Annotated in this window: 59 protein-coding genes; 31 read left to right on the forward strand and 28 right to left on the reverse strand. The window is 73.6% G+C overall.

The window, feature by feature from the left end; all coding sequences use genetic code 11:
* Positions 1-156 precede the first annotated feature (156 nt).
* Positions 157-801, reverse strand: coding sequence for a hypothetical protein (locus D7147_RS23450; protein WP_120681244.1), 645 nt, complete (start codon positions 799-801; stop codon positions 157-159).
* 254 nt (positions 802-1055) lie between these two features.
* On the opposite strand from D7147_RS23450, the gene D7147_RS23455 reads away from it, so the two are divergent.
* Complete coding sequence (locus tag D7147_RS23455) at positions 1056-2045, forward strand: DUF4331 family protein (RefSeq protein ID WP_120681246.1); 990 nt, start codon at positions 1056-1058, stop codon at positions 2043-2045.
* Between the two features lie 21 nt (positions 2046-2066).
* Here D7147_RS23455 and D7147_RS23460 read toward each other — a convergent pair whose 3' ends face one another.
* A complete protein-coding gene (locus D7147_RS23460; RefSeq protein WP_120681248.1) occupies positions 2067-4571 on the reverse strand; it encodes a DEAD/DEAH box helicase in 2505 nt (834 codons plus the stop codon).
* Positions 4572-4677: 106 nt separating this feature from the next.
* The gene (trmB, locus tag D7147_RS23465) at positions 4678-5307 is read right to left on the reverse strand and encodes a tRNA (guanosine(46)-N7)-methyltransferase TrmB (RefSeq protein WP_233563388.1); all 630 of its coding nucleotides are present in this window, start codon (positions 5305-5307) and stop codon (positions 4678-4680) included.
* A 222-nt stretch (positions 5308-5529) separates the two neighbouring features.
* Between trmB and D7147_RS23470 the strand changes: the two genes are divergently transcribed.
* Together D7147_RS23470 and D7147_RS23475 are read left to right on the forward strand one after the other, a co-directional pair.
* On the forward strand, positions 5530-6147 hold the full coding sequence (locus tag D7147_RS23470; RefSeq protein ID WP_120681250.1) for a hypothetical protein: 618 nt from the start codon (positions 5530-5532) through the stop codon (positions 6145-6147).
* A gap of 5 nt (positions 6148-6152) precedes the next feature.
* Positions 6153-6935, forward strand: a complete 783-nt coding sequence (locus D7147_RS23475) for a class F sortase (protein ID WP_120681252.1) — start codon at positions 6153-6155, stop codon at positions 6933-6935.
* A 113-nt stretch (positions 6936-7048) separates the two neighbouring features.
* Here D7147_RS23475 and D7147_RS23480 read toward each other — a convergent pair whose 3' ends face one another.
* From D7147_RS23480 to D7147_RS23490, 3 genes are all read right to left on the reverse strand, one after another.
* Complete coding sequence (locus D7147_RS23480) at positions 7049-7345, reverse strand: antibiotic biosynthesis monooxygenase family protein (protein WP_120681254.1); 297 nt, start codon at positions 7343-7345, stop codon at positions 7049-7051.
* 18 nt (positions 7346-7363) lie between these two features.
* Positions 7364-8161 (reverse strand): exodeoxyribonuclease III, encoded by a 798-nt coding sequence (locus tag D7147_RS23485; RefSeq protein WP_120681256.1) that lies wholly within the window; start codon positions 8159-8161, stop codon positions 7364-7366.
* Positions 8162-8264: 103 nt separating this feature from the next.
* Positions 8265-9182: a proteasome assembly chaperone family protein gene (locus tag D7147_RS23490; protein WP_120681259.1), complete on the reverse strand. Its 918-nt coding sequence runs from the start codon at positions 9180-9182 to the stop codon at positions 8265-8267.
* Between the two features lie 422 nt (positions 9183-9604).
* On the opposite strand from D7147_RS23490, the gene D7147_RS23495 reads away from it, so the two are divergent.
* The 3 genes from D7147_RS23495 to D7147_RS23500 all read left to right on the forward strand — a co-directional run bounded on the left by D7147_RS23495 (position 9605) and on the right by D7147_RS23500 (position 11575).
* The gene (locus tag D7147_RS23495; protein ID WP_120681261.1) at positions 9605-10528 is read left to right on the forward strand and encodes a peptidase M23; all 924 of its coding nucleotides are present in this window, start codon (positions 9605-9607) and stop codon (positions 10526-10528) included.
* 101 nt (positions 10529-10629) lie between these two features.
* On the forward strand, positions 10630-10776 hold the full coding sequence (locus D7147_RS32755) for a hypothetical protein (protein ID WP_165947335.1): 147 nt from the start codon (positions 10630-10632) through the stop codon (positions 10774-10776).
* A 46-nt stretch (positions 10777-10822) separates the two neighbouring features.
* Positions 10823-11575 (forward strand): EcsC family protein, encoded by a 753-nt coding sequence (locus tag D7147_RS23500; RefSeq protein WP_199734252.1) that lies wholly within the window; start codon positions 10823-10825, stop codon positions 11573-11575.
* Between the two features lie 58 nt (positions 11576-11633).
* Here the strand turns inward: D7147_RS23500 and D7147_RS23505 are convergent, their stop codons facing one another.
* The gene (locus D7147_RS23505; protein ID WP_120681263.1) at positions 11634-12485 is read right to left on the reverse strand and encodes a GDSL-type esterase/lipase family protein; all 852 of its coding nucleotides are present in this window, start codon (positions 12483-12485) and stop codon (positions 11634-11636) included.
* Positions 12486-12822: 337 nt separating this feature from the next.
* Between D7147_RS23505 and D7147_RS23510 the strand changes: the two genes are divergently transcribed.
* The 6 genes from D7147_RS23510 (at position 12823) to D7147_RS23535 (ending at position 18405) form a co-directional block, all read left to right on the forward strand.
* Positions 12823-13692, forward strand: coding sequence for an LLM class F420-dependent oxidoreductase (locus D7147_RS23510; RefSeq protein WP_120681265.1), 870 nt, complete (start codon positions 12823-12825; stop codon positions 13690-13692).
* 103 nt (positions 13693-13795) lie between these two features.
* Complete coding sequence (locus D7147_RS23515; RefSeq protein WP_120681267.1) at positions 13796-14059, forward strand: DUF6343 family protein; 264 nt, start codon at positions 13796-13798, stop codon at positions 14057-14059.
* Positions 14060-14071: 12 nt separating this feature from the next.
* Positions 14072-15490, forward strand: a complete 1419-nt coding sequence (locus D7147_RS23520; RefSeq protein WP_120681269.1) for an NADP-dependent succinic semialdehyde dehydrogenase — start codon at positions 14072-14074, stop codon at positions 15488-15490.
* A gap of 86 nt (positions 15491-15576) precedes the next feature.
* Positions 15577-16539: a TIGR03885 family FMN-dependent LLM class oxidoreductase gene (locus tag D7147_RS23525; RefSeq protein ID WP_120681271.1), complete on the forward strand. Its 963-nt coding sequence runs from the start codon at positions 15577-15579 to the stop codon at positions 16537-16539.
* 37 nt (positions 16540-16576) lie between these two features.
* Positions 16577-18151, forward strand: coding sequence for a Na+/H+ antiporter (locus D7147_RS23530; protein ID WP_120681273.1), 1575 nt, complete (start codon positions 16577-16579; stop codon positions 18149-18151).
* Entirely contained in the window at positions 18148-18405 is a 258-nt protein-coding gene (locus tag D7147_RS23535) for a UBP-type zinc finger domain-containing protein (protein WP_120681275.1), read from the forward strand. Before D7147_RS23530 ends, D7147_RS23535 begins: the two co-directional genes overlap by 4 nt.
* A gap of 139 nt (positions 18406-18544) precedes the next feature.
* On the opposite strand, the gene D7147_RS23540 is transcribed toward D7147_RS23535, so the two are convergent.
* The gene (locus D7147_RS23540) at positions 18545-18805 is read right to left on the reverse strand and encodes a hypothetical protein (protein ID WP_120688016.1); all 261 of its coding nucleotides are present in this window, start codon (positions 18803-18805) and stop codon (positions 18545-18547) included.
* Between the two features lie 260 nt (positions 18806-19065).
* Here D7147_RS23540 and D7147_RS23545 point away from each other — a divergent pair, with 260 nt between their 5' ends.
* Positions 19066-19791 (forward strand): PP2C family protein-serine/threonine phosphatase, encoded by a 726-nt coding sequence (locus D7147_RS23545; RefSeq protein WP_120681279.1) that lies wholly within the window; start codon positions 19066-19068, stop codon positions 19789-19791.
* A gap of 4 nt (positions 19792-19795) precedes the next feature.
* Here D7147_RS23545 and hrpB read toward each other — a convergent pair whose 3' ends face one another.
* Both hrpB and D7147_RS23555 read right to left on the reverse strand, forming a co-directional pair.
* Entirely contained in the window at positions 19796-22354 is a 2559-nt protein-coding gene (hrpB, locus tag D7147_RS23550; protein WP_120681611.1) for an ATP-dependent helicase HrpB, read from the reverse strand.
* A 156-nt stretch (positions 22355-22510) separates the two neighbouring features.
* Positions 22511-23335 (reverse strand): SigB/SigF/SigG family RNA polymerase sigma factor, encoded by an 825-nt coding sequence (locus tag D7147_RS23555; RefSeq protein WP_120681281.1) that lies wholly within the window; start codon positions 23333-23335, stop codon positions 22511-22513.
* Positions 23336-23714: 379 nt separating this feature from the next.
* Here D7147_RS23555 and D7147_RS23560 point away from each other — a divergent pair, with 379 nt between their 5' ends.
* The gene (locus D7147_RS23560) at positions 23715-24476 is read left to right on the forward strand and encodes an acetoacetate decarboxylase family protein (protein ID WP_199716463.1); all 762 of its coding nucleotides are present in this window, start codon (positions 23715-23717) and stop codon (positions 24474-24476) included.
* A gap of 321 nt (positions 24477-24797) precedes the next feature.
* Positions 24798-24926, forward strand: a complete 129-nt coding sequence (locus tag D7147_RS33425) for a hypothetical protein (protein WP_267900768.1) — start codon at positions 24798-24800, stop codon at positions 24924-24926.
* A 95-nt stretch (positions 24927-25021) separates the two neighbouring features.
* On the opposite strand, the gene D7147_RS23565 is transcribed toward D7147_RS33425, so the two are convergent.
* Positions 25022-26008 carry a pirin family protein gene (locus D7147_RS23565; protein ID WP_120681283.1) on the reverse strand — a complete coding sequence of 329 codons (987 nt, stop codon included), beginning with the start codon at positions 26006-26008 and terminating at the stop codon, positions 25022-25024.
* Positions 26009-26017: 9 nt separating this feature from the next.
* Positions 26018-26500: a MarR family winged helix-turn-helix transcriptional regulator gene (locus D7147_RS23570; protein ID WP_120681285.1), complete on the reverse strand. Its 483-nt coding sequence runs from the start codon at positions 26498-26500 to the stop codon at positions 26018-26020.
* Between the two features lie 146 nt (positions 26501-26646).
* Here D7147_RS23570 and D7147_RS23575 point away from each other — a divergent pair, with 146 nt between their 5' ends.
* Complete coding sequence (locus D7147_RS23575; RefSeq protein WP_233563366.1) at positions 26647-27207, forward strand: GNAT family N-acetyltransferase; 561 nt, start codon at positions 26647-26649, stop codon at positions 27205-27207.
* Between the two features lie 53 nt (positions 27208-27260).
* Positions 27261-27848: a DUF1684 domain-containing protein gene (locus D7147_RS23580; protein WP_120681289.1), complete on the forward strand. Its 588-nt coding sequence runs from the start codon at positions 27261-27263 to the stop codon at positions 27846-27848.
* Between the two features lie 41 nt (positions 27849-27889).
* Here the strand turns inward: D7147_RS23580 and D7147_RS23585 are convergent, their stop codons facing one another.
* A complete protein-coding gene (locus tag D7147_RS23585; RefSeq protein WP_147434571.1) occupies positions 27890-28192 on the reverse strand; it encodes a flavin reductase in 303 nt (100 codons plus the stop codon).
* Positions 28193-28280: 88 nt separating this feature from the next.
* Between D7147_RS23585 and D7147_RS23590 the strand changes: the two genes are divergently transcribed.
* Positions 28281-28469, forward strand: coding sequence for a helix-turn-helix transcriptional regulator (locus D7147_RS23590; RefSeq protein ID WP_199716462.1), 189 nt, complete (start codon positions 28281-28283; stop codon positions 28467-28469).
* Positions 28470-28545: 76 nt separating this feature from the next.
* On the opposite strand, the gene D7147_RS23595 is transcribed toward D7147_RS23590, so the two are convergent.
* Positions 28546-29142: a general stress protein gene (locus tag D7147_RS23595; protein ID WP_120681293.1), complete on the reverse strand. Its 597-nt coding sequence runs from the start codon at positions 29140-29142 to the stop codon at positions 28546-28548.
* A gap of 109 nt (positions 29143-29251) precedes the next feature.
* Between D7147_RS23595 and D7147_RS23600 the strand changes: the two genes are divergently transcribed.
* Positions 29252-29752, forward strand: a complete 501-nt coding sequence (locus D7147_RS23600; protein ID WP_120681295.1) for a metallophosphoesterase family protein — start codon at positions 29252-29254, stop codon at positions 29750-29752.
* A gap of 283 nt (positions 29753-30035) precedes the next feature.
* On the opposite strand, the gene D7147_RS23605 is transcribed toward D7147_RS23600, so the two are convergent.
* From D7147_RS23605 to D7147_RS23625, 5 genes are all read right to left on the reverse strand, one after another.
* On the reverse strand, positions 30036-30251 hold the full coding sequence (locus tag D7147_RS23605) for a DUF3072 domain-containing protein (RefSeq protein WP_120681297.1): 216 nt from the start codon (positions 30249-30251) through the stop codon (positions 30036-30038).
* An 89-nt stretch (positions 30252-30340) separates the two neighbouring features.
* Complete coding sequence (locus D7147_RS23610) at positions 30341-31633, reverse strand: cation:proton antiporter (protein WP_120681299.1); 1293 nt, start codon at positions 31631-31633, stop codon at positions 30341-30343.
* A 94-nt stretch (positions 31634-31727) separates the two neighbouring features.
* Entirely contained in the window at positions 31728-32405 is a 678-nt protein-coding gene (locus D7147_RS23615; protein ID WP_120681301.1) for an HAD family hydrolase, read from the reverse strand.
* Between the two features lie 69 nt (positions 32406-32474).
* Complete coding sequence (locus tag D7147_RS23620; RefSeq protein WP_120681303.1) at positions 32475-34604, reverse strand: ATP-binding SpoIIE family protein phosphatase; 2130 nt, start codon at positions 34602-34604, stop codon at positions 32475-32477.
* A gap of 134 nt (positions 34605-34738) precedes the next feature.
* The gene (locus tag D7147_RS23625; protein WP_120681305.1) at positions 34739-35086 is read right to left on the reverse strand and encodes a DUF6401 family natural product biosynthesis protein; all 348 of its coding nucleotides are present in this window, start codon (positions 35084-35086) and stop codon (positions 34739-34741) included.
* 140 nt (positions 35087-35226) lie between these two features.
* On the opposite strand from D7147_RS23625, the gene D7147_RS23630 reads away from it, so the two are divergent.
* On the forward strand, positions 35227-35673 hold the full coding sequence (locus D7147_RS23630) for a hypothetical protein (protein WP_120681615.1): 447 nt from the start codon (positions 35227-35229) through the stop codon (positions 35671-35673).
* Here the strand turns inward: D7147_RS23630 and D7147_RS23635 are convergent.
* A complete protein-coding gene (locus D7147_RS23635) occupies positions 35670-35879 on the reverse strand; it encodes a hypothetical protein (protein ID WP_120681307.1) in 210 nt (69 codons plus the stop codon). The genes D7147_RS23630 and D7147_RS23635 overlap by 4 nt on opposite strands.
* A gap of 153 nt (positions 35880-36032) precedes the next feature.
* Between D7147_RS23635 and D7147_RS23640 the strand changes: the two genes are divergently transcribed.
* Complete coding sequence (locus tag D7147_RS23640) at positions 36033-37298, forward strand: MFS transporter (protein ID WP_199716461.1); 1266 nt, start codon at positions 36033-36035, stop codon at positions 37296-37298.
* A 94-nt stretch (positions 37299-37392) separates the two neighbouring features.
* Here D7147_RS23640 and D7147_RS23645 read toward each other — a convergent pair whose 3' ends face one another.
* From D7147_RS23645 to D7147_RS23660, 4 genes are all read right to left on the reverse strand, one after another.
* Positions 37393-37653, reverse strand: coding sequence for a hypothetical protein (locus D7147_RS23645; protein WP_120681309.1), 261 nt, complete (start codon positions 37651-37653; stop codon positions 37393-37395).
* A gap of 137 nt (positions 37654-37790) precedes the next feature.
* Positions 37791-38252: an SRPBCC family protein gene (locus D7147_RS23650; RefSeq protein ID WP_120681311.1), complete on the reverse strand. Its 462-nt coding sequence runs from the start codon at positions 38250-38252 to the stop codon at positions 37791-37793.
* A gap of 54 nt (positions 38253-38306) precedes the next feature.
* Positions 38307-38723: a DUF2795 domain-containing protein gene (locus tag D7147_RS23655; protein WP_120681313.1), complete on the reverse strand. Its 417-nt coding sequence runs from the start codon at positions 38721-38723 to the stop codon at positions 38307-38309.
* Positions 38724-38768: 45 nt separating this feature from the next.
* On the reverse strand, positions 38769-39749 hold the full coding sequence (locus D7147_RS23660) for a YihY/virulence factor BrkB family protein (RefSeq protein WP_120681315.1): 981 nt from the start codon (positions 39747-39749) through the stop codon (positions 38769-38771).
* A gap of 207 nt (positions 39750-39956) precedes the next feature.
* Here D7147_RS23660 and D7147_RS23665 point away from each other — a divergent pair, with 207 nt between their 5' ends.
* Positions 39957-40358: a ChaB family protein gene (locus D7147_RS23665; protein WP_120681317.1), complete on the forward strand. Its 402-nt coding sequence runs from the start codon at positions 39957-39959 to the stop codon at positions 40356-40358.
* Between the two features lie 58 nt (positions 40359-40416).
* Here the strand turns inward: D7147_RS23665 and D7147_RS23670 are convergent, their stop codons facing one another.
* Positions 40417-41850 carry an aldehyde dehydrogenase family protein gene (locus D7147_RS23670; RefSeq protein ID WP_120681619.1) on the reverse strand — a complete coding sequence of 478 codons (1434 nt, stop codon included), beginning with the start codon at positions 41848-41850 and terminating at the stop codon, positions 40417-40419.
* Positions 41851-41922: 72 nt separating this feature from the next.
* On the opposite strand from D7147_RS23670, the gene D7147_RS23675 reads away from it, so the two are divergent.
* The gene (locus tag D7147_RS23675) at positions 41923-43527 is read left to right on the forward strand and encodes a phytoene desaturase family protein (protein ID WP_120681319.1); all 1605 of its coding nucleotides are present in this window, start codon (positions 41923-41925) and stop codon (positions 43525-43527) included.
* 258 nt (positions 43528-43785) lie between these two features.
* Here D7147_RS23675 and D7147_RS23680 read toward each other — a convergent pair whose 3' ends face one another.
* The 3 genes from D7147_RS23680 to D7147_RS23690 form a co-directional block, all read right to left on the reverse strand.
* On the reverse strand, positions 43786-44553 hold the full coding sequence (locus D7147_RS23680) for a polyprenol monophosphomannose synthase (protein WP_120681321.1): 768 nt from the start codon (positions 44551-44553) through the stop codon (positions 43786-43788).
* Between the two features lie 146 nt (positions 44554-44699).
* Positions 44700-45701 carry an SDR family oxidoreductase gene (locus tag D7147_RS23685; protein ID WP_120681324.1) on the reverse strand — a complete coding sequence of 334 codons (1002 nt, stop codon included), beginning with the start codon at positions 45699-45701 and terminating at the stop codon, positions 44700-44702.
* Positions 45698-46144 (reverse strand): SRPBCC family protein, encoded by a 447-nt coding sequence (locus D7147_RS23690; RefSeq protein ID WP_120681326.1) that lies wholly within the window; start codon positions 46142-46144, stop codon positions 45698-45700. Before D7147_RS23690 ends, D7147_RS23685 begins: the two co-directional genes overlap by 4 nt.
* Before the next feature lie 171 nt (positions 46145-46315).
* Here D7147_RS23690 and D7147_RS23695 point away from each other — a divergent pair, with 171 nt between their 5' ends.
* Genes D7147_RS23695 through D7147_RS23730 form a run of 8 tightly spaced genes read left to right on the forward strand, consistent with a single transcriptional unit; the run spans position 46316 to position 55162 of the window.
* On the forward strand, positions 46316-48190 hold the full coding sequence (locus D7147_RS23695) for an HAD-IIIA family hydrolase (RefSeq protein WP_120681328.1): 1875 nt from the start codon (positions 46316-46318) through the stop codon (positions 48188-48190).
* Positions 48190-49167, forward strand: a complete 978-nt coding sequence (locus tag D7147_RS23700; RefSeq protein ID WP_120681330.1) for a glycosyltransferase — start codon at positions 48190-48192, stop codon at positions 49165-49167. Before D7147_RS23695 ends, D7147_RS23700 begins: the two co-directional genes overlap by 1 nt.
* Positions 49152-50369 (forward strand): glycosyltransferase, encoded by a 1218-nt coding sequence (locus tag D7147_RS23705; RefSeq protein ID WP_120681332.1) that lies wholly within the window; start codon positions 49152-49154, stop codon positions 50367-50369. Before D7147_RS23700 ends, D7147_RS23705 begins: the two co-directional genes overlap by 16 nt.
* On the forward strand, positions 50366-51055 hold the full coding sequence (locus D7147_RS23710; protein ID WP_120681621.1) for a D-sedoheptulose-7-phosphate isomerase: 690 nt from the start codon (positions 50366-50368) through the stop codon (positions 51053-51055). Before D7147_RS23705 ends, D7147_RS23710 begins: the two co-directional genes overlap by 4 nt.
* 10 nt (positions 51056-51065) lie before the next feature.
* On the forward strand, positions 51066-52556 hold the full coding sequence (locus D7147_RS23715; protein WP_120681334.1) for a PfkB family carbohydrate kinase: 1491 nt from the start codon (positions 51066-51068) through the stop codon (positions 52554-52556).
* Complete coding sequence (locus D7147_RS23720) at positions 52553-53254, forward strand: SDR family oxidoreductase (protein ID WP_120681336.1); 702 nt, start codon at positions 52553-52555, stop codon at positions 53252-53254. The genes D7147_RS23715 and D7147_RS23720 overlap by 4 nt, the downstream gene beginning before the upstream one ends.
* Positions 53251-54195, forward strand: coding sequence for a glycosyltransferase family 9 protein (locus tag D7147_RS23725; RefSeq protein WP_120681337.1), 945 nt, complete (start codon positions 53251-53253; stop codon positions 54193-54195). The genes D7147_RS23720 and D7147_RS23725 overlap by 4 nt, the downstream gene beginning before the upstream one ends.
* Positions 54179-55162: a DNA topoisomerase IB gene (locus tag D7147_RS23730; protein ID WP_120681339.1), complete on the forward strand. Its 984-nt coding sequence runs from the start codon at positions 54179-54181 to the stop codon at positions 55160-55162. Before D7147_RS23725 ends, D7147_RS23730 begins: the two co-directional genes overlap by 17 nt.
* Positions 55163-55376 lie beyond the last annotated feature (214 nt).

Raw genomic sequence — 55376 nt, forward strand, 5'->3', positions numbered from 1 at the left:
TGAACGTCAGGCACGCTCCCACGCAGACCCTGTGGATAACCCTCAAGTCGCGGCCACGCTTTCACGGAAAGAGTGGCTATTCGGCGGGGAACAGCCACTCTTTCCGTGAACGAGCGCGCGTGGCGGGGCGGGGGAGTGGGGGCGTGGGGGTGGGGGTTAGGCGGCGGTGGACCAGAGGGAGCGGAAGGCGGCGGCCTCGCCGGCGAGCCAGCGTTCGACCTGGTCGGGCTTGACGCCGTCGGGCATCCGGTGCGCCAGACCACGCCGTACGTCGACCAGGACCGGCTCGGCGTGCGGCAGCACGGCGTCCATGTGCCGGGCCATCAGGTGCAGTGTGGCGAGCACCGTCTCCTCGCTCGGCGGGGTCTCGTCGAAGTGCAGGCGGACCGCCTCGACGCTCCCGTCGGCGTGCCGTACGCCGAAGTGGGGGTTGATCTTGACGGGCAGGTCGCCGAGCATGGCGAGGGCGTCGCGGGTCTGGGCCAGGTCGATCGAGGCGGGCTCGCCGAGGGAGTGCAGCCAGGCGGTCGCGCCCGGTACGAGCGCCTGGTAGAGCGGACGCCAGCGGGGCTTGACCTGGTCGGCCACCTGGTCGAGGTGGGTGCCGCCGGTGTGGAAGGCGATGTCGGCCTTGAGCGCCTTGACGAACTGGCCGTGCGGGTTGAAGCCGTGCCGGCTCGCCCGCTGCTTGCGCAGGCCCCCGACGAAGGTGGCCTTCGTGGGGCCGGTGCGGTCGACGTAGCGGGTGAAGCCGAGCAGTGTCGCGTACGGGGTGAGGGGGGTGGAGGTGGGCGCGGTCACGGGCGTCCTCCCAGCTCAGCAGCCGTGATTAGTACATACATTCTAATCGACGGGGCTGACATCGCCCACCGGACGAAAAGGGGCGGACCAGACCCTTCACTCGGTCGGGCGCGAGTACCTGAATCGCCTGTGGGTGGACCTCGGCCTCACTAGCGTCCCGTCGTGAGCAGACCGAGCAGCCGGTGCCCAGCGGCGGCGGGCGCTGCCGGAGTTTCCCCGTGACCGACACCCCGCCCTGACCGTCGAGGAGCATCATGTCCAACCACTTCAGCGCCGACAACCTGGGATTTCCCGGTGACGACCGCCGCCTCGAACTCACCGACCTGTACGTCTTCACCTCGATGGAGGATCCCGGCCGGACGATCCTGATCATCGATGCGAATCCGACGGTCGCCCCGCCTCCGGTGCCGCCGGCCACCACCGGCCCGGAGTTCTGTCCCGACGCGGTCTACCGGATCAACATCGACACCGACGGCGACGCACACGCCGACCTCGCTTTCACCTTCACCTTCTCCGAGTACGCCAACGGCAGCCAGACGGGGACCGCCTGGTACGCCACCGGGGCCGACGCCCGCCAGCCCGAGCCCGCCGGCCGGGTGCTCGCCGAGTCCTTCCCGGTCAGCTTCGACGGCACGGTCCAGCCCGTCCTCATCGACGAACCGGGTCCGATCCGGTTCTGTGCCGGGCTGCGCAGCGACCCGTTCTTCGCCGACGTCGAGGGCGCCCTGCACGGGTTGAAATGGACCGGGAACGACGACTTCGCCAACAACAACGTCGACAGCATCGCGCTGGACGTACCCTCCGACCTGCTCGGCGGCACGACGATCGGGGTGTGGGCCTCGATCAGCCGGCGCCGCGACGGCAAGCTGGAGCAGATGGACCGCGGTGGAAACCCGACCATCAACCCGTTCGTCAATCCCGACGGCGAGAAGAACCGGTACAACTCCCGTCAGCCCGCCGACGACGTGGCGAACTACCTGGGCCCGTGGTCCCAGCTGCTGGAGCAGGGTGGCTACTCGCCGGAGGAGGCCAGGAAGACCGCCCTCCAGTGCCTACCCGACATCCTGCAGTACGACCGGAGCCGGCCCGCTTCCTATCCCAACGGTCGGGCGCTCGTCGACGACGTCTTCAGCTACCGCTTCGCCTGGCTCTCCAACGGCAAGGTCCCGCCGACCGGGCTCCAGCCGCACGACGACATGCTGCCCCACTTCCCCTACCTCGGGCCGCCCAACCCCCTGCCGTGACCCGCTTCCTGCGGGCGGAGTTCAGAGCTGCCCGACGGAGGTGATCCGGACGACCGCCTCGCCGGCCTCGTCCGACGCGGCCAGGTCGACCTCGGCGGTGATGCCCCAGTCGTGATCGCCGTCGGGGTCGTCCAGGATCTGCCGGACCGTCCACCGCTCCCGGCCCTGCTCGATCATGAGCAGCGCCGGACCGCGGGCGTCCGGCCCGGTGCCGATGGCGTCGTACGTGTCGAAGTACGGCTCCAGCGCGTCCGCCCAGGCGTCGGCGTGCCAGCCGTGGCCGCCGTCGAGCTCCCCGAGCAGGTCCCAGCGGCGCAGGGCGGCCAGCTCCACCCGGCGGAACAGCGCGTTGCGCACCAGCACCCGGAACGCCCGCGCGTTGTGGGTCACCGCCGCGGGCCGGTCGTCGAGCGAGGCGGCGACCTCCTCGACGTCGGACGGGTTACGCAGCCGCTCCCACTCGTCGATGAGGCTGGAGTCCACCTGCCGGACCAGTTCGCCGAGCCACTCGATGAGGTCGATCAGCTCCTCGGTCTTGGCGTCCTCGGGGACGGTCTGCCGCAGCGTCTTGTACGCGTCCGCGAGGTAGCGCAGGACGAGCCCCTCGGAGCGGGACAGCCCGTAGAACTGGACGTACTCGGAGAAGGTCATCGCGCGCTCGTACATGTCCCGCACGACCGACTTGGGGGAGAGCTGGTGGTCGGCCACCCACGGGTGCCCCTGCCGGTACATCTCGTACGCCGACTCCAGCAGCTCGGCGAGGGGCTTGGGCCAGGTGACCTCGTCGAGCAGTTCGAGGCGGGCCTCGTACTCGATCCCCTCGGCCTTCATCGCGGCGACCGCCTCGCCCCGGGCCTTGAACTGCTGGGCGGAGAGCACCTGGCGCGGGTCGTCGAGGATCGACTCGATCACCGACAGCACGTCGAGCGGGTACGACGGGGACTCCCGGTCCAGCAGCTCGACGGTGGCCAGGGCCAGCGGCGAGAGCGGCTGGTTGAGCGCGAAGTCGAGCTGGAGGTCGACGGTGAGCCGGACCCGCCGGCCGGTCTCGTCCGGCTCGGCCAGCTCCTCGACCACGCCACCGGCGCGCAGCGCCCGGTAGATGGCGATCGCCCGGCGGATGTGCCGACGCTGCGCGGCCCGGTCCTCGTGGTTGTCGGTGAGCAGGTGCCGCATCGCGGAGAACGCGTCACCGGGCCGCCCGATGACGTTGAGCAGCATCGAGTGGCTGACCTGGAAGCTGGAGGTGAGCGGCTCCGGCTCGGCCTCGACGAGGCGCTGGAAGGTCGCCTCACCCCAGCCGATCGACCCCTCCGGCGGCTTCTTCTTGACCACCTTGCGCCGCTTCTTCGGGTCGTCGCCCGCCTTGGCCAGGGCCTTCTCGTTGTCGATCACGTGCTCCGGGGCCTGCACCACCACCCGGCCGATCGTGTCGAAGCCGGCCCGACCGGCGCGCCCGGCGATCTGGTGGAACTCGCGGGCCTTGAGCAGCCGGGTGCGCGTCCCGTCGTATTTCGACAGGCCGGTGAAGAGCACGGTGCGGATCGGCACGTTGATGCCGACCCCGAGGGTGTCGGTGCCGCAGATGACCTTGAGCAGCCCGGCCTGGGCGAGGGTCTCGACGAGTCGGCGGTACTTGGGCAGCATGCCCGCGTGGTGCACGCCGATGCCGTGGCGCACCAGCCGGGACAGGGTCTTGCCGAAGCCGGAGGTGAACCGGAAGTTCCCGATGGCCTGGGCGATCATGTCCTTCTCGGCGCGGGTGGAGACGTTGACGCTCATCAGCGCCTGGGCGCGCTCCAGGGCGGCGGCCTGGGTGAAGTGCACGACGTAGACCGGGGCCTGCTTCGTCTCCAGCAGCTCCTCGAGCGTCTCGTGCAGCGGCGTCATCGCGTACGAGAAGAGGAGCGGGACGGGCCGCTCGGCCGAGCGGACGACGGCGGTCGGCCGCCCGTTACGCCGGGTCAGGTCGTCGACGAAACGGGTGGTGTCGCCGAGGGTGGCCGACATCAGGATGAACTGTGCCTGGGGCAGCTCGATGAGCGGCACCTGCCAGGCCCAGCCGCGGTCGGGTTCGGCGTAGAAGTGGAACTCGTCCATGACCACCTGGCCGACGTCGGCCCGGCTGCCCTCGCGCAGTGCGAGGTTCGCCAGGATCTCCGCGGTGCAGCAGATGATCGGGGCGTCGGCGTTGACGCTGGCGTCGCCGGTGAGCATGCCGACGTTCTCGGCGCCGAAGACCTCGCAGAGGGCGAAGAACTTCTCCGAGACCAGCGCCTTGATCGGCGCGGTGTAGAAGGTCGTCCGGTCGTCGGCCAGGGCCGCGAAGTGCGCCGCGATCGCGACCAGGCTCTTACCGGAGCCGGTCGGCGTATTCATGATCACGTTGGCCCCGGAGACGATCTCGATGACCGCCTCCTCCTGGTGGGGGTAGAGGTCGAGACCGCGCTCCTTGGCCCAGCCGGCGAACGCGTCGTAGAGGGTGTCGGGGTCGGCGGTCGCGGGCAGCGCGGCGGTGAGCGTCATAACCCGTCAATGGTGCCTGGATCATGGTGCTCTCCGCCAACCGGGGTGACGGATCATCAGAAAGTGACGCTCGTCCCCGGCGGTCTCCTCGGCGGCGTCGGTCTGCTCAGCGGCGGCGGTAGATCAGGTCGGCGACAGGGCGGTCGGCCACCAGGGCGCGCCGTTCGAACTTCGTCACCGGCCGGTGCGCCGGGCGCGGCGCGAAGCCCCCGTGCGGGTTGACCAGCTCCGGGTCGGCGTCGAGCGTCTCCCGCATCGCCTCGGCGTACTCGGCCCAGTCGGTGGCGCAGTGCAGGACGCCGCCGGACGTCAGCCGGTCGCGCAGCAGGGCCACGTGGGTCGGCTGGATCAGCCGTCGCTTGTGGTGCCGCGACTTCGGCCACGGGTCGGGGAAGAAGACGTGCACCGCGTCGAGCGAGCCGGGCGGCAGCCGGCGGGCCAGCTCCAGGGCGTCACCCTGCGCCACCCGCACATTGCGCAGACCGTGCCGCTCCACGAGGTCGAGGAGGTTGGCGATTCCCGGCGTGTGCACCTCGACCGCCAGATAATCTCGATCCGGGTCGGCGGAGGCCATCGCCGCAGTGGTGTCGCCCATGCCCGATCCGATCTCCAGCACCACGGGCGCCGTCCGGCCGAAGAGGCCGGCCAAGTCGATCGGGGCGCCCGGTCCGTCCGGCACGTCCAGGCCGTACGCCGTGAAGAGCCGGTCCAGCGCGTCGGTCTGCCGGCCACTCATCCGGCCCCGTCGCGGATGGAAGGTACGGATCGTCCGGGCGGGTGGACGCGGCGTGGCGCGTGCGGGGTCATGGTCGATGGAGGTCACAGCGATCCGAGCCTACGCGACCATCCCGCCGGATCCGATGTGATGTTCGCCCAGGAATGAGAGGATCCATCTCGTACGGCAGTCCGGGCAGCCCGCGTCTGTCCGGCCACCCGGCGTCGGGAGGAGGCATCGCGCATGACCCGCGGTGAATTCGTCCTGTCGGCCATGATCGCCGGCCTGCTGCTGGTGGTGGCGGCCGGACGGGAGGCGGCCGTCGAAGGCCCGCCGAGCCAGGTGCTCGCCTCACCGGCCGCCTACTCGCAGGCCGCTCCCGAGCCCAGCGCGTCGGAGCAGCCGGACCCGGTCGCCGCACCCCAGCCGAACCCGATCGTGGACGTCTTCGTGGAGGTCAGCCCGAGCACCGTCCAGCCGGGCTTCCTGGTCGGCGTCAAGGCCAGCTGCCGCGACAATTCGGTCCCCGCGATCGTGGTGTCGGACGCGTTCGGTCGCGTCCAGGTGCAGCCGCAGCGGGGGTTGCTCACCGCCGCGCCGATGGTGCGCGAGCGCACCCGTCCCGGCAACTACCGCGTCAAGCTCGAGTGCCGCGACGGCGAGACCGCCTCGACGATGCTCCAGGTGGTGAAGTCGGTGAAGCCGAGCCGGGGCCCGGCCACCGGGTTCGGCGGCACCGCGGGCGGCTTCACCGGTGGTCTGCTGGTGCCGCTCGGGGTGGCGCTGGCCGTTGCCGGGCTGGTCGTCGCCCTCTTCGCGCTGCGCCGGCCGCGTGCCGTGCGCGGCTCCGGCCGAGGCTGAGACCGATGCCGGCCCAGCGCCCCGCCCCTCGCCCGCCGGTCGGATCACCGGCCGACCGTTCGGCGCTCGCCCAACGGGTCTCCATCACCCACGCGATCACCGCGCAGCCGCCCCCGCCGGTGCGCCCCGCTGCCGGCCGGGGCACCGGCGGTCGGCCCCGGCGGCCCCGGCGCTCGCCCTGGACCCTGCCGCTGGCCATCGTGCTGGTGCTGGCCGGTGTCTTCGCCACCGGCGTGGGGCTGGGCCGTTCGGCCGACCCCCTGGAGTGGACCGCGGGCGGCGGGGACCGGTCGGCGAGCAACGACAGCGCCGCGCTGCGGGCGAGCCGGCCGGTGAGTCTCTCGATGCCGACGATCAACGTCTCCGCGCCGGTGGCGCCGGTCGGGCAGGCCCGGGACGGCTCGATCGGCGTGCCGCCGTTGGAGCGGCACAACGAGACCGGCTGGTACGACCAGGGGCCCACCCCCGGCGAGCCCGGACCGGCGGTGATCGTCGGTCACGTGGACACCAAGGAGGGCCCGTCGGTCTTCTACGACCTGGGCAAGCTGAAGCCGGGTGACACCGTCCAGGTGGCGCGGGCGGACGGGTCGGTGGTGGTGTTCCGGGTCGACTCGGTGGAGCGTTTCCCGAAGGACCACCTGCCGGCCGACCGGGTCTACGGCCACGAGGGCCCGCCCGGACTGCGGTTGATCACGTGCGGCGGCGAGTTCGTGGGCGGCCGCGAGGGCTACGCCGACAACGTCATCGCCTTCGCCTCCCTCGTCGCCGCCCACCCCTCGCCCAGCTGACCCCACCCGGGCCTTCCCCGGCCGCCCGCCCTCGACGCGTTGATCATGAACTTATTGCCCGGTGGAGCGCTTCCAGGGAGCAACAACTTCATGATCAACCGAAGTGGAGGGGGTCAGGGGACCTGCTGGACGACCTCGAACTCCAGCAGGTTGGCGCCGGTGGAGACCGGGCGCTGCTGCCCGCCGTGCGCGGCGCGGGCGGGGCCGGCGGCCCAGGCCTGGTAGGCCTCCTCCGACTCCCACTTCGTGTAGACGAAGTAGCGGCTCTCCCCGGCGACCGGCCGGAGCAGCTCGAAGCCGAGGAACCCGGGGGAGTTCTCCACGGCGCCGGCCCGCGCCGCGAAGCGCTTCTCCAGCTCCGCACCGGCACCGGGCGGGACGTCGATTGCGTTGATCTTCACAACTGCCATGGCCCCACCCTAACCACCTCAGAACGCCTCGACCGCCGGCACCAGGTCGGCGTCGACGACGATCGGCGCGTGGTCGGAGGGGCCCTTGCCCTTGCGCGCCTCCCGGTCCACGTACGCGGAGCTGACCGTCCGGGCGAACGGCGCCGAGGCGTACACCAGGTCGATCCGCATGCCCTTGTTCTGGTGGAACATGCCGGCCCGGTAGTCCCAGTAGGTGAACGGGTGCGGCCCCTTCATGGGGGTGGGGACCACGTCGACCAGACCGAGGTCGCGCAGCGCGGCCAGCGCCGCGCGCTCGGCCGGCGTGACGTGGGTCGAGTGGACGAAGACGGCCGGGTCCCAGACGTCGGCGTCGGTCGGGGCCACGTTGAAGTCCCCGCAGACGGCCAGCGGCAGCCCCCGGGCGAGCTCCTCCTCCAGCGCGTCGCGCAAAGCGGCGAACCAGGCCAGCTTGTACGCGTAGTGCGGGTCGTCCGGCGTCCGCCCGTTCGGCACGTAGACCGACCAGACGCGCAGCCCGTCGCAGGTGGCCGAGATGGCGCGAGCCTCGGGCTCGGGGAACCCCGGCTCCCCGGGGAACCCGACCGTCACGTCGACCAGTCCGACCCGGGAGAGCAGGGCCACCCCGTTCCACCGGCCGTCGCTGTGGCTCGCCACGGTGTAGCCCAGCTCGCCCACCTCCGCCACCGGGAACGCGCCGTCCGGGCACTTGGTCTCCTGGAGGCAGACCACGTCCGGCGCGGTGCTGTCGAGCCAGTCGAGCAGCCGGGGAAGCCGGGCCTTCACCGAGTTCACGTTCCAGGTCGCCAGGCGCATGCCCCCAGCCTGCCGCATCAGCGGCCGGTACGCCGTCTCGGCGTACCGGGTGTCGCGCTTCGCGGGGACGCCGCCGCCCGCGAGGAGCGCGCGCCCGTGGTCGTCAGTTCCCGCCGTCGTTCGGGCGGCTCTGCTCGGCCAGGAAGCGCTCCAGCTCGGCAGCCAGCTCCTCGGCCGACGGCAGCGAGCCCAGCTCGGGCGCGAGCAGGTTCTTCTCGCCCCGGCCCCGGGCGAACGCGTCGTACTGCTCTTCGAGCGCCTGCACGAGAGCGGCGGCGTCCTCGGTCTGTGCGACCTGCCGGTCGATCTCGACCCGGACCACCTCGGCGGACGAGCGCAGCTCGTCGTTGGGCAGCAGCAGTCCGGTGGCGCGGGAGACCGAGGTGAGCAGCACCTCCGCGGCGGCCGGGTACTCGGCCTGCGCGACGTAGTGCGGCACGTGGGCCGCGAAGCCGACCGCGTCGCGCCCCATCTCGCCGAGGCGGAACTCGAGCAGGTGGCCGACGCTCGCCGGCACCTGCACCCGCTGCAGCCACGGCTCGTGCCCGGAGATCAGCTCGGGGCGGGTGGCGTGCGCGGTCACCCCGGTCGGCCGGGTGTGCGGCACCGCCATCGGGATCGAGTTGAGCCCGACGGTGAGCCGGACGTCCAGCCGGGCGGTGAGCCCCGCGACGGCGGCCACGAAACGCTCCCACTGCACGTCCGGCTCCGGGCCGGTGAGCAGCAGGAACGGGGTCTCGTCGTCGTCGCGCAGCAGGTGCAGCTCGAGCTTCGGCGCGTCGTACGACTCCCAGTGGTCCTCGACGAAGGTCATGATCGGTCGGCGGGAGCGGTAGTCGAAGAGCTGGTCGAGGTCGAAGGTCGCGATCGTGCGGGCGTCCAGCGAGGTGAGCAGCTGCTCGCGGGCGAGCCGGCTGGCGTTTCCGGCGTCGACGAAGCCGGTCAGGGCCTGGATCAGGACTGGCTGACCGAGGTCGGGCAGATCGTCGGTGAGCTCGTAGAGCTCGTGTGGGTCGAGCACCGGTGCGGACCTCCCTGAAATGGTGCCTACGGAGCGCCGTCGCGTGCACGACGCCCGGTTCCGGCAACGTACCCGCCATCCTGATGCATTCCTTCGCCGGGCGGTCCGTTCTCAGTGAGTGATCAGGATCAGGCGAATCGCCGCATTCCGCCGGGCGTCGGGGGCTGTCGCGCCCGTTCGGCCGAGGGTGACATGGGCTGAACAGCCGAGTTTGGTGATCTTGCGTCCGAGGGTGGACGACTGCCCCGCTTCCGGCCGGGCCGGGCCCGACTGAGTGGACCGACCGGTTCGTCCCGGCCGCGAGGTCCGTTCATCGACGACCCGCCGGCTCCCCGGCTGTCCACCACGCCACCCCCAATCTGTGGCGAGGGCCACGAGATCACGTTGGGTAATCAACGGGTACGCCTGCCTAGCCTCGGCTGATGCGTGACGACGGCACCCTCGACGAACCGAACGCCCCCCTCGATCCGATTGTTCGTACGGACGACAGGGCATCGGCCGAACGGACGATGATGCTGCGGCGCCTCCGAGCCGCTGCCCCCGCTCTCTCGACCGCTGCCAGGTACGCGGGACCACGCCTTCGGGGCGCCCGCGACCGGGCCCGACAGCTCGCGACGACACCCGGGCGGGCCCGGATCGTGCTCGCCACGGGCGTGCTGTGCTGCCTCGGCCTGGCGACGTACGCCCAGACCAACGACGAGACCGCGGGCGTGGTGGCCCGGGTCGACCCGCTCGCCGCCCACTCCCAGCTGGTCCAGCGGGCCGAGCAGGAGCACGCCTCCCGCTCCCTCGACCGGTCGCCGAGCGCCCAGGCCGCGGCGCCCACCACGGCGGCGCCGAGCGCGTCCACCGGGCCGGACGCCGACCCGGACGTGCGGGCGAAGAAGAAGCCGGCGGAGCCGGCGCCGGTGGCGGGGCTGACCCGGACCCAGATGAGGAACGCCGAGGTCATCGTGCGGACCGGCCGGGACATGGGCGTGCCGCGCCGGGGGCTGGTGATCGCGGTGGCCACCGCGATGCAGGAGAGCAACCTGTACAACCTCGCGAGCGGGGTGATCCCCGAGTCGCAGCGCCACCCGCACCAGGGGCTCGGCTGGGACCACGACTCGGTCGGACTCTTCCAGCAGCGGTCGAGCAGCGGCTGGGGGTCGGTGGACCGGCTGATGGACCCCGAGTTCGCCACCCGGCAGTTCCTCGGCGCGCTGGAGCAGGTCCCGGGCTGGCAGCAGATGCGCCTCACCGACGCCGCCCAGGCCGTGCAGGTGTCGGCGTACCCGGACCACTACGCGAAGCACGAGTGGCGGGCGAGCGAGGTCGTCGACGCCGTCCTCTCGACGGGGCGGTAGTCTGCGCCCACAGTGGACGGTTGATTGCCGGGGCATCCCGGGTACATCCGTTGTCGGTTCCGGGTACACATGAGTGAGGGCTCACCGACAGGAGGACCGAGATGTCTTTGATGCAGCGGATCAGCACCTTCCTGCGCTCACCGAAGGGGCAGCAGCTCGTCGCGCGCGGCCGACGCGAGCTCGCCAAGCCGGAGAACCAGCGGAAACTGAGAGGGCTGGCGGCGAAGTTCTCCAACCGCCGCCGCTGACCCGTACCGGCCCCCGCATCGCCTGCGTCGACCCTCGGGAGTACCTGTGTCCGAACCCGTGCCCGCCGACGGCCAACCACCGACTCCCGCGCCGCAACCGCCCCCGCCGGCCGCCGCCGACCAGGAGATTCCCGAGGCGCCACCGGCCACGCTCTGGGACCGGATGCGGGACGACCCGCAGTACGCCCCGGAGCACCTGGCCCTGGAGGCGGTGCGCCGGCTCGGACCGGAGGCAGCGCAGTGGGCCGCGCGGGCCCGGGCGGAGCAGGCCGACGTCACCGCCGACCTGCTGGCCGAGCAGGCGGTACGCAAGTTCGTGAACCGGGCTCGGCTCTCCGGCGCGGTCTCCGGCGCGGCCGGGCTGCCCGGCGCGGTGATCGACATCGGCGTGCTCGCCTGGACCCAGGCCCGCATGGTGCTGCACGTCGCGGCGGCGTACGGCGTCGACCCGCTGCACACCGACCGCGCCACCGACCTGCTCGTCCTCCAGCGGGTGCACAAGGTCGCCGAGACCGCCCGGCTGGCGCTGGGGGTGGCCGCCGGCCGGGAGCGCGCGGGCGCGCTGTTCGGCACGGGTGGGCAGGGCCAGTTGGGCAAGGTCATGCTGCGGTTGGGCGTACGCCTGGCGCAGATGGCCGGGATGCGGGCCGCCAAGCGCGTCTTCGCCAAGCTCGTGCCCGGCGCGGCGATCGTCCTCGGCACCTGGGCGAACTCGTCCGCCACCAAGGATCTCGCCGAGCGCTCCCGGGCGCTCTACCGGCAACACGGGACCGTCGTCCCGGGCCCGCGTCGCGCCTGAGGGCGGGCTCCGGGTGGCGTCGGGTCGGCCAGGGCCCGACGCCACCGGCCAGGACGGGTCAGCCGGCGAGACCGGAGGCCTTCCAGGTCACGTCGGCGAGTCGGCTCTGACCTGCCGCGTTCGGATGGAACGAGTCCAGCGGGTTCACCAGGTCCAGCGTGAACCGCACCCGGTGCACCGCGCCGCCGTCGTACCGGCACCGTGACCCGTACGCCCGGCACGCCGCCGCCAGTTGGGTGTTGTAGGCGGTGATCCGGGCCCGGAAGGCGGCCCGGCGGGCCCGGTCGGCCGGGGCGTCCGACGCCGCTTCGGCCAGCAGGGCCGGGCAGACGCCGTGCCGCCAGGCCCGGAGCGCGCGCGAGTTCGTGTGCCCGACCTCCCACAGCCGGTACAGGTCGGGGATGCTCGCCACCAGCACCCGGGCCTTCGGGCGGCCGGCGCGCAGCGCGCGCAGCCCCCGGTCCACCTCGGTCCGGAACTGCCGCACCGGGGTCATGTCGTCGATGTCGGCCCGGCAGGCGTCGTTGGCGCCGATCAGCACCGTGACCTGGTCGACGCGGTCGCGTACCGCCGCGCGGGCCTGCTCCTCGAGCGCGGCGGCCCGGGCGCCGGGCCGGGCGTGGTTGTAGGCGCGTCCCCGCAGGTCCGGGTCGCGGTCCAGCAGGCGCCGGTAGAGGCTCTGCACCCGCAGCCCGTCACCTGTCGAGAAGGAGTTGCGCTCGCAGGAGGTGAGGAGCAGGCAGGAGCCGAAGCCGGTGCTGATCGAGTCGCCGAGCGCCGCGATACCGCCTGACCCGCCGGGCTGCGGGGTGCCCCGGGTCGGGCGGGGGCCGGCCTCGCCGCCGCCCTCGCAGGCGAGAGCGACCAGGGCCAGCAGGCAGGCGACGGCGGTGACCCAGCGGCGAGGCATGATTCCCCCGATGTGCGGCTCAGAGCGACGGCGCGGTAACTCTATGCGCAGGCCGGCTTTCGTCGGAGTGACGCTGTCGGCTATGTGGCACATCCCTGCCGCTGCCCGGATTGATGTGGTAGCTGCCCGGCCCGGCCGTGTGGAGCGCGCGTACGGTCGGCAATCCGGGTGACCCCACGGCAAGCTTGACCTCCTGCGCGCTCGAAGTGGAACGCTTGGTCGGTCACGTCGTGGACCGGGCGCCTGGTCGGTGTCCTCCGCGCCGTGGCCCGGTGTCGAGTCGTTCGTCGACACCGCGTCGTGCCCGGTCCACCCCCGCGACGAAAGAGCGTGTGTCGTGAAACTCGGCCTGCACTACTGGACCTACACCACCCCGCCGGAGCCGGAGCTGATTGCGCCCACCCTGGCCCGGACCGCGCAGGTCGCGGAGGCGGGTGGATTCGCCTCGTTCACCGTCATGGACCACTTCTTCCAGATGGAGGCCGTGGCTCGGGCCGACGAGCCGATGCTGGAGGCGTACACCACGCTCGGCTACGTGGCCGGCAAGACGGAGCGGATGACGCTCGGTGTGCTGGTCACCGGCGTCATGTACCGGTACCCGGGCCTGCTCGCCAAGATCGTCACCACTCTGGACGTGCTCTCCGGCGGTCGCGCCCGGCTCGGCGTCGGCGCCTCCTGGTACGAGCGGGAGCAGCGCGGTCTCGGCGTGCCGGTCGTGCCCATGGGGGAGCGCTTCGAGCGGCTCGAGGAGACGGTGCAGATCTGCCTACAGATGTGGAGCGAGGACAACGGTCCATACCAGGGGCGGCACTACCAGCTGACCGAGACGCTCTGCTCACCGGCTCCGCTGCGTCGGCCGCGCCCACCGATCATGATCGGCGGGAACGGGGAGAAGAAGACCCTCCTGTTGGTCGCCCGGTACGCCGACTCGTGCAACTTCTTCGGCACGAGCGTGGACGAGGCACGCCACAAGCTCGACGTGCTCCGGTCGCACTGCGAGGCCGAGGGGCGCGACTACGACAGCATCGAGAAGACCCTCTCGATGCAGGTTCACCCCTTGGACGACCCGGACGCCTTCCTCGCCGCCGTAGAGGAGTACGCCGCGCTCGGCGTGGCCGAGGTCCAGGTGACGCCGGACCGGCACCCGGTCGAGTTCGCCGAGCAGGTCGCCGAGCGGATCGCGCCGCGCCTCGCCGACATCGGCTGACGGGCGGCGAGGCGTCGCCCCGCGCTCGGCGCGCGGTCGCCCCGCCGCCGGACGAAGCCGGCCGTGCCGGTTAACCCCGTCCGTCCCCGGGTAGGTCGGGGGAATGACGAGATCGCAGCCCCGGCGCGCCCGTGGCACGGTCGGGCATGCCTACAGCGCCTTGAACCTCCGGCTCGCGCTCGCCGGCTTCGGCCTGGTGATCATGGCCATCTTCGCCGTGCTGGCGTTCCTGGCCGAGATCGTCTGGCTGGGCGTGGTCTGTGTGCTGCTCGCGCTGGTCGCCGTGGTCGACCTGATCATCATCCAGCGCCGCCGCGCCGCCCGCCGACGCGAGGAGCCGGGCGCAAAGCACTCGCTGTTCGAGTGACAGGAGGACGAGATGTCCATAGCCACCACCAACCCCGCCACCGGACAGGTGCTCAAGACGTACGACCCGATGTCGCCCGAGCAGATCGACGCCGCGATCGACCGGGCCGACCTGGCGTTCCGCCAACTGCACGGCACCACCATCGACCAGCGGGCCGGCTGGATGAACGCCGCCGCCGACCTGCTCGACGCCGACCGCGACGAGATCGCCCGCATCATGACCGTCGAGATGGGCAAGACGTACGCGTCGGCGAAGGCCGAGGTGACCAAGTGCGCCACGGCGGCCCGGTTCTACGCGGCCCGCGCCGCCGGGTTCCTGGCCGACGAGCCGGCCGACGCCGCCGCGGTGAACGCCACCCGGGCCTTCATCCGCTACCAGCCGATCGGCCCGGTCCTCGCCGTGATGCCGTGGAACTTCCCGCTCTGGCAGGTGATGCGGTTCGCCGCGCCCGCCCTGATGGCCGGCAACACCGGGCTGCTCAAGCACGCCTCGAACGTGCCGCAGACCGCGCTGCTGCTGGAGGACGTGTTCCGCCGGGCCGGATTCCCCGAGGGCGCGTTCGGCACGCTGCTGGTGGGCTCGGACGCCGTCGAGCAGATCCTCAGCGATCCCCGGGTACGGGCGGCCACCCTGACCGGCAGTGAGGGCGCCGGCCGGTCGATCGCCCAGATCGCCGGGCGGGAGCTGAAGAAGACGGTGCTGGAGCTCGGCGGCAGCGACCCGTTCGTCGTGATGCCCTCGGCGGACCTGGACCGGGCCGCCGAGGTGGCCACCACCGCCCGCTGCCAGAACAACGGTCAGTCCTGCATCGCCGCGAAGCGGTTCATCGTGCACACCGACGTCTTCGACGCCTTCGCGGAGAAGTTCGCCACACACATGTCGGCGCTGCGGGTCGGCGACCCGATGGACGACCGGACCGATGTGGGGCCGCTGGCCAGTGAGCGCGGCCGCGACGAGGTGCACGCCCAGGTCCGGGACGCGATCGACAACGGCGGCACGGTGCTGGTCGGCGGCGAGGTGCCGGAGCAGGACGGCTGGTGGTACCCGCCGACGGTGGTCACCGACCTGAGGCCGGAGATGCGGATGTGGCGTGAGGAGGTGTTCGGGCCGGTGGCGGGCCTGTTCCGGGTGTCGTCGTACGACGAGGCGATCGAGGTGGCCAACGGCACCGCCTTCGGGCTCGGCTCGAACGCCTGGACGCGGGACCCGCAGGAGCAGGCCCGCTTCGCCACCGACCTGGACGCCGGCAACGTCTTCATCAACGGCATGACCACCTCCTACCCGGAGCTGCCCTTCGGCGGCGTGAAGAACTCCGGCTACGGCCGGGAGCTCTCCGCGCTGGGCATGCGGGAGTTCTGCAACACGAAGACCGTCTGGGTGGGCGGCGAGGACGCCGGTCCGGTCGGACCGGCCGGCGCGCACGCCGAGTAGCGGACGCCGACCCGGGCGCGGGTGGCGCGCGCCACGGCGGGTCGTTCAGCTTTAGCCGGAGACCGTCCTGGGTACGGAACGCAGCCATGACGGTGTTCGGCTTCCACGCGTCCCACGAACAGATCCACCCCCGATCGCTGCTGGACGCGGTGGTCCACGCCGAACGGGTCGGCTTCGACGCCGCCATGTGCTCGGACCACTTCTCGCCCTGGAGCGCCCGCCAGGGCCACTCCGGCTTCGCCTGGTCCTGGCTCGGCGCCGCGCTCCAGGCCACCGGGCTGCCGTTCGGCGTGGTGAACGCCCCAGGCCAGCGCTACCACCCGGCGGTCGTCGCGCAGGCGATCGGGACGCTCGCCGCCATGTATCCGGGCCGGTTCTGGGCCGCGCTCGGCACCGGAGAGGCCAGCAACGAGCACATCACCGGCGACGGCTGGCCGCGCAAGTCGGTGCGCGCCGCCCGGCTGCGCGAGTGCGTGGACGTGATCCGGGCGCTGCTCGCCGGGGAGGAGGTCAGCCACGACGGGCTGGTGCGGGTGGACCGGGCGCGGCTCTGGACCCGACCCGAGCAGCCGCCCGCCCTGATCGGGGCGGCGGTGAGCGTACCGACCGCCCGCTGGTGCGCGGGCTGGGCGGACGGGCTGATCACCGTCAACGCGCCCGTCGAGCACCTGCGGCGGATGATCCGCGCCTACCGGGATGCCGGTGGCCGGGGGCCGCTGCACCTGCAGGTGCACCTGAGCTGGGCGCCCGAGCAGGCCGAGGCGGAGGCCATCGCGTACGACCAGTGGCGCAGCAACGTCTTCGCCCCGCCGGTCTGCTGGGACCTGGAGACCGCCGAGCACTTCGACGTGGTCTCGGCCGACGTGCCGATGCGGCGGGTGACCCGCGTGGTCAACGTCTCGGCGGACCTCGGCCGGCACGTCGGCTGGCTGGAGGAGTATCTGACGCTCGGGTTCGACCAGATCGCCCTGCACCACGTCGGGAAGGAGCAGCGCCCCTTCCTGGACACCTTCGGCGCCGAGGTGCTCCCGAAGCTGCGTGCCCGATGATCAGGCGCTCCACGGCGGTTGCCTAGGCTGGCACCCCATGGAGGGACTCTTCGAGGTCGTCGTCTTCCTGGCGACCGCGACGCTCGGTGCCGCGCTGGCCCGCAAGCTCGGCCTGCTGGCGCCGATCGTGCTGGTGGTGGCGGGGCTGGTGCTGTCGTTCGTGCCCGGCTTCCCGCACATCCGGCTCGACCCGGACCTGGTGCTCGTGGGGATCCTCCCACCGCTGCTCTACGTCGCCGCGCTGGAGACGTCCGTGCCGGCCTTCCGGCACAACCTGCGCCCGATCCTGTGGCTCGCCGTCGGGCTCGTGCTCTTCACGGCGGCCGCGATCGGTCTCGTCCTGCACCTGCTGCTGCCGATGGTGCCCTTCGCCGTCTGCCTGGCCCTCGGCGCGGTGCTCGCCCCGCCGGACGCCGTGGCCGCGACGGCGGTGGCCCGGCGCATCGGGCTGCCCCGGCGGGTCGTCACGATCCTGGAGGGGGAGAGCCTGCTCAACGACGCCACCGCGCTGGTGCTGTTCCGGGTCGCCACGCTGGCCGCCGTCGGTTCGGCGGTCGGCGTGACCGAGGTGACCATCGAGGTGCTGCGCTCGGCCGGCGGCGGGGTGCTGATCGGTGCGCTCGGCGCGTTCCTCTTCGGCTTCCTGCACAAGCGGATCAGCGACCCGCTGCTCGACAACGCGCTCTCGCTGATCATCCCGTTCGCGGTGGTCTTCGTCGCCGAGGAGATCCACGCCTCCGGCGTGATGGCGGTCGTGGTCACCGGACTGGCGTTGGGGCACAAGCTGCCGGTGCTGATGTCGGCCGCCTCCCGGCTCCAGGTGGGCGCGGTCTGGCGGCTGGTCCGGTTCCTCCTGGAAGGGCTGGTCTTCCTGCTGGTCGGCCTCCAACTCCCGGACGTGTTGCAGGACCTCGACGAGCCGGTCGGGCGGGTCGTCGGCGTCACGGCGGCGGTGCTCGGCACGCTCTTCCTGGCCCGGTTCGCCTGGCTCTTCCCCGTCACGTACCTGACCCGGCTGGTGCCGAGTGTCCGGCGGGGCACGGCGCGGAAACCGGCTAAGTACCCGCTCGTCATCGGCTGGGCCGGCATGCGGGGCGTGGTGACCCTGGCCGCGGCGCTCGCCCTGCCGCTCACCGTCGCCGGTGGGCGCGAGTACCCGCGGGAGCTGTTCATCTGGCTGGCCTTCGCGGTGATCGTGGCGACCCTGATCGGCCAGGGCGCCACCCTGCCGATGGTGGCCCGCAAGCTCAAGCTGCCGCCGGACGACCCGGTGCAGGACGCGCTCTCCGCCGCCGGCGTGCAGCAGCAGGCCAGCCGGGCGGCCCGGGAACGCCTCGACGAGCTGGCCGACTCGGCGCCCGCCCCGGTGGTCGAGCGGCTGCGTCGTGGGGTAGAGGACCGGACCAACCTGGCCTGGGAGCGGCTGGGCGGCGCCGAGCGGGAGACCCCCTCACAGGCGTACGGGCGGTTGCGGCAGGAGATGATCGACGCCGAACGAGAGGTGTTCCGCGATGCCCGGGACACCGGCCGCATCCCGGAGGAGGTACTGGTGCGCGCCTATCGTGACCTGGATCTGGAGGAATCGTTGCTGCGGCGGGAGGACGACCGGTGAGCTGCGCACACCTGACCGAGGCCGGTACGGCCGAGCCGCGGAACACCGACGAGTGCGGGCCCTGCGTGTCGATCGGCAACACCGACTGGGTGCACCTGCGCTCCTGCCTCAGCTGCGGCGAGGTCGGCTGCTGTGACTCCTCTCCGTACCGGCACGCGAGCGTGCACTTCGAGGAGACCGGGCACCCGGTGATGCGCTCGGTCCAGCCGGGGGAGGCCTGGCGCTGGTGCTACGTGGACGAAGAGATCGGCTGAGGTGTTGCCGATCGGCCGCGCGGACGAGCCGATCCGTCGCGACGACGCCGGTGCCTGGTGCGTCCACCGGTGGGCGGGCACCGTTCAGTGTCCGACCGGCGGGAGCGGGCCAGCACCGGCAAAGAGCCCCTACCCCGGGTCATGGAGTGCCACTGGATTCGCTGCTGACGGCTGCGCTGGTGGCCTGGCTGTCGTCGCCGCCGTACCCCTTGCCTCGAAGGGTGCCTCGGGCCCGGACGTGCTGGTCCCGCCGGCTCTGCCGGATCGCCTGCCGGGCGAGCTGCAGCGCGGCCTCGCGCCCGGCCGGCGTCGGTCGACGCCGTCGGCGGACCACCACCACCACGAAGATCGCGAGAACGAGTGCCACTGCGGTGCCGGCGAGCCACAGATTTCCGTCCACGGCCGTCATGGTATGGGCGGCCCGCACCGGGCCCGCCCACCCCGCCTGGTAGTCCGGTCGGCCGGGGCGCGACCGGGTTCGCGCCGGGTGGCGGTGGCCGGCATGGCTCGGCGGCGCCGCGGTGGCGAGCGCGACGGTGCCGGATGCCTCTCCAGGCGACCTGGCGGCGGCACGACGGAGAGTGAGATTCGCCGCGCCACGCGGAGTCACGGTGGATCTCCTAGAGACAACAGCGCCCCTCGCCTGGCAGGCTGCCACCCATGACCCTGAAGCTGCGTTCCGTGGGAACGAGCGACCGTGGGCTGATCCGCAGCGGGAACCAGGACGCAATGCACTCCGGCACGTGGCTGGTCGCCGTCGCCGACGGCATGGGTGGCATGGCGGCCGGCGACCTGGCCAGCTCGCTCACCATCGGAGCGATAGCGCCGCTGGACGTGGAGACACCGGAGGACGCCCTGGTCGCCGCGTTGCAGAGCGGCATCGAGCAGGCCACCCTCCGGATCCGCCGGGCGGTCGGCGAGGATCCGGAGCGGCAGGGCATGGGTACGACCTTGACCGCGCTGCTCTTCGCCCGGACCGGCAGTTGCCTGGCGCTCGCCCACATCGGCGACTCCCGGGCCTACCTGTTCCGCGAGGGTGTGCTCAAGCAGATCACCCGGGACGACACCTTCGTGCAGATGCTCGTCGACCAGGGTGTGATCACGCCGGACCAGGCGAGCAGTCACCCCCGCCGGGCCGTCGTCACCCAGGCGTTGCAGGGCGATGACGTCTCCCCGACGTACGCCACGATGGTGCCCGCGGCCGGTGACCGCTGGCTGCTCTGCAGCGACGGCCTCTCCAACGTGGTCCGGCCCGACACGCTGGCCGAGGTGCTGGCCGGTCACCCGGACCGCGCCGAGTGCGCGCACAAGCTGATCGACCTGGCGCTGCGGGCCGGCGGCCCGGACAACATCACGGTGGTCGTGGCCGACGTCGTCGAGGAGTGAGCGGTCAGCGCCGCCGGGGGTTGACGCGCCCGGTGGGTACGGCCGTGGTCGGGTCCTCCGGCCAGGGGTGGCGCGGGTAGCGGCCGCGCAGTTCGGCCCGGACCTGCGGGTAGCCCACCCGCCAGAAGGAGGCCAGGTCGGCGGTGACCGCGACCGGGCGCCCGGCGGGCGAGAGCAGGTGCAGCAGGACCGGCACCCGGCCGTCGCCGATGCGGGGCGCCTCCCGCCACCCGAACGTCTCCTGAAGCTTCACCGGCAGCACGGGCGCCGCCGGGTCGGCGTAGTCGACCCGGATCCGTGAGCCGCTGGGCACCGCGATCCGCTCCGGCGCCACCTCGTCCAGCCGGGCGGCCTGGGCCCAGGGCAGCAGCCGGCGCAGCGCGGCGACCACGTCCACCCGGGCCAGGTCGGCGCGGCGCCGGGCGGTGGCCAGCTCCGGCGCGAGCCAGTCGGGTGCGGCGGCGAGGAGCGCGTCGTCGGCGACGTCGGGCCAGTCGTCGCCGAGCGCATGCCGGCAGAACGCCAGCCGCTGCCGCAGCGCGTCGGCGGCCGGGGTCCACTCCAGCAGCCCGAGGCCGGTGCGCCGCAGGCCGGTCAGCAGCGCCGCGCCGACCGCGGCCGGGTCGGGGCGGCTGAGCGGGCGTTCGAGCAGTTCGATAGCGCCGAGCCGGACCACCTCCCGGGCCACCACGTCCGTGCCGGACCAGCCCACCTCCTGCTCGGTGCGCAGCTGCGACCCGGCCACCTCCCGGGCGGTGGTCTCGTCGAGCGCGGCCGCGAGGCGGATCCGGGCGGTCGGCGCGCCGGGGGAGCGGTCGGCGACCGCCACCGCGAGCCACTCGGCGCCGGCCAGGCCCGAGCCGGGAGCCAGCTCCGCGGCGGTGCCGCCGCTCATCAGGTACGAGGAGCCGCCCGGCCGCCGGAGCCGGGCCAGCCGCTCGGGGTGGGCCAGCCCGACCAGCAGCCCGGCGGCGAGATCGTCGGAGAGGCGGTGCCGGGCGCCGGCGCTCCTCTCCTCTTCGCTGGACTCCGCGCTGAGGAGGGTGCGCAGGCGGCGTGCCTCGGCACGCCAGCGGGCGGTGGCGGCCGCGTCGGTGCCGGCGCGCAGCCGACGCCAGACCGCGGCGAGGTCGTCGGCGGGGCCGGCCACGGTCTCCTCGGCGAGCAGGGCGACCACCTCGGCGGCCCGGTCGGCGCCGACCCGGCCCGCGCCGTCGAGCAGGGCGCGGGCCAGTCGCGGGTGCGCGCCGACGGCAGCGATGGCGCGGCCCCGTCCGGTGATCCGCCCGGTGGCATCGATCGCGCCGAGGGTGGCGAGCGTGTCCCGGGCGACCGTCATCGCCGCCGCCGGGGGCGGATCGGGCAGGGCCAGGCCGGTGCCGTCCGGCTGCCCCCAGGCCGCCAGGTCGAGGGCGAAGCCGGTGAGGTCCGCCGTCTCGATCTCCGGCGCCGGTTGGGAGGGCAGCCGCGCGTGGGTCGCCTCGGACCAGCAGCGGTAGACGTGCCCGGGCGCCTCTCGGCCGGCGCGACCGGCCCGCTGGGTGGCGGCGGCCCGGGAGACCGGCACGGTGACGAGCGCGCCGAGGCCGCGGGCCAGGTCCAGCCGGGCCACCCGGGCGAGCCCGGCGTCCACCACCATCCGTACGCCGGGCACGGTGAGGCTGCTCTCGGCCACCGCGGTGGCCAGCACCACGCGGCGGCGGGCGCTCGCGGCGTCGCCGGGCCGGGTCGATCGTGGGCGAAGTGCGGCGTCCTGCTCCCCGGCGCGTTGCCTGCCGTGCAGCGGGAGCAGGTCGACGGTGTCCCGCAGGTCGGCCAGTCGCCCGGCGACGGACGCGATCTCGCCGGCCCCGGGGAGGAAGGCCAGCACGTCGCCGTCGTGCTCGCGCAGCGCTCGGCGGATGGTTGCCGCCACGTGGTCGAGCAGCGCCCGGTCGACCCTGCCGGCCCCCGGGGCGGGCAGCGGGCGGGGCGGCGGCGCCCAGATCCGGGTCACCGGGTGCAGCGCCGCGTCGGCCCGGACGATCGGGGCCGGGTCGTCGGAGCCGCCGAGCAGGCCGGCGAAGCGGTCGGCCTCCGGGGTGGCGGACATGGCCAGCAGCCACAGGTCGGGGCGCAGGGCGCTGCGGGCCTCCACCGCGAAGGCGAGCGCGAGGTCGGCGTCGAGCTGGCGTTCGTGAACCTCGTCGAGCAGCACCGCCGCGGTGCCGGGCAGGTCGGGGTCGCGCAGCAGGCGACGCAGCAGCAGGCCGGTGGTGACCACCTCGACCCGGGTCCGTGCCCCGACCCGCCGGTCGCCGCGGACCGCGTACCCGATCCGGTCGCCGACCCGTTCGCCGAGCAGGTCCGCCATCCGCCGGGCAGCGGCGCGGGCGGCGACCCGACGGGGCTGGGCGACCACCACCCGGCCGTCGACCCGGTCGGCGACGGCCAGCGGCGCGAGCGTGGTCTTGCCGGTGCCGGGCGGGGCCACCAGGACTCCGACGCCGGTGCTGCGCAGGGCCGCGACGACCGCCGGCAGCACGGCGCGTACCGGCAGGTCGAGGCGTACGTCGGAGAGCACGGCCCAGTCTCGCACCGGCGGCGTCGACGGCCCGCCACGGTACCTGTCGGACCGGGACGGGCCGGGGCGTCCAGCGGCGGACACACCGATGGCCGGGTCCGTCGGACCCGGCCATCGGTGCCATCACCCCCTGGTGGATGTCATCGAACCGCGCGGCTAGTAGGTGCCGTCGAGCTGTCCGCGCAGCTTGGTCAGCGCCCGTGCCAGCAGTCGGGAGACGTGCATCTGCGAGACGCCGATCTGCTCGGCGATCTGCGACTGGGTCAGGTTGCCGTAGAACCGCAGGGTGAGGATCTTCTGTTCGCGCTCGTCGAGGGTGGCGAGGGCGGGGCCCAGGGCGACCCGCAGTTCGGCCAGCTCGAACTCGCCGTCCTCGCCGCCGAGCATGTCGCCCAGCTCGGTGGCGCGGTCGCCGTCACCGGTCGGCGTGGAGAGCGAGACCGCGTTGTAGGCGCGGGCACCCTCCAGGCCCTCGAGGACCTCCTCCTCAGTGATCTTGAGGTGGGCGGCGATGTCGGCGACCGTCGGCGAGCGGCCGAGGGTCTGCAGCAGGGAGCTGTTGGCGTCGGAGATGGCCAGTCGCAGCTCCTGCAGGCGCCGCGGGACCCGGATGTCCCAGGTCCGGTCGCGGAAGTGCCGCTTTAGCTCCCCGATGATGGTGGGGATGGCGTAGCCGGCGAAGTCGACCCCGCGCGACGGGTCGAACTTGTCGATCGCCTTGATCAGGCCGACGGCGGCGGTCTGCGCCAGGTCGTCGGTGGGCTCGCCCCGCCCGCTGTAGCGGTGGGCGAGGTGATTGGCGAGCGGCAGCCAGGCCTCGATGGCTCGGTCCCGCAGGGCGGGACGCGACGGGTGGTTGGCGGGCAGCGCGGCCATCGCGTTGAGCAGGTCGGTGGCGCTGTCGGAGAGTGCCCGCGGGTCGAGCTTGGCCGCCGTGGTCGACGTGCTCGTCGTTTCCTCTTTGATCGCTGGCGCGGTCATGGGTGGTCCTCCCTGCACCTCGTCCGCGGATGAAGGCGTGACGCTTCGTCTTAGCTTTGATTGGGCTGTTCGGTAGCCACCCTAACCCGATGGTGCCGCGAAAATCTAGCCGAACGGACGATGTACTTAAAGGTCAAAGCCTGTGAAAAAGGTTCTAATCCGGCGTCTGTCGAGCCGATGTGAGGGTGATTACCGGCCGTCACCCGGGTCGACGCAGGGAGCTGGACGTCCGGTTTGCCTGGCCCGTACGACAGAACGGAGTCGGCCGAGCGGTCAACATGAAACCCGACACCAGGGAGTTACTGTCGCCATTCCGTCGTTGTCCACCGCGCCCGACCAGCCGTAACGTGCACCTCGTACCCACCGCGATGGAGGCGCCGTGCTCGACCCTGCCGCTCCCCAGCTCGTCGTGAACAGTCGCTTCCTTCACGTGAGCTGGCTTCCGGCGGACCCGGACGCGGTCTCCGCGCTGGTGCCGACGGGGCTGCGGCCGCACCCGGAGCCACGCGTCTTTCTCGGCCAGTGCGTGGTCGACGACGCGAGCCAGACCTCGGGCCTCGGTGCCTACGACCTGACCTACCTGGGCGTGTCACTGGACGGCGTCGACACTCCCTTGGGTACCACCCCGTGCGGTTGGTGGACCCACTACGTCACCTCCAGCGAACGAGTGCTCGGCTACGTCCGCATGCGAGGCTTCCCCGCATACCCCGGGCGTACCACCCTCGAGGTGCGAGCCGACACCCTCGTCGCCGAGACCGAACTGGACGGCGTCCCGGTGATCCGGACCCGGTGCCGGGTGGGGGAGACCGGGCATGTGATCGACAGTGGGCAGAGCCGCTACTTCACCCGGCGGGACGGACAGCTGCTCAGCTCGGTCTACCCGTACCTGATCGAGCCGGTGTCGCCCTTCGAGATCGAGTCGGTGGAATTCCTGGCGCCGGAGCATCCGGTCTACGCGCTCCGACCGGCCAACCCGCTGACCATCGTCGCCGGCTTCTACTCGCCCCGGGCCTCCTTCGCCTACCCGGGCAGCCTGACCGTCCATCCCGGGGACGCCGGCGCGGGCGACTGGGCCGAGGTCCCGCCCGCCGCCGTCCGTCGGTCGAGCACCCGGGTCGTGAACCGCCCGGGCCGCCGGTAACACCGCGCCCGCCGACCCCCTCCGCCGTCCGGTCGACCCACCGTCCACCGGACGGCGGTCGTCATCGACGGGCGTCCGCGCCCGCCGCGATCCCTGGTCGAACCGCTCGTGGATTGTCGCCCCGGCCAGGTTTCAGCCGGGCCAGACGGGTAACCGTGACGTGCGGGTCGGCGCGTTCGGCTGCGGTGCGGAACCCGGCACCACACCTGAGGAGTCGATCCCGACCTCACGGCAGGACCCCCGCCGTGGGCCCTACGCCGGCCGGTACGCAGCTGCCGGGACCGGCCGTTCTGATCGGCGAGACTCCCAGGAGGCCAGACCATGCCCCGCGAGACGACGAACACCATGACCGAGCGCCGCGAGCCGGCGGTGGAGGGCGAACGGAGCGCGCTGGTAGCGCTGCTGGTCATGGTGCTTCTCGGCCTCGCCGGCATCTTCGCCGTCTCCTGACGCGTGCCACCGGCGTGACCCACAAGTCGTGCCACCGGCGTGACCCGTGACCTCGCATACGGCGGGGCGGCCGGCCCCGCCGTACGCGACGCGGTTCAGGGGCGCTCGCCCTCGCCGCCGGTGTGCGGCAGCCGCTCGGCGGGGATGACGCCGAGCCGGCCGGCCTGGTAGTCCTCGAACGCCTGGACCAGCTCGTCCCGGGTGTTCATGACGAACGGGCCGTAGTGCGCGACGGGCTCCCGGATCGGCTGGCCGCCCATCAGGTAGAGGTCCAGCGCCGGGGTGTGCGCGTCCTGCTTGGCGTCGGCGGTGAACCGCAGCGCCTCACCCGGGCCGTGCACCGCGAGCTGCCCGATCTCCAGCGGCCGCCGGTCGGTGCCGACCGTGCCGCGCCCGCTGAGCACGTACGCCAGGGCGTTGAACCCGGACTGCCAGGGGATGTCCACCTGCGCTCCCGGCTGGATGGTTACGTGCGCGATGGTGATCGGGGTGAAGGTGGAGCCCGGCCCGCGGTGACCGGCGAGCTCGCCGGCGATCACCCGGATCAGCGCCCCGCCGTCGGCCGTGGTGAGCAGCGCCGACTCCCGGCCCCGGATGTCCTGGTAGCGGGGGGCGTTCATCTTGGCCGCGCGCGGCAGGTTGACCCAGAGCTGGGTGCCGTGGAACAGGCCGCCGCTGACCACCAGGTGCTCCGGCGGGGCCTCGATGTGCAGCAGGCCGCTGCCGGCGGTCATCCACTGGGTGTCGCCGTTGGTGATGGTGCCGCCGCCGCCGTTCGAGTCCTGGTGGTCCATGATCCCGTCGATCATGTAGGTGACCGTCTCGAATCCGCGGTGCGGGTGCCAGGGGGTGCCCTTCGGCTCGCCCGGGGCGTAGTCGACCTCACCCATCTGGTCGAGGTGGATGAACGGGTCGAGCTCGTTCAGCGGCACGCCGGCGAAGGCCCGTCGCACCGGGAAGCCCTCCCCCTCGTAGCCGCTGGGGGCGGTGGTCAGCCGGCGGACCGGCCGGAAGGTGGTGGACTCGTCCAGCTTCGGCAGGCGGGGCAGGACGAGTACGTCGTCGACGGTGATCGCGGGCATCTGGGGCTCCTAGTTCGTGGCGTGGTCGGTCGAGCCGTCCCGGGCCGCCCGCAGGCGGTCACCGAGGCGCTCGAAGATCCGGGTGAGGCAGGCGACCTCGTCGTCGTCGAGGTCGTCCATGAGGTGGGTACGCACCGAGACCAGGTGGTGGGGTGCGGCCTCCCGCAGGGTGAGCAGCCCGGTGGCGGTGAGCACCGCCTGGCTGCCGCGACGGTCCTCCGGGCAGGGCTCCCGGCTGACCAGCCCCCGGCGCTGCATGGACGAGATCTGGTAGGTCAGCCGGCTGGCGGAGAAGACCAGCCGGCCGGCCAGCTCGCCCATCCGCAGCCGCTGGCCGGGCGCCTCGGAGAGCAGCACCAGCACGTGGTAGTCGGCGAAGCTCAGGTCGCTGTCGGTGCGCAGGTCCTCTTCGATCTGCGTGAACAGTCGCTGGCTGGCCTCGATGTACGCCCGCCAGGCGGCGAGTCGGCTGCTGTCCAGGCCCTCGGTCACGCTAGTCACTCTAGCACTACTTAAAAATTAAACAATCTTGTTGTCTGCTGGATCACCCCATGGCAGAGGGCAGGCGTCAGCGGGGTGGTGCAGGTTTTAACGAAACCGCGCGGCCGGGTGCCGTGGAGGCGTGACAGACTCTTCACGTGGATCAGCGGATGACCGTCCCCGGCCTGGTGCTTCGCCCCTGGCTCGAGGCCGACGCGCCGGCCGTCGAGGCGGCGCTGCGCGATCCGGACATCGCCCGGTGGAACCCGCAGGGCGGGCCGGTGGACGAGGAGTCGACCCGCAGGTGGCTGCGCCGCCGCGCGGACTGGTCGGCCGGCGACCACGTCTCGTTGGCGGTCGCCGACGACGTCGACGGGAGCCTGCTCGGCTCGGTGTCGCTGCACGACATCCACGCCGCGGACGCCGAGATCGGCTACTGGGTCGTACCGGCGGCGCGCGGTCGCGGTGTCGCCTCCCGCGCCGTCGAACTGCTCACCCGCTGGGGCTTCGAACAGCTGGCCCTGCACCGCATCCAGCTCTGCCACGCCACCGCAAACCCGGCCTCCTGCCGCGTCGCCGAACGCGCCGGCTACCGCGTCGAGGGCACGCTGCGGGAGTCCTACCAGTACGGCGACGGCCGCCGGCACGACGAACACATGCACGGCCGCCTCGCCACCGACCGGTGGCCGGCCGGCGCAACGGGGGAGTGGCCCGGCTGACCGGTGTCGGTCGGTCCGCTCGACGCGCCGCCCGCGCGGACTAGGCTCGTCGGGTGAACGACCTCGAACTGCTCGACTGGCGGGAACGGATCGCCCAGCTCTACCTCTCCGACCTCGACCTGGCCGAATTCCGCGCGGAACGTGACCGGCTCTTCGCCGACCACCCGCAGACCCCGATCCCGCCGGAGGACCGCGCCGCCTTCACCGGGCTGCGATACCACCCACCGAACCCCGCCGCGGTCGTGGAGGCGCCGCTGCGGCCCGCCGAGGGGGAGACCGAGATCGACACCGGCGGGCCGGACGGGGTGATCCGCTACCGGCGGGTCGCCGTCGCCGAGACGCCGTGGGGCCCGCTCACGCTCTGGTGGATCATGGCGTACGGAGGCGGTCTCTTCGTGCCCGTACGCGACGCCACCTGCGGCCGGGAGAGCTACGGCGGTGGTCGCTACCTGACCGACACGGTCAAGGGCACCTTCGGGCGGGGTCTGACCCTCCTGCCCGGCGACCGGGTCCGGCTCGACGCCAACTACCTCTACAACCCGTCCTGCGCCTACGACGACCGCTGGGCCTGCCCGCTCGCCCCACAGGAGAACCGGGTCGACGTGGCGCTGACCGCCGGCGAGCTGGCGTACCACGGCTGACCTGGCGGTCTGGGGTCTCGCTCTCGCGTCAGCCCGGCCCGCTAGCTGAGGGGTAGCTCTCGCTTGCGCTGAATCCACGTGATGAACCGTTCGTACAGGGCGTTCCCGTCCGGCGGGCCGCCCGAGTCGAGCCGTCCGAGATCCTCCAGGGCGGTGGCCATTTGCTGGCCCATGTAGACCGCGAGCCCCGCGAGATTGCGCCGGTACTCGACGGCCAGCAACAACCGGGCGGACGGGCACGGCCAGTCCAGATCCGGGCACACCCGGCAGCGCCACGACGGGCGCCGCGGCAGGTGCGGCCGGTGAGGGTCGAGTCGCGCCGGGTGGCGTTGCGGTTGTTCCATCCCTCCATGGTGTCGCTGAGCGTTGTCAGCGTCAATAGTCTGCGTAGTTGTCGCCGTCGTGATGCCTGGCTGCTGCCATCGTCAACGTATGGACCTGGTGGGCGTGTCCGAGATTCGGGAGATGCTGGGGAACGTGTCCCGGCAGCGCGCATCCGTGATCGCCAATCAGCGAAACTTCCCGGAGCCGGTCGCCGTGCTCGCCATGGGCAAGGTGTGGCGAAAGTCCGACGTCGAGGCGTGGATCCGCCAGTACCGGTCGGACCTGGCCGGCGGGTAGCCCGCTGCCCTTAACCGGACCCGCCGGTCCCGCCGCCTCGACCTGCTTCGCGCGGCGGGATCCGACATAGCCGCGATCAGCGGGTCTCGGGCGTGGGTGCTGGCGCGGACGTGCCGAGGTTCAGCCGGCCGAGCAGCTGCCGGGCCTGGTCGGCCAGGGTCGCGTCGACGATGACCGCGTACTGGCCGGCGCGCAGCGAACTCGCCGAGGTGAAGTCCCGTTGCCCGCCGGTCATCGCGTGCGCCACCGCGCCGAAGATCGCCCCCCAGATCGCGCCGACCACGAGCCCGACCACGATCACGCCGAGCCAGTTGCCGACCGTGAAGATGCCGAAGAGCAGGCCGATGAAGAGCCCGAACCAGGCGCCGGTGCCCGCGCCGATCAGGGCCGCGCGTCCCGTGTCCATCCGGCCGAGAACCGTCTCCACCAGGGTGAGGTTCGTGCCGACGATGGCCGTGTGCTCCACCGGGAACCGGTTGTCCGCCAGGTAGTCCACCACCCGTTGGGCGGTCGAGTAGTCCGGATACGAGCCGATCGTCACGGTCGGCGGCCCGGTCTCCGGGCCGTGCCCGTCGCCGGGCGGCGTCGTCCGACCCGCCAGGCCGGACGGGAGCAGGCCACCGCCCGGCATGGCGGATCGCCAGCCGGCGTTCGGTCCCGAAGCACTGGTCATGAGTCCCTCCCTCGTAGGACCCACCATTTCCCGCCCCCGCCGCCCGGTAACGCCGCGCGCCGGCCGGTGACGCCAGGCGCCGCCGGTCCCGGTCGACGAGAATGGGCGGGTGCGCCTGGTCATCACCGCGGACACCCACGTGCCGAAGCGGGCGCGGGACCTGCCCGTGCCGCTCTGGACGGCGATCGAAAAGGCCGACGTGGTGCTGCACGCGGGCGACTGGATCGACGAATCGCTGCTGGACGCGGTGCAGGCCCGGTCCCGCCGCCTGATCGGCGTGTACGGCAACAACGACGGGCCGGCGCTGCGAGCCCGGCTGCCCGAGATCGCCCGGGTGGAGCTCGACGGGCTGCGGGTCGCCGTCGTGCACGAGACGGGACCGCGGGCCCGCCGGGAGGAGCGCTGCGCCGCCCGCTTCCCGGACACCGACCTGCTGGTCTTCGGGCACTCCCACATCCCCTGGGACACCGTCGCCCCGGGCGGGCTGCGGCTGCTCAACCCCGGCTCGCCGACCGACCGGCGGACTCAGCCGTACGCCACCTACCTCTCCGCCCGGGTCGCGGCGGGGCGGCTCGACCGGGTCGAGCTGCACCGGCTCCCGCCCCGCTGAGCGGCCCCACCCCGCCCCGGCCAGGTGCCGACCTGCCGGGTGCCGACCGAAGTGCGGCGCGGGCCGGTGTGCGGCGCGGCGAGGCACTGCCTGGCCGTCGCGCGGCCGATACCTCACAGGCATATCTATGCCTCTGCGGTATCGGGCTCACCACGATGGTTGCGGCCGCCGGTGCGGGTCACGCCACGAACGGCCGATCCGTCGGCGCGGGTCGCGCACGTACGGCCGGTCCGCCGATCGGGCCCCGAGGCCGCCTTGGCTCGACCCGGCGGCCTCGCCGGCGTCACTGGCCTCGGCCGGTCTCCTCCTGGAGCTCGTCGATTTGCTTGGAGGCCTCCGCCTTGGTGAGCCCCTCGGGGACCTCCGCGTCCGCCTCCCGGGCGAGCGTGGCCAGGTAGGACTCCTGCGCCGCCGTGGGCGGCTCCGCCCCGGTGACCCACTCGTCGGGGTCCTTGATCGCGCCCTGCGGGTTGACCTCGGCGCTGCTGCGGTCCGTCATGATTCCACCTTCCCTCGAACAGGTGTGCCAATACCCCGGCTGCCGCCGGTTCATGCCCCCGGCCGAGCGCCGGTCGCAGCCGCTCCGACTCAAGCCGGGGCGGCGCTCGCCGTGGGTTCGGCCGTGCGCTCCGACTCCGGGTCGCGGCTCCGTTCGTCGGCGCGGTCCAGCAGCTGCATGATCGGGGTCGCGGCGATGCCGTGCACCAGCACCGAGACGATCACCACGAGCCCGACGGTGGCCCAGACCAGGTCGGCCTGCGGGAAGTCCGCCTTCGTGGTCGCGTACGCCAGGTAGTAGAACGAGCCGACGCCGCGGATGCCGAAGGACGCGATCACCCAGTGCTCGGCCGGCCGTCCGGGCGCCCCGCGCAGCGAGAGCCAGCCGAACAGCGGCCGGAACACGAAGACCAGGGCGAGGCCGACCGCGGCGGCCGGAACGGTGAGCGGGGCGAGCAGCCCGCCCACCACCGCGCCGCCGAAGAGCAGCAGCAACAGGACGGTCAGCAGCCGCTCGATCTGTTCGGCGAAGTCGTGCAGCACGGCGTGGTACTCGTGGGTCCGTTCGGCGGCCCGGATCGCCCGGGCGGCCACGAAGACCGCCAGGAAACCGTAGCCACCGGCCACCTCCACCAGCCCGTACGCCAGGAACGTGGCGGCCAGCGCGAGGAAGCCCTCGGCGTGCCGGGCCAACCGCAGCTGCCTCGGGGCGCGGAAGAAGAGCTTGCCCAGCAGCCAGCCGACGAGCAGCCCGCCGCCGACCCCGATGCCGACCTTCCACAGCACGTCGACGGTGAGCCACCGGGCCAGCCAGTCCCCGGGCGCGAGGCTGGTGCCCGCGATGGCGATCGCCGCGTACACGAACGGGAAGGCGAGCCCGTCGTTCAGGCCGGCCTCCGAGGTGAGGGCGAACCGCACCTCGTCCTCCGAGTCCTCCGCGTCGGTCGGCTCGCCCACCTGGACGTCCGAGGCGAGAACCGGGTCGGTGGGCGCGAGCGCGCTGCCCAGCAGCAACGCGGCCGCCGGCACCAGCCCCGCCCACCACCATCCGAGCAGGGCCACCGCCACGATGCAGAGGGGCATCGCGACGGCCAGCAGCCGCCAGGTGGAGGACCACCGCGACCAGCTCAACGGGCGGTCGATCTTCAACCCGGCGCCCATCAGGGCGACGATCACCCCGACCTCGGTGAGGTGCGTGGCCAGTTCGGGACGGGCCAGCGGGTCCGGCACCGGCAGACCGATGGGCAGCACGAACACCGCCATGCCGAGCCCGAGGAACGCGATCGGCATGGAGAGCGGCCGGCGTTCCAGCAACCGGGGGAGGACACCGGCGAGCAGGGCACCGAGACCCACCACCGCGAACGCCACGTCCACCGGTTCCACCGCACCACCTCCGAGCGCGCCCGCGAGGTGCGGGCAGGCGGTGACAGACCTTGCCCCGCCGGCGCTCCGGCTATGCCTCAGCCCCGAGCGACGCTCATGTCGAGCGGGTCAGCGGTGAGTCGTCGAGCGTCGCCAGGAGCGCGGCCGGATCGTCGTAGACCGCCACCGCGCCGGCCCCGGCCAGCTCACCCCGGCTGGTTCCGCCGCAGGTCAGCCCGACGCAGGGGATGTCCAGCTTGCCGGCGGCGGCGACGTCCCACACCGAGTCGCCGACGAAGACCACCCGCTCGGCGGGCAGACCGGACTGGTCCAACGCGGCGACCAGGATGTCCGGCGCCGGCTTGCTCTGCGCCGCGTCCGCCGACGAGGTGACCGCCGCGATCACGTCGTCCGCGTCCAACGCCCGGCGCAGGGCGGTGACCTCGTGCTCGGCGGCCGACGTGGCGAGCACCACCCGCAACCCGCGTTCGGCGCACGCCCGCAGCAGGTCCGCCGCCCCGGGAAGCGGCGTGAGGCGCTCCCAGTACTCGGCGTAGAGGGTGTCGTGCGCGTCGCGCAGCCGCCCGTCGGCGTCGCGGTCGCGCTCCGGGCCGAGCAGGTGGTCGAGCAGCTTGTCGGAGCCCATCCCGATCGCCCGGTGCACGGTGGCCATCGGGACCGGCTGGTCGGTCTGGCGCAGCGCCTCCCACCAGCTCACCGTGTGCAGGTAGGTGGTGTCGACCAGGGTGCCGTCGACGTCGAAGAGAACGCCGCTGGGATTGTCGGTAGGCATGGCGGACCTCCTACCCGCCGCGGCCGGGGCCGACGCGCAGCGGGGCTCGGTTCACTCGGCGGGGCTCGGTCAGTCGGCGGGGAGCAGCAGCTCGAACCACACGGTCGAGCCGCGCACCGTCGGGTCGGTGCCCCAGGCGTCGCTCAGCTCCTCGATCAACCCGAGCCCCCGGCCCCGGCTGCTCAACGTGTCGGTCTGGGCGCGGGTCACCGCCCCGCGGGTGCCCGAGTCGGCGACCGAGACCAGCAGCCGCTCGGCGCTCAGGTCGATCTCCACCCGGGCGGCGGTGCCGGCGTGCAGCAGCGCGTTGGTGGTCAACTCGCTGGTGCAGAGCACCGCCGCGCTGATCAGCGACTCCGGCACCCGCCACTCGCCGAGCTGCGCGGTCAACCAGCGCCGCACGCGGCTCGGGGCGGTCGGCTCCGCCGGCACCTCCATCGCCGCCGACCGGCTCGGCACCAACGCGTGCTCCACCGCGAGGACGGCGACATCGTCCTCGGTGGCCTCGGGAACCGCCGCGCTGGCCACCGCGCAGAGCGCCCGCGGGTCGCCGCTGCCGGCCGCGCCCACCGCGTCGGCGAGGGTGGCCAGGCCGACGCTGAGGCTCTGCCGCCGCCGCTCGATCACCCCGTCACTGAAGAGCAGCAGCGTGTCCCCGGGCGCGAACCGGACAGTCGTCACCGCCGGTCGGGCACCGAGCCCGAGCGGCGCGCCGGTGGGCAGGTCGACGTACTCGGCGTACGGCCGCTGGTCCGGGGCGCAGCGGCGGATCAGCGGGGCCGGGTGCCCCGCGCTGGCCAGGGTCAACTCCTGCCGTTCGGCGTCGATGACCCCGAAGATCACGGTGACGAAGAGTTCGGGCGTGCCGGCCTCGGTGCCCAGGCTGGCGACGAGCCGGTCCAGGCCGGCCAGGACGGCGTCCGGACGCGGATCGGTCAGGGCCAGCGCCCGCAGCGCCGCGCGTACCTGACCCATCCGGGCCGCGGCCCGCACGTCGTGCCCGGCCACGTCGCCGAGCACGACCCCCAGCTCGCCGGTGGGCAGCAGGAAGGCGTCGTAGAAGTCGCCGCCGGCCGCGTTGCCGTCCACCCCCGGGTCGTAGCGGGCCGCGATGCGCAGCCGGGGCAGGTCCGGCAGGTGCTCGGGCAGCATGCTGCGTTGCAGTAGTTGGGCGGTGCCGTGCTGGGTCTCGAACCGCCGAGCCCGTTCGGCCGCCTGCCCGATGAGCTCCGCCGACGCGGCGAGCAGCGCGCGCTCGGCGGCGGACCAGGTGCGTGCGGCCTGGTGGCCGACGGAGAGCCCACCGCGGACGACCGACGCGTGCAGCGGCGCCGCGGCGAGCGAGACGATCTTCTGGTCGTGCCGGTCCACGGCGGTCTCGCGCAGCGGCTGACCGGCGCTCGTGATCAGCGGATTGCCCGTCCGGGCCGCCTGCACCAGCGGGTCCGGCCAGTCGGCGGGGGTACGCCGCCACAGCGGGGGGAGCCGCTCGTCGGCCTCGTCGATCAGCTCGCCCCGGATCCGGCGGACCATCCGCCAGCCGCCGCCCCCCTCGTCCACCCCGAACGCGACCCGGTCGGCGTCGAACGTGGTGATCGCGTAACGCAGGGCGACCCGGGCGACGTCGTCCAGGGTCAGCGTGCCGGCCAGCGCGGCGGCGACCTCGCTGAGGCTCTGCAGCTGCTGGGTGACGTGGGTGGTCTCGGCCGCCACGGCGAGCACCGCCACGACCCGCCCGCCCCCGTCGCACACCGGCGAGTAGCCGCAGGTGAAGACGGCCTGCTCGACCACGCCGCTGCGGTCGCGGACCAGCTGGAGCGTGCTCTCCTTCTCCAGGAACGTCCCGCCGTCGCGGTAGACGCGTTCGATTACGTTCCCGACGCCCGGCAGGCGCCACAGCTCGTGGAACACCTCGGCGGCGGGGCGCCCCACAGCCGCCGGGTGGTGCTCACCGATCAGCTCGGCGTAGCCGTCGTTGTAGATCAGGAGGAGGTCGTCGCCGTAGGCGAGGGCCATCGGCACCGGGGAGGCGAGGACGAGGTCGACGACCGCCCGCACCGCGGGATCCCAGCAGTGGCGCGGCCCGAGCGCCGTGCCGGCCCAGTCGTACGCCAGGACGGCGGCCGCCGCGTCGGCCCGGACGGGTGACCCGGACAGCGGCGCCGACGGTGTGGGGACCCGCCCGACCGTTCCTGGCATGCCCGCAGCCTAGCCCGAGGACCGGCTCCGCAGTTTCCGATCATGTGCGGTGCGTCGCGGCGATCCCTGTCGGGCGAGGTCGGCGCCCGACGGGCGAAGTCGTCGTGGCACGACAGTTCGGGCTGGTCGGTGCCTCAGGCCGGATCGAGGGAGCGGGCCAGCGCGTGGACCGCGAGCAGCCGGATGCGCAGCCAGTCCGGATCGGACCAGTCGATCGGGCCGACCACGGGCTGCCAGCCGCGCTCCGACGCCGCCGTGAGCAGCCCCTCCAGGTAGCCGGCGAGCACCGCCACGTTCAGCGGACGGAGGTCACCGCCGAGCGCGTCGCGTACGGCGGCGGCGTGCTGGTCGAGCAGGGCGTGCAGCCCTGGGCGTTCGGTGCTGACGGCGAGACCGTCGCCGACTGCGTCGGCGAGGGCGGCGAGGGCGGACCGTGCCGAGTCGACGGCATGGGGGGCGACCCGGTTGAACGGCACACGCATGGGGAACGACGCTAACCGAGGCCACTCGCCGGCGGAGCGCTACCTCCCCCGGTGGTGTGAAGCCGGCCACGGGGCGGCGGCGAGCCCGGCCCGCCGCGGCCGAGCGGAACCGTCCGCACGGACAGGAGCACGGAGGCACGATGGCGCAGCAGGACGGACCCGACGAGGCGCACCAGCGGCCGGCAGGAGTCGGCGACGGCACGGTGGCGGCGCTGGGCAAGCTCAGCGAGGCGCTGGAGTGCGTGGAACGGGCACGCGGTCACCTCTACTCGCTGCACCAGCTGATCGGGCACGCCGACCTGATGCTCGACGACGCGGTGCGGATGTTCCGCGACGCCGGGCATCCGGAGACCGCCGAACGGATCCGTACGCAGCTGCTGGGGCGCAACGTCATAGCCGGACGCTGGACCTTCCAGATCGTCGAGGACTTCGACGACGGCTACTACACGCTCTTCCGGGAGCTTGACCGGTACGCCCGCGAGCAGCTGGTCGGTGGTCGGCGCCACCTCCACGAGGCGGAGATGAAGGAGCGGCGGCGAACCCGTGGCCTGCCCGGACACGAGGCGCGTCCGGGTGCCGGTGACTAGTCGTTCGCGCGGGCGTCGGCGGTCCGCCGGCGGGCGTCGTCGGCGAGGAGCACGGTGGCCACCATCAGCGCGACGCAGAGGCTGAACAACCACGAGTCGTCGGAGACGAGCCGGGCGGAGACGGGGGCCTGGAGGGCGGCGAGCAGGAAGCCGAGCCAGGCCAGGCGGCGCTGACGCGTGCTGAGGATTCCGGAGCTTTGTGGCATCCGGAAAGTCTTACGCGATACGACGGCATTGCCGTCCCCCGTTCGGCCGATTCTGGATGAGCTGTCCGTTTTTCGGACCATCCGGCGGAGCGACCCGCCGGGCGGGGACCCGGTACGGCTCAACGGGGGCGCGGGAAGGCAGGATGTGCCTCCGTGTCTGCCACCCCCGCGCGGCCCCGGGCCGCCCTGCTCCTGCTGGCGTACCTCGCCTTCGTCAGCCTCGGCCTGCCCGACGGCCTGATCGGCGTCGGCTGGCCATCTATCTCGGCCGACTTCCGCGTGCCCACGGAGGCGGTGGGCTTGGTGCTCACCGCCAGCACGGCGGGGTATCTGACCTCCAGCGTGCTGGCCGGCTTCACGCTGGCCCGGCTCGGCGTGGGCTGGTTGCTCGCCGGCAGCACGATCCTGGCCGCCCTGGCGTTGACCGGCTACACGGTCAGTCCGGGCCTGGCCATGGTGATCGGGAGCGCGGTGGTGCTGGGGCTCGGCTCCGGTGCGATCGACTCGGGGCTCAACGCGTACGCCGCCGGTGCGCTCGGGGCCCGGCACATGAACTGGCTGCACGCCTTCTTCGGGCTCGGCGTCGCCATCGGGCCGCTGATCATGACGGGCGCGCTCGGCGCCGGGCAGAGCTGGCGCTGGGGGTACGGCATCGTGGCTGCGGCGGAGCTCGCCCTGGCCACCGCGTTCGTGCTGAGCGTGCGGGCCTGGCGGCAGCGCGTTCCCGCCGCGGACGCCCCGGACGCCGCGGACACCCCGGTGGCGGCGGTCGGCGACGCGGTGTCGGGGCCCGCCGGCTCGGTCGGCGTCGTGGCCGAACCCGCCGCGCCGGTCCGCCCCGTCCCGGTACGCGAGACGCTGCGGCTGCCCGCCGTCTGGCTGGGTGCGCTCGCGTTCGCCGTGTACGTGGCGGTCGAGGTCTCCGCCGGGCTCTGGGCGTTCCTGCTGCTCACCTCGGGGCGCGGGCTTTCCGACGGGGTCGCCGGTCTCTGCGTGTCGGCCTACTGGGGGAGCCTCTTCCTGGGGCGGGTGGTGCAGGGGGTGACCGCCGAGCGGCTCGGAGCGGCCGGGGTCCTGCGCGGCAGCCTGCTGGGCATGGCGGCGGGTGCCGCGCTGATCGCGCTGCCCGCGCCGGCCTGGGTGGCGGTGGTCGGGCTGGTGGTGGTCGGCTTCGCCGCCGCGCCGGTCTTCCCGCTGCTCACCCTCACCACCGCCGACCGGGTCGGCGCGGCACACGCGGAGCGGACCATCGGGTTGCAGGTCGGCACCTCCGCGCTGGGCGCGGCGGTGGTGCCGGCCGGGATCGGCCTGCTCATCTCGAACACCTCGGTGCAGGCCCTCGGGTCGGCGCTGCTGGCCCTGGCCGTGGCGTTGATCGCCCTGCACGCGGCGGCGTCCCGCCGGCCCGTCGCCGGGTGAGCACGGCCGACCCGCGCGCCGGTGCCGTCCGGGTCGCCGGACGCGCCGGACGGACCGGCCCGCCGACGTCGACGGCGGGCCGGGCGCGGTGTCGTCAGAGGGTGTCCGGGCCGGTGCGTCCGGTGGTCGAAGGGCGGTAGGCCCGGTCGGGATCTGTCGGTTCCCGGCCGGCGCCGGCGGCCTGACCGTCCCGGTCGACCGCCTCCGGCCCGTGCCCGAACGCCGACTCCTCGCCCGCGTCGTTGGCGGTGACGTCGTCGCCCTGCCCGTCGATCGAGGAGCCCGCGACGGCCCGGCTCACCTCCTCCACGGAAGTCCGCTCCTCGTTGCGCCACACCTTCTTCTTGTCCGTCATGTCATCGCCGTACCCGGGCGCGCTGAGCGCAAACAGAGTGCTGAGCGCGAACCGGGTGTTGGGCGCGAACCTACGACGGCCGCCGGGTCGGTCCCGGCGGCCGTCGTACGTTCGTGTCTCTCGGGGGTGAACGGGGGTCACGGCTGGGGGCGGTCGACCTTGCCGCGCCAGGCGCCGGTCTCCTGCCCGCGCCGCTCGATGAAGTGCTTGAACCGCTCCAGATCGCCCTTGGCACGCCGGTCGACGATGCCCATCTTGTCGCCGGCCTGCTCCACCACGCCGCGCGGCTCGAACTCCAGCTGCAGGGTCACCCGGGTGTTCTCCGCGTCCAGCCGGTGGAAGGTCACCACACCGGCCTGCTGCGTACCGCTCGTGGATCGCCAGGCGACCCGCTCGTCGGGGAGCTGCTCGGTGATCTCGGCGTCGAACTCGCGCTTCACCCCGGCGATCTCCACCGTCCAGTGGGTCATCGTCTCCGAGAGCTGCCGGACCTGCTGCACCCCCTCCATGAAGTGGGGGAACTCCTCGAACTGGGTCCACTGGTCGTATGCGGTCCGTACCGGGACGGAGACGTCCACGTGTTCGGTAACGCCACTCATCAGGTCCTCCTCACTGTCGACGGAACTGTCGCCGGAGCCGGGGCAGGACCCCGGTCACCAGCGCGTCGTCTCGTTCTTGTTGCCGAGCGCGGCCCAGACCTCGGAGATCGTCTGGTAGCGGATGCCCTCGGGAAGGGTCTGCAACGCGGCGATGATGTCGTCCGGCGCGTCGTTGTCCCGGGCGTTCGCGACCAGCGTCTCCCGGTCGCCGGGCAGCGCGCTCATCGTGATGAACCGGCCGAACCGGCTGCGCCGTTCGACGTCCTGCGAGCTCATGCCCTTGGGCGCTCCGCTGCGCAACTCGCCGGCGGGTGCGGTGGTCGCCTCCGGCTGGTCCTCGCCCGCAGGCTCCGGCACCCGGGACTCGTCGACCCGGGAGCCGCCCGTCCCCGGCCCCTGCACGAGGCCGCTGACCTCCTGGCTCATCTGCTCGTCGATCCTCGGTCCGTGCTTGCTGTTGCCACGCTCCATGCCTTCTGCGCTACCCGAGGGCACCGGCGTCAAACCGGCAGGCGGTCACGAACCGGCCGGCGCCCGCGGCGGCAGCAACGGCTCCTCGGGCTCCTCCTCGCCGGCCTGCAACCGCCGGCCCCGCTGCAACTCCGCGTTGATCTGCACGCCCAGCATCAGCGCCGAGTTCGACAGGTAGAGCCAGACCAGGAAGGCGATGACCGCGCCGAGGCTGCCGTACGTGGCGTCGTACGAGCCGAAGTTCGCCACGTAGACGCCGAAGCCGAAGGAGGCGACCGCCCAGGCCGTCAACGCCACCGCGCCACCTGGAGTGAGCCAGCGGAACCGGGGCTGGCGTACGTTCGGGGCGATCCAGAACAGCAGCGACAACAGCCCCATCATGATCAGGGCGAGCACCGGCCACCGCCCCACGCTCCACACCGTCCGGGCCAGTCCACCGGCGCCGAGCAGGTCACCGACCCCGTCGGCGACCGGGCCGCTGACGATGAGTCCGGTGGCCACCGCCGCGAGCAGCACCAGCGAGAGCCCCGCCAGCCCGATCTGCAACGGCCGCAGCTTCCAGAACGGGCGCCCCTCCGCCACCCCGTAGATGGCGTTCGAGGCGCGGGTGAAGGCGCCGATGAAACCGGACGCCGACCAGAGCGCACCGAGCAGACCGAAGCTCAGCAGCACGCTCGCCGAGCTCTCCTGCTCGACGACGGTCCGGACCACGCCGACGAAGCTCTCGTTCCCCACCACCGAGCCGGCGCCCACCTGGCGGGCCAGCTCCAGCACGGTGTCCACGGTCTGTTCGCCGTCGGAGACCAGACCGACGAGGGCGACCACCACGATGGCGGACGGGAAGAGCGCCAGCACGCCGTAGTAGGTGAGGGCGGCGGCCCAGTCGGTGCAGTTGTCGCGTACGAAGTTCTGCACGCTGCGGACCAGCACCCCGGACCAGGTCCGCCAGCTCAGCTGGCGTACCCGTCGGGGCAGGCGCAGGCCGGGTCGACCGGAGGCCGGGGCGCTGTGGTCCGTCGTCGTCATCTTCCGCTCCCTGCCCGAGGCGTGGGGGAAGAGCCCCTTTACAGCGGATTCGGTCCGGAAAGAGGCCCTTCCGCACGCGTTCGGTACCCAGGGCCGAATGTCGGCAAACCGGGCCGGGCCCCGGCGGCCGGCGGCGGTTTGCGGCACCGGCTCGGGGGAACGGTCGAAGGCAGAGCAATTTCACCCATCGACGCGGAGGAGGACGAGATGCCCGGGCGCGAGGTACTGCCCAGCACGCTGCGGCGCTCCCCGGCGAAGGCCCAGCGCACCTGGGAGAAGACGCACGACTCGGCCGTGGAGACGTACGGCGAGGGGGAGCGGGCCCACCGGACCGCGTTCGCCTCGGTGAAGAACCAGTTCGAGAAGGTCGGCGACCACTGGGAGTCGAAGGGCCGCAAGGGTCCGAGCGACCGGCAGGCGGCCGGCGGAGGTCCGGAGCGCCGCGCGCCCACGGCGGGCGGGGTGGACGCGAACGCGACCAAGGACCACCTGATGAAGGTCGCCCGCAAGCTGGACGTGCCGGGCCGGTCGCGGATGAACAAGCCCGAGCTGGTCAAGGCGATCCAGAAGGCCAACAACCGGAAGACGACCCAGGCGCGGGGTCGCTGATCCGGTTCGTACCCTGACGGGTGGCCGTCCGATCACGGACGGCCACCCGTCGCGTACGTCACCAGTGGCCGCCGCCCGGCGCCTCGATGTGCACGGCCTTCATCGCGGAGAACTCGTCCAACAGCTCCGGCCCGTACCCGAAGCCCTGGCCGCTGGCCCGCCGCGGATGCGCGGCCCCACCGGGCGCGCCGCCGAACACGGCGTTGACCTTCACGGTGCCGACGGGCAGCTCACGCCAGGCCCGATGGGCGTGACTCATCGAACCGGTGAGCACCGTCGCGGCCAGCCCGTACGGCGAGTCGGCCGCGCACCGCAGCGCCTCGGTGAAGGAGTCCACCACCACGACCGGAGCGACCGGCCCGAACGTCTCGTCGCGCACCAGCGGCATGTCGTGACGGCAGTCGGCGACCACCGTGGCCGGGTAGAACGCCCCCGGGCCGGTGGGGAGCGTGCCGCCGGTGAGGACCCGCGCGCCCTGCGCCGCCGCCGCGGTGACCTGGCCGTGCACGTGGTCGCGGTGCCGGCGGTCGACCAGCGGGCCGAGCTCGGTCGCCGGATCCCGGCCGGGCCCCGTCCGCAGCTGGGTGGCGCGCTCCACGAGCGCGGCCACGAAATCCTCGGCCACATCGCGGTGGGCGTAGATCCGCTCGACGGCGACACAGATCTGGCCGGCGTTGGCGAACGCGCCCAGGGCGGCCTCCTGGGCGGCCCAGACGGGGTCGACGTCGCCGTCCACGATGAGCGGGTCGCTGCCGCCGTTCTCCAGTAGCGCCTTCGCGCCGGTGCGCGCCGCGGCCGCGGCGATCGCCCGACCGGCGGCGGTCGAGCCGACGTGCGCCACCACGTCCACCGGCTGCGCCGCGAGCGTCGCCCCGGTCTCCGCGCCACCGGTGAGCAGCGAGAGCACCCCGGGCGGCAGGGCCTCGTCCAGCGCCTTCGCCAGCAGCCACCCGGTGGCCGGCGTACGTTCGCTCGGCTTGTAGAGCACCACGTTGCCGGTGACCAGTGCCGCGCCGAGCAGGCCGCAGGAGACCGCCACCGGGTCGTTCCAGGGGGTGATGACGGCGACCACCCCGTGCGGTTGCGGCACCATGAAGTCGATCGCGTGGTGGCCGCCGTGCAGGGTGCGCCCGCCACGTACCGGGGCCAGCTCCGCGTACTGTCGCAGCGTGCCGATGCCCGCCTCGACACCGCCGCGCGCGTCCGCCAGGGGCTTGCCCATCTCGGCGGTGACCGCCGCCGCGAGCTCGTCGGTGATCGCCTCCACCGCGTCCGCCGCCCGGTGCAGCGCCGCCGCCCGCTCCGCCGGCGGAGTCGACGCCCACTCCGGCTCCGTCTCGCGGGCCGCGTCGACCGCCTTGCCGATCACGTCCGCCGTCGCGACCGGGGCCGAGCTGACCGGCGAGCCGTCGGCTGGGTCGTGCACGACCAGCTCACCCTCGTCGCCGCCGGCGCCCCAGACCCCACCTATCAGCTGCGCAACCGTGTACATGCGGCGCTGCATGCCCCGGTCCCGCCGAGGCAAACGCGTTTCGCCCGGTTCCAGGCAGGGTAGGCGGATCCGATGAGTCCCACCGGCGCGGAGAGCGCGGACGCCGTCGTTGTCGGGGCCGGCCACAACGGGCTGGTCGCCGCCAACATACTGGCGGACGCCGGCTGGGACGTGGTCGTCCTGGAGGCGAACGGCGTGCCGGGCGGCGCGGTCCGGTCGGCCGAGGTGACGGCCCCCGGCTACCTCAGCGACCTGTACAGCGCGTTCTACCCCCTCGGGTACGCCTCGCCGGTGCTGCGCCGGCTCGACCTGGCCCGGTACGGACTCAGCTGGCGGCACTCCCCGGACGTGCTGGCTCACCTGCTGCCCGACGGCCGGGCCGCGGTGCTCAACCGGAATCCCGACGTCACGGCGGCCTCGCTGGAGTCGTTCGCGCCCGGCGACGGCGAGCGGTGGTTGACCGCGTACGACGACTGGATCGACGTCGCCGAGCCGATGATGGAGACGATCACCACGCCGTTCCCACCGGTGCGTGGTGGGCTGGCCCTGCTGAGCCGGATGCGGGTCTCCGGCGTGCTGCGGCTGGCCCGACGGCTGGTCGTGCCGATCCGCAAGCTCGCCGACGAGCTGTTCGACGGTGAGGGCGGGCCCGCGCTGCTGGCCGGCTGCACCCTGCACACCGACCTGTCGCCCGAGGAGGCCGGCTCCGGCGTGTACGGCTGGCTGCTCGCCATGCTCGGGCAGCAGGTCGGCTGGCCGGTGGCGGAGGGCGGGTCGCAGAAGATCACCGACGCGCTGGTGGCCCGGCTGACCGAGCGTGGTGGACGGATCCTCTACGGAGCGCGGGTGGATCGGGTGCTGACCGCGCGGGGGCGGGCCATGGGGGTACGCACGGTCGGCGGCGCGCTGTGGCGGGCCCGGCGTGCGGTGCTCGCCGATGTGCCGGCCCCGGCGCTCTACCTCGACCTGGTCGGCGCGGCGGCGTTGCCGACGAGGCTGGTGGAGGACCTGTCGCACTTCCGCTGGGACGGCTCCACGCTGAAGGTGGACTGGGCGCTCAGCGCACCCGTGCCGTGGACCAATCCGGCGGTGGCCACCGCCGGGACCGTGCACCTCAACGCCGACCTGAACGGCCTGACCAGCTACGCCGCGGAGCTGGCCCGCAGGGAGCTGCCGCAGCGGCCGTTCCTGCTGGTGGGCCAGATGAGCGTGGCGGATCCGAGTCACTCGCCGCCGGGCACCGAGTCGCTCTGGTCGTACACCCATCTGCCGTTCCGGCGGATCTGGCGGGCCGACGAGATCGCCGGGCACGTCGAGCGGATGGAGCAGGTGCTGGAGGACGCCGCGCCGGGGTTCCGGAGCCTGATCGTCGGGCGGCACGTGGCCGGCCCGGCCGACCTGGAGAAGGGCGACGCGAACCTCATCGGCGGGGCGGTGGGCGGCGGCACCTCAGCCGCGTACCAGCAGCTCTTCCTGCGCCCGGTCCCCGGCCTCGGTCGAGCGGACACCCCGGTGGACCGGCTCTTCCTGGCCAGCGCGTCGGCGCATCCCGGCGGCGGGGTGCACGGCGCTCCCGGGGCGAACGCCGCCCGGGCCGCCCTGGCCCGCGACCGCGCCCTGACCGGCAGCCTCTACGCCGCCGCCATCGGTACGGCCCAACGCGCCATCTACAGCTGACCCGTTCGCAGGAGCCGGCGCCCCGCTCGGTATCTGCCCGATGTGCCCTGCTCGGTGCCGCCTCCGCTGCGCTCTCCTCGGCACCTGCCTCACTGAGGGTGATCGCCCCGAGGCCGAGGAGAAATGGGAGGGGCGCCCCGCCGGAGCGGCCGTTACGGAGAGTTCTGGCACGCTTCGTGACGGCGGGCCCGGCCCGGCCCGGGCCGGTCCGGGTGGGCTGGAAGCCGCCCAACCCGGACGAACGGCCGCGAAGCGGCTTCAGCGTTCGACGTTACGGTGCTTGCTGCGCAGCTTGAAGGGCATGAGCGCGCTCTCGATCTTCGTGGCGGTGGTCATCTTCGAGGCGCCCTCGCGGCGCTCCTCGAACCGGATCGGCACCTCGAGGATGGTGTGGCCGAGCTTGGTGGCGAGGTAGTGCATCTCCACCTGGAAGCTGTAACCGTTGGACTGCACCCGCTCGAGCCCGATGTCGCGCAGCGCGTCCGCGCGCCAGATCTTGAAGCCGGCCGTGAGGTCGCGGATCCGGACCCGCAGCAGCGTGTGCACGTAGAGGTTCGCCCAGCCGCTGAGCGCGCGACGGTAGAACGGCCAGTTCTCGTCCAGCTCGCCACCGGGCACGTACCGGGAGCCGATCACCACGCCGGCCTGCGTCGCCAGGAGCGCGCCGAGCATCCCGGGCAGCGCCGCCGGCGGGTGCGACAGGTCCGCGTCCATCTGCGCCACGTACTCCGCGCCACCGTCGAGGGCGCGACCGATCCCGTCGACGTACGCCCGCCCCAGGCCCTCCTTGCCCGGCCGGTGCAGCACCTCGACGCGGTCCGGGTGCTCGACGGCGAGCTTGTCCGCCACCTCACCCGTGCCGTCCGGCGAGTTGTCGTCCGCGACGAGGATGCGCAGGCCCGGCAGCGGCAGCGCAAGGAGCCGCTCGACCAGGACCGGGAGGTTCCCCGCCTCGTTGTAGGTGGGCACCACGACGGTCAGTCGTGCGTCCCGCCACGGAGCGGGCAGCTGCACGGGTTCGATCATGACGGACATCCTCAGTTTGCCGACAGGGATTCCCTGAGAGGGTAGCCACTTGCCGTATCGGTCTCGTAAAGGCTCCCCGATCGGGGGTTGCGCCGGGGGGCTCGCCCACTCTCGAAACGATCGATGGCGCTGGTCGTTCCGGCGGCTCAGCGGCGGCGCCGGGCCAGACCCGCGAGCGCGAGCGTCAACCCGGCCAGCGCCAGCCCGGAGAGAGCCCGCTTGTGGACGTCCACCCAGAGCGCGGCGGACCGGTGCCGGGCCTGGTCGGTGAAGATGCCGTCGGCGCCGTGATCCTGCTCGTCGTCGCCGGGACGGTCGAGGTTGTCCCGCCAGGTCGCCCGGTCGATCGGCGTCTCGGTCTGCTGGCTGTCGTAGCCGTCGCGCGCCAGCTTGCGGTCCAGCAGGCCCGGCAGGAACATGTCGCCGAGCCGGGCCTGCCACGTCGGCCCGCCCACGTTCAACTCCCGCACCCCGCGGTCGGCGGCCCACAGCACCGCGCGGGCGGCGACCTCCGGCGCGAAGATCGGCGGCACCGGCTGCGGATGCCGCGGGAGGCGGGTGCGCACCCAGGAGAACTGCGGAGTGTTCAGCGCGGGCAGTTGAACCATCGACAGTGACACCGCCGGGCAGTCGTGCAGCAGCTCCGCCCGCAGTGAGTCGTTGAAGCCCTGAATGGCGTGCTTCGACGCGCAGTACGCCGACTGCAGCGGAATGCCGCGATAGGCCAACGCCGACCCGACCTGCACGATCGCGCCCCGCCCGTGCGCCCGCATGTGGCGCAGCGCCGCGAGCGTGCCGTGCACGGTGCCCAGGTAGTTGACCTCGGTGACCCGGCGGAACTCGGGGGCGGTGATCTCCCACGCCGGAGCGAAGACGGAGACCATGGCGTTGTTGACCCAGGCGTCGATGGTGCCCCAGTGGTGCACCACGTCGTCCGCGGCCTGCTGCACCGCGCCGGCGTCGGCCACGTCGACCCGGTAGGCGCGGACGTCGACGGCCCCCCGCGTACGACAGTCCCGTTCCGCGGCGGCCAGGCCCGCCTCACCGCGGGCGATCAGCGCGACCCGGGCACCCCGTTGCGCGTACGCGCGGGCGACCGCCCGGCCCACCCCCGCGCTCGCCCCCGTGACGACCACGGACTGGGTCACCGCCGGTCCTTCTGACGGGTCGCGATGTCGGAGAGCCGGGCCAGGGTCTCCCGGTTGCGCAGATGCAGCACCAGATCGTTGACCTTGTTACGCGCCCAGCGCAGCGGGCCCGCCGCGAACTCCTCCCCGATCCGCACCCGGGTGGCGCCCTCGCCCACCGGTTCGAGAGTGAAGGTCACGATCGCCTCACCGGCCGGCCAGAGCCCGGCCCGCAGCACCAGCCGGTGCGGCGGCTCGCAGAGCAGCACCGTCGAGGCGTCCTGGAGCGATAACGGCCACGGCCCGGCGCGGTGGTGCAGTCGGCTGCCGACCTGCGGCCAGTGGTCGTCCACGTCACGCACGTGCGTGGTGCCGACCACCCAGTCGCTGTACGTCCACCCGTCGGCGAGCACGTCGAAGACCTGCTGCGGGGGCGCGTCGATCACTTTCTCCACAATCGCCACTGGCCCCTCATACCCTCGCCCCGACCGGGGCTAACGGTCCCGACGGGTTAGCTTCTCCGGGGCGACGGGTAAGGCGTGCGCGGGCGGCCGGAGGGTTGGCCGTGGGACGCGTGTGCTGCCACCGCGTCGAGGCTGACGTTTACTCCTCGGGGCGCAGGGAACCCGCCGCCCGTGCGACAGGACCAGGTCGAGCTGGATCAGCGCAGGTCAGCCCAGGTTTTTGCCGGTGCTGACCGGGTCGCGTCCGGGCCGGCCCTGTTCGACGCCGTGCTGCTGGACCGGGACGGCACGTTGGTCGAGGACGTCCCGTACAACGGTGATCCGGAGAAGGTGCGGCCGGTGACCGGGGCGCGAGCCGCGCTGGATCGGCTGCGCGCCGCCGGCCTGCGGCTCGGGGTGGTGACGAACCAGTCGGGCCTCGCGCGAGGTTTGTTCACCCGTGCCCAGATGGAGGCGGTGCACGCCCGGATCGAACTGTTGCTGGGGCCCTTCGACACGTGGCAGGTGTGCCCCCACGACGACGAGGAGGCGTGCGGCTGCCGTAAACCGGCACCGGGGTTGGTGCGCGCCGCGGCGCGCGACCTCGGCACGGTCCCGGACCGGTGCGTCATGGTCGGGGACATCGGCCGCGACGTGACGGCGGCGTTGGCGGCCGGCGCGGCCGGAGTGCTGGTGCCGACACCGGTGACCCGGCCCGAGGAGATCGCCGCCGCCCCGTGGGTCGCGCCCGACCTGCCCGCGGCGGTCGACGAGATCCTGCGCCGGCAGGCGGCCGTGGTACCGAACGCTCCGCCCTGGTCGACGTCCGGCGACGCGCCCGGCAGCGGGCCGGGGCGCGCCCGTGGCAACGCACTCGGTGTCCGGGCGGAGTGGCCGACGACGGTGGGGCGGTCCGCCGCTCCCGTGGGCACCGCGACCGCGGGCCGGCGGGGAACGGTGCTGGTGGTGCGGGCCGACTCCGCGGGGGACGTACTGGTCACCGGCCCGGCCATCCGGGCCGTCGCGGCCGGCGCCGATCGGGTGGTGATGCTCTGCGGGCCGCGTGGGCGGGCGGCCGCCGACCTGCTGCCCGGCGTCGACGAGCTGGTCGAGCACCGGCTGCCCTGGATCGATCCCGCCCCGGGACCGGTGGCCCCGCAGGACATGCACACGCTCACGGCACGGCTGGCCGCCCTCGGCGCCGACGAGGCGATCGTCTTCACCTCGTTCCACCAGTCGCCGCTGCCGCTGGCGCTGCTGCTGCGTATGGCCGGTGTGCCGCGGGTCGCCGCGATCAGCGACGACTACCCCGGGAGCCTCCTCGATCTGCGGCACCGCGTCCCGGCCGGGGTGCCCGAGGCCGAACGTGCCCTCTCCCTCGCCGCGGCGGCCGGCTACGGCCTACCGGACGGCGACCAGCCGGTGCTCCGGTTGCGCGCCGACGCGCTGCCGCGGCCACCGGCCTCGCTCGGGCCGCCGGGCTACGTCGTGCTGCACCCCGGATCGTCGGTGCCCAGCCGGGCCTGCCCGCCCGAGGTCGTCGTCCGGATCGGACGGTCGCTCACCGACGCGGGCTACCGGCTGGTGGTCACCGGAACGCCGCAGGAACGGGAGCTGACCGCGGCGGTGGCCGGCCCCACCGGCCTCGACCTGGGCGGTCGCACCGGGCTCGCCGAGCTGGCCGGGGTGATCGCGAACGCGGCGGCGGTGGTCGTCGGCAACACCGGTCCGGCGCACGTGGCGGCGGCCTGCGGGGTGCCGGTGGTGAGCCTCTTCGCCCCAACCGTCCCGTTCGGACAGTGGGGCCCGTACCGGGTGCCGACCGTCCGCCTCGGCGACGCGTCGGCCGGCTGCCGGGACACCCGGGCCGCCGACTGCCCCGTCCCCGGGCATCCCTGCCTGGCCACGATCGAACCGGCCGAGGTGCTCACGGCGTTGCGGCTGCTCGACGTGGTCGCGGACGACACCCGGGCCACGGTCGGTCCGACCGCGACGGCCGCCCGGAGCACGCGGACCGAACCGTACGCGGCCGGTGCGGCGGTGACCGCCACGGGCGGGAGCGGCTGATGAACATCCTGCTCTGGCACGTGCACGGCTCCTGGACCACCGCGTTCGTGCACGGCAGGCACCGCTACCTCGTCCCGGCCACTCCCGACCGGGGCCCGTACGGCCTCGGCCGCGCCCGTACCTACCCCTGGCCGGAGACGGCGGTCGAGGTCGGCCCCGAGGAGCTGCCCGGAGCCGACGTCGACGTGGTCATCGTGCAGCGCCCCGAGGAGCTGGATCTCGCCGAGGAGTGGCTGGGTCGCCGCCCCGGTCGGGACGTGCCCGCGGTCTACGTCGAGCACAACACCCCGAAGGACGGCGACGTCCCGCACAGCCGGCACCCGATGGCCGACCGCGACGACCTGCTCATCGCGCACGTCACGGCGTTCAACGAGCTCTTCTGGGACACCGGGGGCACCCGCACCACCGTGATCGACCACGGCATCGTGCCGCCGACGGTGGAGTACACCGGCGAACTCGACCGGCTCGCCGTCGTGATCAACGAGCCGGTACGCCGCTGGCGGGTGACCGGCACCGACCTGCTGCCGAGGTTCGCCGAGATCGCCCCGCTGGACGTCTACGGCATGAAGGTGGCCGGGCTGGCCGAGCGGCTCGGGCTGCCGCCCGAGCGGGTGACCAGCCACGACGACGTGCCGCAGGCCCGGATGCACGAGGAGCTGGCCCGGCGGCGCGCATACCTGCACCTGTGCCGGTGGACCTCACTCGGGCTCAGCCTCGTCGAGGCGATGTCGATCGGCATGCCGGTCGTCGCGCTCGCCACCACGGAGGCGGTGATGGCCGTACCGCCGGGGGCGGGGGCCCTCGACACCCGCGTCGACACGCTGCTGGAGACCACCCGCCGGTTCATGGCCGAACCGGCGCTCGCGCGGCGGGCGGGCTCGGTCGCCCGGGCCGCGGCCCGCGACCGGTACGGCCTCGACCGTTTCCTCGCCGACTGGGACCGGCTGCTGGAGGAGGAAGTATGCGCATCGCGATGATCTCGGAGCACGCCAGCCCGCTCGCCGTCCTCGGCGGCGAGGACGCCGGTGGCCAGAACACGCATGTCGCGGAGCTCTCCGCCGCGCTCGCGGCCGCCGGGCACGACGTGCGGGTGTACACCCGGCGCGACGCCGTCGACCTGCCGGTCACGGTACGCGGCCCCGACGGCTACGACGTGGTGCACGTACCGGCCGGACCGGCGGAGCCGCTGGCCAAGGACGCGCTGCTGCCGCACATGAAGGAGTTCAGCCGCTGGCTGGTGGAGCGGTGGCGGGGTGGTGACTGGGCGCCCGAGGTGGTCCACGCGCACTTCTGGATGAGCGGTCTCGCCGCGCTCGCCGCCGGCCGGCAGACCGGGGTGCCGGTGGTGCAGACGTACCACGCGCTCGGCACCGTGAAGCGCCGCTACCAGGGGGTCCAGGACACCAGCCCGGCCCGACGGGTGGCGTACGAGCGGGAGCTGGGCCGCTCGGTGGACCGGGTGGTCGCCCAGTGCCAGGACGAGGTCGGGGAGCTGGTCCGGATGGGGGTGCCCCGGTCCCGGATGACGGTGATCCCGTCCGGGGTGAACCTGGGCACCTTCGCCCCGCTCGGGCCCGCCGCCGAGCGGGAACCGGGGCGGGCCCGGATCCTGACCGTCGGCCGGCTGGTGGAGCGCAAGGGCTTCCAGACCGTGGTCCGGGCGATGGCGTTGGTGCCCGACGCCGAGTGTGTGGTGGTGGGTGGTCCGCCGGTCGGGCTGCTGGAGAGCGACCCGTACGCCCGGCGGCTGCGCGCCCTCGCCGGCACCTGCGGGGTGGCCGACCGGGTGCGTCTGGTCGGCGCGGTGCCCCGCGAGGAGATGGGGCGGTGGTACCGCTCGGCGGACGTCCTGGTCGCCGCCCCCTGGTACGAGCCGTTCGGGCTCACCCCGCTCGAGGCGATGGCCTGCGGGGTGCCGGTGATCGGCACGGCGGTGGGCGGGCTCAAGGACACCGTGGTCGAGGGGGTCACCGGTGACCTGGTTCCGGCCCGGGACCCGCGGGCCCTGGGCACCGCGATCCAGGCGCTGCTCGACGACCGGATCCGCCGTTTCTCGTACGCCCGGGCCGCTCAGGAACGGGCCCGGCTGCGCTACTCGTGGGCGGCGACCGCCGAGCGGCTGGCGGAGGTCTACGACGAGGTGGCCGCCGTGCACCGGCCGACCGGGGTGGTGGCCTGATGCCGGCTTCGCCGTTCGACGCCCACCTGGCGAACCTGGCCGCCGCCCTGCTGCCGTACCGGGAGTGCGAGCGGCTGCTCGCCCGGTGGGGTGAGACGCTGGCCCGGCGGCTGGTCGGCGGTGGCCGACTCCTGGTGGCCGGGAACGGCGGTAGCGCCGCCGAGGCGCAGCATCTGACCGCCGAACTGGTGGGCAAGCTCCGCGACGACCGGCAACCCCTGTCGGCCATCGCCCTGCACGCCGAGACCTCGGCCGTCACCGCCATCGCCAACGACTACGGCTACGACGAGGTCTTCGCCCGCCAGGTACGCGCGCACGGGCGCGACGGCGACATCCTCCTGCTGCTGTCGACCAGCGGAGCCAGCCGCAACCTGCTCGCGGCCGCCGAGGCGGGCCGCGAGGCCGGGTTGAGCTGCTGGGCCTTCACCGGCCCCGCCCCGAATCCGCTCGCCGAGGCCTGTCACGAGGCGCTCGCCGTCGCCTCCCCGGACAGCCAGGTGGTGCAGGAGCTGCACCTGGTCTCCAGCCACCTGCTCTGCGAGTACGTCGACCAGGCGCTGCCGGCCGCGCTGGCCGGGGTGACCGGCGTGGCCGTCGACGGGCCGGCGCGGCGGGGGAGCGTGCACGCCGGGGTGGAGGTGGTGCTCGACGGCGGGGCCGGGCAACAGGTGCAGGCGCGAGGATGAGGGGGCAAGCGTGACGGGACCCGTCGTGGTGATCGGTGACACCCTGCTCGATCGGGACGTCGAGGGGGTGGTCAACCGGCTCTGTCCGGACTCGCCGGTGCCGGTGCTCGACGAGACCGGGTACGTCGACCGGCCCGGCGGGGCGGGCCTGGCCGCGGTCTTCGCCGCCGCCCAGGGCGCCGAGGTGGTGCTGGTGACCGCGCTCGCCGACGACGCCGGCGGGGCCCGGTTGAGCGCGCTGCTGACCGCCGCTGGTGTCCAGGTGTACGCGCTGCCGCTGGCCGGGGCCACGCCGGAGAAGATCCGGCTGCGGGCCGGTGGCCGGGTGCTGCTGCGCCACGACCGCGGCGGTGTTCCGGGTGAGCCGGGCGAGCCGGCCGAGGCGGTGCTGCGGGTCATCGCGAACGCCTCCGCCGTCCTGGTCAGCGACTACGGCCGTGGGGTGGCCCGGCAGCCGGCGCTGCGCGCGGCGCTGGCCGCGACGCGGGCGCCGGTGGTGTGGGACCCGCATCCGCGTGGCCCGGCCGCGGTGCCCGGCGTGCAGCTGGCCACCCCGAACGAGTCCGAGGCGCGGGAGTTGATTCCGGCGCTGCCCGGGGCGACCCGGCTCGCCACCGCCTCGCGCGGCGCGCAGGGGCTGCGTCGACGGTGGCGGGCGGGCGCGGTCGCGGTGACCCTCGGCGGGGACGGCGCGCTGCTCTGCCACACCGATTCGACGCCGCTCGTGGTGTCGGCGCCGAGCAACGCCGAGGGGGACACCTGCGGTGCGGGTGACCGGTTCGCGGTCGCCGCCGGTCTCGCCCTGGCCCGGGGCGCACTGGTGTCCGAGGCGGTGCAGGAGGCGGTCGCCGAGGCCTCCGCGTACGTGGCGGCCGGGGGAGTGGCGGCCGCGTTGCCGCCGCCGGCGCGTCCGCAGCCGGGCACGGTCTCCGGTCCGGGCGGGGAACGCGTCGGCCTCGCCGAGGTGGCCGCGCTCCTCGCCGAGGTGCGCGCGGCGGGTGGCACGGTGGTGGCCACCGGGGGCTGCTTCGACCTGCTGCACGCCGGGCACGTGGCGACGTTGCAGGCGGCCCGGAAGCTCGGCGACTGCCTGATCGTCTGCCTGAACTCGGACGCCAGCGTGGCCGGGTTGAAGGGGCCGGACCGGCCGGTGGTCGCGCAGGGCGACCGGAGCCGGCTGCTGGCGGCGTTGAGCTGTGTGGACGGCGTCATGATCTTCGACGAGCCGACGCCGCACGCGGCGCTCACCTGGCTGCGTCCGGACGTCTGGGTCAAGGGCGGCGACTACGCCACCGGCGTCGGTGACGATCCCGCACTGCCCGAGGCGGAGATCCTGCGGCGGTGGGGTGGTCACACGGTGGTGGTGCCGTACCTGGAGGGGCGCTCCACCACCGACATGATCGCCGCGGCTCGCGCGGGCGGCCGGTTCGCCGGCACCCCGGCCGCCGGGGTCGACTGGTCCACGGCAGCGTCGGCGGCGACCGTGGAGCGGACGCGATGACGGCCGCGCCGGCCGGGGCCGGAACCACCGTCCTGGTCACCGGCGGGTCGAGCGGACTGGGCGCGGCGGTGGTGGCGGCGGTGGCCCGCTCCGGCGGCCGACCGCTGGTGATCGACCGGCAGCCGCCCGGTGACGGGGTGCCGTGGGTCGAGTGCGACCTGGCCGACACCCGGGCCGCCGAGGCGGCCACCCGGCAGCTCGCCGAGCGCTCCGGCGGTCTGGACGCGGTGGTGACCGCCGCCGGGTGGGACGTGCCGGGGCGGCTGGCCGACGTGCCGGCCGAGACCTGGGAGCGGATCATCGCCGTGGACCTGCTCGCCACGGCGGCGGTGATCAGGGCCGCGCTGCCCTATTTGGAGGCCTCCCGCGGCACCGTCGTCACGGTCGCCTCGACGCTCGGCGTGAAGGCGGTCAGCGACGCCACCGCGTACTGCGCGGCGAAGTTCGGGGTGGTGGGCTTCACCCGGGCGCTCGCCGCGGAGCTCGCCGGCGCGGTCGGTGTCACCCTGCTCGTCCCTGGCGGTATGCGTACCGCCTTCTTCGACGAGCGCGACGCCCAGTACCGCCCGGGGCCGGACGCGGTGCTCAACGATCCGGCCGACACCGCGGCGGCGGTCATGTTCGCGCTGGCCCAGCCGCCCGGCTGCGCGGTACGGGAGATGGTGGTCTGCGCCGAGCAGGAGTCGTCCTACCCGTGATCCTCGTGCTGCGCGCGCTCGGCGTCGGCGACCTGGCCACCGCCGTCCCGGCGTTGCGTGCGCTGCGGGCCGCCCACCCCGACCGGGAGCTGGTGCTCGCCGCGCCGGCCTGGCTGGCGCCGCTCGTCGAGCTGGTCGGCGGCGTCGACCGGCTGGTCGACACCCCGGGGCTGGGCCGGATGGGCTGGGCCGGGGCGCCGCCGCGGCTGGCGGTGAACCTGCACGGGCGGGGCCCGCAGTCGCACCGGATGCTCGCCGCCGTCCGACCCGGCCGACTGCTCGGCTTCGGCAACCCGTCGGCCGGGTTCGCCGACGGGCCGGCGTGGGACGAGTCCGAGCACGAGGTGCGGCGCTGGTGCCGGCTGCTGGAGTGGTACGGCATCCCCGCCGACCGGTGCGACCTGACGCTGCGCCGGCCCCCGTCGGCCGGCGTGCCGACCGGGGTGAGCGTGCTGCACCCCGGCTCGAAGATCGTCGGGAAGCGCTGGCCGGCCGACCGGTTCGCCGCGCTGGCGCGGGGGCTCACGGCGCGGGGCCATCGGGTGGTGCTCACCGGTTCGCCCGACGAACGGGAGCTGGCCGTTCGGGTGGCCGTGCGCGCCGGGCTGCCCGCCGACGCGGTGCTCGCCGGCCGTACGGGGCTGCGGGAGCTGGCCGCCCTGGTGGCGTACGCCCGGGTGGTGGTGAGCGGGGACACCGGGGTGGCGCACCTGGCGACCGGCTTCGCGACCCCGTCGGTGGTGCTCTTCGGCCCCGTGCCACCGGCGGTCTGGGGGCCGCCGCCGGACCGGCCCCGGCATCGGGTGATCTGGGCCGGGGAGCGGGATTGGCCCAGCTGGGACGGGGTAGGAAGCCACCCGTCATTGACGGCCCTCGGGGTCGAGGAGGTCTCGGCCGCCGTGGACGAGGTGGAGCGGGAGTCCGGTGCGGTTACGGCGTAGCGATCCAGGTCGGCCGGGGTACCGGCGGCGGCGGCGCGGCACCGGCTGGCTCTTCCTGAACCCGGCCGGTGACCCGGTGCGGGACCCGGACGAGCTGGCCCGGCTCCGGGCCCTGGTCGTGCCGCCGGCCTGGCGGGACGTGTGGATCTGCCCGTGGCCGAACGGGCACATCCAGGCCACCGGCGTGGACGCGGCGGGACGCAAGCAGTACCTCTACCACCCGACCTGGCGGGAGAAGCGCGACGAGGCGAAGTTCGACCACGTGCTGGAGGTGGCGCGGCGACTGCCGACGTTGCGAGCGCGGGTCGGCCGGGACCTCGACGGACGCGGGCTGAACCGCGACCGGGTGCTCGCCACGGTGGCCCGGCTGCTCGACATGGGGGCGTTCCGGGTCGGCAACGACCAGTACGCGGCCGGGGACGACCCGACCTTCGGGGTGTCGACGCTGCGTCCCGAGCACGCCCGTACGCGGCGCGGGTGCGTGATCTTCGAGTTCCCGGCGAAGGGCGGGATCGAGCAGGTGCGCCTCGTCGAGGATCCGGAGCTGTGCCGGGTGCTGACGAACCTACGTCGGCGTCGACGGGGCGCCGAGCGTCTCTTCGGCTACTGGGACGGGCAGGACTGGCGGGACGTCCGCGCCGACGAGATCAACGGGTACCTGCGCGACGCCAGCGGCGGGGAGATGACCGCGAAGGACTTCCGGACCTGGCACGCCACCGTGCTGGCCGCGATCGAGCTGGCCGCGGCGGAGCCGGCGCGCTCTCTCACGGGGCGGCGGCGCGCGGTGGCCGGGGTGATGCGGGGAGTGGCCGAGCTGCTCGGCAACACCCCGACGGTGGCCCGTACCTCCTACGTGGACCCGCGGGTGGTGGACCTCTACCACGACGGGGTCGTGGTGACCGTGGATCCGGGCGCGCCGCGCGAGAAGGCCGAGCTGGCGGTGCTGGAGCTGCTGGAGGAGGCCTGACCGGCTCCGTCCCCGGTCCTGGGGGGAGGCGACGGAGCCGGAGCGTTCGGCGGTCACCGAGGCGGCGACCCGCCGCCACCGCAGGGCGGCGGGCGCACGCCACGGCCCCCGTTGGCGGCCGGACCCCCGTCGCCGGCCACTCGGGGGCCAGTCTGCCGTCCTCGGCTTGACTGTCGGCGCCGTGTGGGTTGACTGTCCGTGCCAATCCGCGCCG

The organism is Micromonospora musae, from assembly GCF_003626545.1.
Classification (GTDB): domain Bacteria; phylum Actinomycetota; class Actinomycetes; order Mycobacteriales; family Micromonosporaceae; genus Micromonospora; species Micromonospora musae.

Coding starts and splice junctions, on each gene's coding strand:
- D7147_RS23655 (WP_120681313.1), bottom strand. CDS start 38,723: ATGGAGCGTGGCAACAGCAAGCACGGACCGAGGATCGACGAGCAGATG.
- D7147_RS23675 (WP_120681319.1), top strand. CDS start 41,923: ATGAGTCCCACCGGCGCGGAGAGCGCGGACGCCGTCGTTGTCGGGGCC.
- D7147_RS23625 (WP_120681305.1), bottom strand. CDS start 35,086: ATGCGTGTGCCGTTCAACCGGGTCGCCCCCCATGCCGTCGACTCGGCA.
- D7147_RS23515 (WP_120681267.1), top strand. CDS start 13,796: ATGACGAGATCGCAGCCCCGGCGCGCCCGTGGCACGGTCGGGCATGCC.
- D7147_RS23495 (WP_120681261.1), top strand. CDS start 9,605: ATGCGTGACGACGGCACCCTCGACGAACCGAACGCCCCCCTCGATCCG.
- D7147_RS23555 (WP_120681281.1), bottom strand. CDS start 23,335: ATGACCGCGCCAGCGATCAAAGAGGAAACGACGAGCACGTCGACCACG.
- D7147_RS32755 (WP_165947335.1), top strand. CDS start 10,630: ATGTCTTTGATGCAGCGGATCAGCACCTTCCTGCGCTCACCGAAGGGG.
- D7147_RS23585 (WP_147434571.1), bottom strand. CDS start 28,192: ATGGAACAACCGCAACGCCACCCGGCGCGACTCGACCCTCACCGGCCG.
- D7147_RS23700 (WP_120681330.1), top strand. CDS start 48,190: ATGAACATCCTGCTCTGGCACGTGCACGGCTCCTGGACCACCGCGTTC.
- D7147_RS23520 (WP_120681269.1), top strand. CDS start 14,072: ATGTCCATAGCCACCACCAACCCCGCCACCGGACAGGTGCTCAAGACG.
- D7147_RS23650 (WP_120681311.1), bottom strand. CDS start 38,252: ATGAGTGGCGTTACCGAACACGTGGACGTCTCCGTCCCGGTACGGACC.
- D7147_RS23525 (WP_120681271.1), top strand. CDS start 15,577: ATGACGGTGTTCGGCTTCCACGCGTCCCACGAACAGATCCACCCCCGA.
- D7147_RS23475 (WP_120681252.1), top strand. CDS start 6,153: ATGCCGGCCCAGCGCCCCGCCCCTCGCCCGCCGGTCGGATCACCGGCC.
- D7147_RS23595 (WP_120681293.1), bottom strand. CDS start 29,142: ATGACCAGTGCTTCGGGACCGAACGCCGGCTGGCGATCCGCCATGCCG.
- D7147_RS23635 (WP_120681307.1), bottom strand. CDS start 35,879: ATGCCACAAAGCTCCGGAATCCTCAGCACGCGTCAGCGCCGCCTGGCC.
- D7147_RS23480 (WP_120681254.1), bottom strand. CDS start 7,345: ATGGCAGTTGTGAAGATCAACGCAATCGACGTCCCGCCCGGTGCCGGT.
- D7147_RS23645 (WP_120681309.1), bottom strand. CDS start 37,653: ATGACGGACAAGAAGAAGGTGTGGCGCAACGAGGAGCGGACTTCCGTG.
- D7147_RS23680 (WP_120681321.1), bottom strand. CDS start 44,553: ATGATCGAACCCGTGCAGCTGCCCGCTCCGTGGCGGGACGCACGACTG.
- D7147_RS23455 (WP_120681246.1), top strand. CDS start 1,056: ATGTCCAACCACTTCAGCGCCGACAACCTGGGATTTCCCGGTGACGAC.
- D7147_RS23565 (WP_120681283.1), bottom strand. CDS start 26,008: ATGCCCGCGATCACCGTCGACGACGTACTCGTCCTGCCCCGCCTGCCG.
- D7147_RS23670 (WP_120681619.1), bottom strand. CDS start 41,850: ATGTACACGGTTGCGCAGCTGATAGGTGGGGTCTGGGGCGCCGGCGGC.
- D7147_RS23720 (WP_120681336.1), top strand. CDS start 52,553: ATGACGGCCGCGCCGGCCGGGGCCGGAACCACCGTCCTGGTCACCGGC.
- D7147_RS23605 (WP_120681297.1), bottom strand. CDS start 30,251: ATGACGGACCGCAGCAGCGCCGAGGTCAACCCGCAGGGCGCGATCAAG.
- D7147_RS23505 (WP_120681263.1), bottom strand. CDS start 12,485: ATGCCTCGCCGCTGGGTCACCGCCGTCGCCTGCCTGCTGGCCCTGGTC.
- D7147_RS23590 (WP_199716462.1), top strand. CDS start 28,281: ATGGACCTGGTGGGCGTGTCCGAGATTCGGGAGATGCTGGGGAACGTG.
- D7147_RS23530 (WP_120681273.1), top strand. CDS start 16,577: ATGGAGGGACTCTTCGAGGTCGTCGTCTTCCTGGCGACCGCGACGCTC.
- D7147_RS23660 (WP_120681315.1), bottom strand. CDS start 39,749: ATGACGACGACGGACCACAGCGCCCCGGCCTCCGGTCGACCCGGCCTG.
- D7147_RS23485 (WP_120681256.1), bottom strand. CDS start 8,161: ATGCGCCTGGCGACCTGGAACGTGAACTCGGTGAAGGCCCGGCTTCCC.
- D7147_RS23665 (WP_120681317.1), top strand. CDS start 39,957: ATGCCCGGGCGCGAGGTACTGCCCAGCACGCTGCGGCGCTCCCCGGCG.
- D7147_RS23705 (WP_120681332.1), top strand. CDS start 49,152: ATGCGCATCGCGATGATCTCGGAGCACGCCAGCCCGCTCGCCGTCCTC.
- D7147_RS23620 (WP_120681303.1), bottom strand. CDS start 34,604: ATGCCAGGAACGGTCGGGCGGGTCCCCACACCGTCGGCGCCGCTGTCC.
- D7147_RS23630 (WP_120681615.1), top strand. CDS start 35,227: ATGGCGCAGCAGGACGGACCCGACGAGGCGCACCAGCGGCCGGCAGGA.
- D7147_RS23460 (WP_120681248.1), bottom strand. CDS start 4,571: ATGACGCTCACCGCCGCGCTGCCCGCGACCGCCGACCCCGACACCCTC.
- D7147_RS23545 (WP_120681279.1), top strand. CDS start 19,066: ATGACCCTGAAGCTGCGTTCCGTGGGAACGAGCGACCGTGGGCTGATC.
- D7147_RS33425 (WP_267900768.1), top strand. CDS start 24,798: ATGCCCCGCGAGACGACGAACACCATGACCGAGCGCCGCGAGCCGGCG.
- D7147_RS23615 (WP_120681301.1), bottom strand. CDS start 32,405: ATGCCTACCGACAATCCCAGCGGCGTTCTCTTCGACGTCGACGGCACC.
- D7147_RS23470 (WP_120681250.1), top strand. CDS start 5,530: ATGACCCGCGGTGAATTCGTCCTGTCGGCCATGATCGCCGGCCTGCTG.
- trmB (WP_233563388.1), bottom strand. CDS start 5,307: ATGAGTGGCCGGCAGACCGACGCGCTGGACCGGCTCTTCACGGCGTAC.